Source organism: Streptomyces sp. NEAU-174, assembly GCF_052665095.1.
On the sequence record NZ_JBQTCE010000014.1, the window covers coordinates 225,960 to 280,655 of the forward strand.

Consider the following 54,696-nt stretch of genomic DNA (forward strand, 5'->3'; position numbering starts at 1 on the left):
ATGGCGGCGGCTCCACCGGGCCGTGCTGGACGAACTCGGTGCGCGCGGTGAACTGGACTGGACGTCAGTGATCGTCGACGCTGCTTCGGTGCGGGCGAAAAAGGGGGTTCGCTGACCGGGCCGAACCCGGTCGACCGCGGCAAACCCGGCGCCAAGCTACATGTGTTGTCCTTCCGTGGTGGTCCCGGCCGCCGGTTGCCGGGCCGCTCCCACAGCCGGATTTCGGACCGAGTCGCACCACCGGGTTCCCGAGGCGGTCCCGACCACGGGTCCCAGACCGAACCCGGCCACTGGATCCCGGGCTGGTTCCGGCCACCGGTCCCCGGGGTGGCCTCACCAGCAGGCCCCGAGCCGACCCCCACCACCGGATCCCGGGGTGGCCGCGACCGAAGCCGCCGCCACCCCGCGCCGTGACCGGCCGGGCCGGTCATCAGGTCTGGGCCGGTCACCCGGCCGTGCGCCTCCGGATTGGGCGCATGGCCGCGGCGTAGAACTCCGCCGGGTCCTGGGCGAGGCCGGCCTTCGTGGTCCGGCTCCACTCGTCCGCGAGGACCTCGACGGCGCCGTCGGCCAGGCCGTCGAGCGCGGCCCCGATGACCTCGCTCGGCTTGAGCTTGGGCCCGTCGTAGTCGCTCGTCATGTCGGTGGCGGCGGAGCCGAGGTGCACGCCCAGCACCTGCGTGCCCTGCCCGGCGAGTTCGACGCGCGTGCCGGCGGTCAGGCTCCACTCCGCCGCCTTCGCGGCCGAGTACGACGTGGCCCCGTCCCAGGAGAACCAGGACAGTACCGACAGGACGTTGATGATGGCCCCGCCACCGTTGCCGCCGAGGATGTCGGCGAAGGCGCGGGTGACTGTCAGCGTGCCGAAGAAGTTGACCTCCATCTCCCGGCGGACCTGCGCCAGGTCGCCGCGGATGAGGTTCTGGCCGGTCGCGATCCCGGCGTTGTTGACGAGCAGGGTCACGTCCCCCGCCTGCTGGGCGGCCCGCTCGATGCTCTCCGGGTCGAGCACGTCCAGTGCCACGGGCACGACGCCCGGCGTCGTGATGGTGCTGGTGTCGCGCGCGGCGGCGTACACCTTCTTGGCCCCCCGCTCCCTCAGCTGCTCGACGAATTCCCGGCCGAGGCCGCGATTGGCCCCAGTGACCAAAGCGACCGATCCCGCGATCTCCACGATGGTGTCCTTTCCTGTTGTGGTTCCGATCGCAGGGTAGAATCTGACACGGATGTCAGGTTCAACGAGAAGTGGCGGAGGTCACAGTGAGCGAAGAAGACCAGCGGATGCGCATCGGCGAGCTGTCCGCCCGCACGGGCGTCAGCATCCGCTCGCTCCGGTACTACGAGCAGCGCGGCCTGCTGACCTCCACCCGGACGACGGGAGGGCAGCGGCTCTACCTGGAAGACGCGGTGGACCGCGTGCGCCTGCTGCGCCGGCTGTTCGACGGCGGCCTGTCGAGCGAGACGATCATCGCGCTGCTGCCGTGCGCCGACACCCCCTCGGACGACATCACCGTGCAGGCGTTGGAAGTGATGCGACGTGAGCGCGAGCGGATCGACGCGCAGATCTCCGCCCTGCTCACCACGCGCGACCACCTCGACGCACTGATGGCCGGGGCGGCGGGCCACCTCGCCCGGCAGCGTGACGACGCACTCGCCGCCACGGCCTGAGGGAGGTACTCGAACCGGCCGCCGGGTCCTGAGCACCTCCCCGGGCTTCAGAGGTCGTTTTCTCCCAGTGTTTCACCCCGGAATTGATTGTTTAGCACGCCCACTGACGGAGTGGGCGTGCCTGACCACGACCTTTGAACTTGCGACGGGGACCCGGGACGGAGAGTCACCCTTTCCGAAACGGCAAGCATCCGGAAACTCAGATCTTCACCCATCACAGGGCGCTCCACGGCGATCGACTCGATCCCACGTACCTGAGGGGCGCGGGATCAATGGGGTGATCGTGGCGGGCGTCGAGCCATGCACACCGAGCAGTCGACGGGGGCCGCATCCGGCCCTCCGGGCAAGCTGTGGCGATGACGCACAGGGAGCCCCCCGCAGCAGTCGCGCAGGAAAAGGCGCTACTGAGTCTTCGACGGAGCCGGTACGGACGCCCAGGTCACATACCCAGCCTCGTCGCTGCGGTACTGGCCGATGTCGTCGACCAGGCGGTGCACGAGATACAGGCCCGGCTCTACCTCCGGATCCGGCAGAGGCCGGTCCATCTCCCCGACGGTGAGCAGGACATGGACCCCGTCGCATGAGATCCGGCCCGCCAGGTCAACACTCGCGCGGTGACGCGCGGTGACGTCGACCAACTCCGTGAGCACTCCGAGCACTGACTCGGCGACGGCTGCGGCTTCCGACATCTCGCCGAGTAGCGCCGGCAGCACCATTGCGGCGAACCGGCGCGAGCGGCGCATGGCTTCGGTGGGCTGGCGCGTAGGTGCGACGCACTTGTGGGAGCAGCGACACGCCGATGGCGTGGTGCGCTGGATCGACGTCCATCCCAACTACCCGACACGCACCGAGCCTGCCCAGATCCTCGCCGCGCTCCGGGGGACGGTCCGCTGACGGCTGCGCCGGCTCGCCGGTGACGTGTTCGTAGGCATATCTTCGTCGACCGGAGCGGATCGTGCGCTCGACGGCCTGTCCGGGTCGGCCGGTGACGCACCGGCCGACCCGGACGGCGTCCGGTCAGGCCAGGTCGAACCGGTCGAGGTTCATGACCTTGACCCAGGCGGCCGCGAAGTCATGGACGAACTTCTCCTCGGCGTCGTCGCTCGCGTAGACCTCGGCGAGCGCCCGCAGCTCGGAGTTCGAGCCGAAGACCAGGTCGGCGCGGCTGCCGACCCACTTGACCTCGCCCGTGGCGGCGTCGCGGCCCTCGAACGTGGTCTGGTCCTCGGACGTGGACTTCCAGGTCGTGCCCAGGTCGAGCAGGTTGACGAAGAAGTCGTTGGTGAGCTTGCCCGGGGTCTCGGTGAGGACGCCGTGCTTGGACCCGTTGTGGTTCGCGCCCAGCACGCGCAACCCGCCGACCAGGACGGTCATCTCGGGCGCGCTCAGGGTGAGTAGGTTGGCCCGGTCGAGGAGCAGGTACTCGGCCGGCAGCCGGTTGCCCTTGCCGTAGTAGTTGCGGAACCCGTCGGCGGTCGGCTCGAGCGCCTCGAACGACTCCGCGTCGGTGTGCTCCTCCCTCGCGTCCACCCGACCCGCGGTGAAGGGCACCTCGACCTGGAAGCCGGCCTCCTTGGCGGCTTTCTCCACCGCGGCGGAGCCGCCGAGGACGATCAGGTCGGCCAGGGAGACCTTCTTGGCGCCGGAGTTGAACTCGCCCTGGATGTTCTCCAGGATGCGCAGGACCTGGGCGAGCTCGTCCGGGTCGTTGACCTCCCAGCCGCGCTGCGGCTGAAGGCGGATACGGGCGCCGTTCGCTCCGCCGCGCTTGTCGCTGCCGCGGAAGGTGGACGCCGAAGCCCACGCGGTGGACACCAGTTGCGCGACGGACAAGCCGGACTCGAGGAGCTTGGTCTTGAGGACCGCGACGTCCTCGGCGTCGATGGCCTCGCCCTGGGCCTCGGGCAGCGGGTCCTGCCAAAGCAGGGTCTCCGCCGGGACCTCCGGGCCGAGGTACAGGGACTTCGGGCCCAGGTCACGGTGGGTGAGCTTGTACCAGGCGCGGGCGAAGGCGTCCGCGAACTCGGCCGGGTTCTCGTGGAAGCGCTTCGAGATCGGGCCGTAGATCGGGTCGAAGCGCAGCGCGAGGTCCGTCGTGAGCATCGTGGGCAGACGCTTCTTCGACGGGTCGTGCGCATCGGGGATGATCTCCTGCGCGTCCTTGGCCACCCACTGGTTGGCGCCGGCCGGGGACTGGGTCAGCTCCCACTCGTAGCCGAAGAGGATGTCGAAGAAGTCGTTGCTCCACTGGGTGGGGGTGGTGGTCCAGGTGACCTCCAGACCACTGGTGATCGCGTCACCGCCCTTGCCGGTGCCGTAGGTCGACTTCCAGCCCAGGCCCTGCTGCTCCATCGAGGCGGCCTCGGGGTCGTCGCCGACGGCGTCGGCGGGGCCGGCGCCGTGGGTCTTGCCGAAGGTGTGACCACCGGCGATGAGGGCGACGGTCTCCTCGTCGTTCATCGCCATGCGGCGGAACGTCTCGCGGATGTCGCGGGCCGCGGCGATCGGGTCCGGGTTGCCGTTGGGGCCCTCCGGGTTGACGTAGATCAGACCCATCTGGACCGCGCCGAGCGGGTTCTCCAGCTCGCGGTCGCCGGTGTAGCGCTCATCGCCGAGCCAGGTGGTCTCGGGACCCCAGTACACGTCCTCGTCGGCCTCCCAGACGTCGGCGCGGCCGCCGCCGAAGCCGAACGTCTCGAAGCCCATCGTCTCCAGGGCGACGTTTCCGGTGAGGATGAGGAGGTCGGCCCAGGAGATGGACTGGCCGTACTTCTTCTTGACCGGCCACAGCAGCCGGCGGGCCTTGTCGAGGTTGCCGTTGTCCGGCCAGCTGTTCAGAGGGGCGAAGCGCTGCTGACCACGGCCGCCACCGCCGCGGCCGTCGCTGATGCGGTAGGTGCCGGCGCTGTGCCAGGCCATACGGATCATCAGCGGGCCGTAGTTGCCGAAGTCCGCGGGCCACCAGTCCTGCGAGGTGGTCAGCACCTCGGCGATGTCCCGTTTCACGGCCGCCAGGTCGAGGCCGGCGAACGCCCGCGCGTAGTCGAACTCCGCACCGAGCGGGTTGGCGACCACGGGGTCCTTGGCGAGGATCTTCAGGTTGAGCCGTTCCGGCCACCACTGACGGTTGCCGCCACCCTGGGTGGGGTGCGCGGCGCGACCGTGGGCGACCGGGCAGCCGCCCGACTCCTCGGTCTTCGCGTCGGTCACGATGGCATCGTGGTTCTCGGACATGGCAATCCTTCTGGAGAGTGGACCGAAGAGATGGGTCAGGTACGTGCTCACGCATGACGAGAGACGGGCAGAACAGAGCCCGGCAGGTGACCTCGCCCCGCGCTTCGTTGCTCGGTGGCCGTCGAACACCGTCCGGTGACGCAGGCTCCCCCCCAACGCGCCCCGGGCGCGTGGGGGCCCCGAGGGCACCAGCGGAGCGATCTCCGCTCGGAGGTGGTGAGAAGTCAGGTCCGAGCGGGGGCTCCTGTGCCCGGCGCATCGACGTCACGCACCGCCGTGTCCGGCTCTGCCCGTGGCGTCTCGCGCTCATCAGGGTTCAGCGCGAGAAAAACGAAGCCTGCGAGTGTACCGCCGACACCTTGAGCTATGAGATATACCCACAGCGACGACCAGGAGAACAATCCGGCCACGGAACCGCCCACGGCAACAGCCGGGTTGAAGACCCCTCCTGATACGCCCCCCACTGCCACCGCACCTGCGAGGACGGTAAAACCAATGGCCAGGCCGTAGAAGGAATTCTGCGGGTGGTCGCTGCTGGTGGCGACATTGAGAACCACGTAGGCCAGCATGAAGGTCAAAAGTGCTTCCGCTACGAGCGCTGCTCCGATCTGACGCCCCGACAAGGAGACGGCTGTCACCTCATCCGGGTCGACGACCCAGCGACCGATCAGTCCTCCCACCAGCCCGCCCGCCACCTGTGCCACCACGTAAGCCATGGCCTCGCCCCCCTTGATGCGGCCTCTCACGAAGACGCCGAGCGTGACAGCCGGGTTGAAGTGAGCACCCGAGACATGGCCTCCGGCGTACACCATCACCATGAGGGACGCGCCAATCGCCAAGGGCGCGAGGGACGCTTTGGACAGTACTGTCGCGGTGATGGTGAAAACCAGGAATAACGCGCCGATGAATTCAGCTAACGGTTTACGCAAAGCTATCCCTTTCGAGTGTTGAGTGGTCATGGGTTCCGGTTCCGCAGCTCACAGACGACACAAAAGGAGTTGTGGCGGCCCGCAACGTTGAACCGGCGGTTCCGACCAACACCCTAGGGGGGATTGGCAGATGTCTCATCAGTCGAGCTCTTACGAAACACTGACATCGTTTCCCGCTGGGGCGAAGCGATGATCGGTCGGTGCGGGCCCGGTCTACCGGTTCGCGGCTTCGCGAGAGGCGATCCGGTTCGTGCGACCGACCGCGCGGCCCACCGCGTTGCGCACCGCGAGGCCCGGCCGGGTGCGGGGCACCATGAGCCTGGAGAGCAGACCGACGCGTCGCTGCCGCGGGCCTACCTCACGGCGGAGCCGCGACTCGTAGGCGGCGAAGGCGCGGGCGTGATCACCGGGATGGGCGGCGAGCTCTTCCGCGAGGGCGTACGCGCCCGCCATCGCCATGCTGGACCCGTCGCCCAGCAGGGCTGTCGCCGCCGCGGCGTCCCCGAGCAGTACGACCCGTCCGCGGGACCACGAGGGCATCCGAACGGTGGTCAGGGGGTCGAAGAACGGAGCCGGGTGGTCGAGGAACGCCGCCACGAGTTCCGGTGCCCGCCACCGCACGTCGGCGTAGGCGTCGGCCACGGTCTGCTTGTGAAGGGCGATGTTCTTGCGGTCGTGGGGCGCTGGCTGTGCGGCCCGGAAGGTGAAGATCGCGAGCGGAGTGGTCCGCGAGGGGTGGAGGACCAGCATCCGGTTCGGCGCGGTCAGCATCGTCATCTCGGTCGGGTCCTCGATGGCGTCGGGTTCCAGCGGGACGGTCGCGCCGTACAGGCCCAGGTCGCCGGCGAACTGCCGCTCGGGGCCGAATACCAGGCGCCGTACGGTGGAGTGCATCCCGTCGGCACCGACTATCAAGTCGAAGCGCCGTGGCGCGGACCGCCGGAAGGTGACGTCCACCCCGTCTTCATCCTGGTCGAGAGCGGTGACCGTGTCGTCGAACAAGAACTCGGCCTCGGTCTGCGCCGACCGGTGGAGCACCTCGGACAGGTCGGCTCGGGTCACCTCGACCGTCGGAGCCTTGTCCGAGGTGAGCGGGAGTTGCAGGATCCGCCTGCCGCCGGGGTCGAGCAGGGTCAGCGACCGATTGCGGGTGGCGAGCCCGCGGAGCTGCGGAAGGATGCCCATGCGGTCGGCGACCGGGATCGCGGGCCCCTTCACGACGATCGCGCTACCACCGGAGCGCAGCTGCCGGGCGTGTTCGACCACCGTCGGCCGGTATCCATTCCGGGAGAGCCAGTACGCGAGTGCGGGGCCTGCGATTCCGGCACCGACTATCAGCACCTCGGGCTTCTTCATGACGATGACCTCGCGGAGTGTCGATGACCAGGTCCCCGGCGAGTGCCGGGCCGGGTCTCAGGGGGCGGCAGCGCGGGGCAGCGCAACCGGGCCAAGGTACGATCAATTTCGTACCTCAGTGGAGCACGTCCTTGAGGTACGATGCAAGTCGTACCTGAAGGGAGTGTCGCGTGGCCGGGATGAACCTGGTCGGCCCGGAGGCCGATGCGCTCGATCTGGGTGCGGTGTTTCGCGCCCTCGCCGACGAGCACCGTCGTTCGGTGATGACGGAGTTGGCCGCCGACCGCAGCGACAGCGAGCGGGGCTGCAACTCGTTCAATCTTCCGATCTCGAAGCAGACCCAGACCCACCACTTCCGGGTCCTGCGCGAGGCAGGTCTCATTGACGAGATCGACTACGGCAACCGCAAGGGCATCCGACTACGACGCGCGGACATCGAGAAGAGATTCCCCGGGCTGCTCGCGCTCCTGGGCGCAGAGTCCCCGGGCGGTACTGCTCCTCGCTGAACACAGCTGAGCACACCGGAAGGAGTCCGAGTCGGCCCTGAGCCGCGAGCTCGACCGGATCCGGCTCGCGCCCACCTCCGCTCTGCGCTTCCTCGCCCGTGAGTTGACCGCACGTCGTCTTGCGCAAGGGACACGATGGCGCCGGCCGGCCGCCGGACGGCAGGCGCTGCTCGTGCTGGCTCATCTACGATGCGGCCGTACCTACGCCCAGCTCGCCGCCGGATTCGGCGTGGGCACCACCACCGCCTACCGGTACATCGCCGAGGCCGTCGACATCCTGGCCGCTCTGGCTCCAACCTCGCCGAGGCGGTGAGGACAGCCTCCGGCAAGGCGTTCGTGATCCCGGACGGCACGTTGCTGCCGATCGATCTTATCGCCGCTGACCGACCCTTCTACTCCGGGAAACATAAGAAGCACGGCATGAACGTGCAGGTGTTCGCCGACCCGGCGGGACGGTTGCTGTGGGCCTCGCCCGCGCTGCCGGGATCTGTCCACGACCCCGGCCCCCGCCAGGGCACCGATGATGCCGTGGGTTCGCGCGGCTTTCAAAGCCCAGGCTTCCGCGATCGTGGCCACCGACCCCTTCCACATCGATACGGTTTTCCTTCGGCGTTGGTGTTCGTGTTGTTCTTCATCGACCACGGCACCCGGCGAGTGCACATCGCCGGTATTACCCGACACCCGACCGGCCCCTGGGTCATCCAGCAAGCCCGCAACTACCACGCTGCCGCAGGTGCCCCGGATGAACGCCATCGCAGAACGTTGGATCGGGGCATGCCGCCGGGAAGGCCGCCGACCGGGGCCTCACTGAGCCGGAAGGATACGAAGCATCCACCGAAGTCCCGCAGCCACTGCACTCGATCGAACAGCCCGCCTTCCGCGGAGACCCCTTCAGAACTTCCGGTGCGGGCTGACACCCCGTATGGGAAGTAGTCGGCGTGGCAGGGGCGCGACCAGCGGCGCGACGCCGTGCTCCGGCCCGCCGGAGCGGGGACAGGAAGGTGCGGGCGACCATCATCCGCTGCACCGGCACGGGGTCCCAGGTGGACTGGTTCACGAACTGCCGAAGGTTCTGCTCATTGCCGTCCGGCAGCCGAGCGGCCATGGCCTGGAGCGACTTGCGGCGGCCGTCCAGCATCAGTCCCCCCCAGATAGCAGTCACCCTACGCGACCGGGTCACTCCTGACGGGAACCCCCGTCAGCGACGGTCATGATGTGGCGGGTGCGCTCGCGCAGCAACTGATGCGTGCGGTCGTGGTGGTTGCGGGGATGCCACGCCATGCCGATGGTCAGGTGCGGCACCGACAGGGGGATCGGAAACGTGCGCAGACCGAGTGTGTCCACCATCGGCCGGCCCAGCCCGGTGGGGGCAACGCTCACGACATCGGTGTCGCGGGCCAGGAACAGCGCGGTCGCGACGCTGGGGACCACGGCGACCACGCGCCGGCTCAGGCCCAGCTCGGCGAGTCGCTCGTCGATCGGGCCGCGGGCCCGGCCCCGCCGCGACACGACGATGTGGTCGGCGGCGGCGAACCGCCGCGGGGTGACGGTCTTCGCCTTCGCCAGTGGATGAGTCGGCCGAATGACGCCGATCAGTGTTTCAGTGAGAAGGGTTTCCGTGCAGGTCTCCGGGTCGCCCGGGCGCACGATTCCGATCTCCAGATCGACCAGCCCCTCGCGCAGGGCGGGGGTGTCCTCGATGTTCTCCGGTCGCAGGCGCAGGGAGATGCCGGGCGCCTGGCTCCGTAGATCGTCGAGGAGGGGCGGAATGAAGGCCGTGGACAGCATGTCGTTGACTTGCAGGTCGAACGTCCGCACCGCGGTGCGGGGATCGGTGGAGACGGACGGTGCGAACAGCGCTCGCGCCCGGGTGGCGACCGCGTGCACCTCTCCGCGCAGTTCGAGGGCCCGGGGTGTGGGCACGAGGTCGCGCCCGGCGCGCACGAGGAGCGGGTCGTCGAAGATCCGGCGCAGCCGGGCCAGGGCGCGGCTCATCGCGGGTGGCGAGGTGCGCAGAAGGTCCGCGGCCCCCGTCACGCTGTTCTCGGCGAGCAGCGCATCCAACGCTTTGATCAGGTTCAGATCGACGTTGTCCATCCCCGGATTATCAGATACGGAATGAGTCTGTATCAAGATTGCATTGGTGTGAATCGGCTCCAGTTCTCTAACGTCAGAGGCACTCGATGCCCCCCAGGAGGACACCGTGGACATTCGCGTCCGCCCACCCCTGCGTCGCCACCGCGAGCACCATGACGCCGGTGCCCGGTGTACTGGCCTGGTCGGGGCTCCGTTGACCCTAATCACGTTCCCCCCATCCGGCGATCCCGTCACGCCCGGCTGCGCAGCCGGCTGACGGCTCACCGCACGACACGACCGATCGGCCATGCGCACGGAGGCTCCCAGTGAAGCGACACGAACTGCCCGCGACACGGGACACCGAACAGGAAGCAACCCGAATGATCACTCATGAGGATCATATGACCAGCGGCCATGCGGCCCCCGGGGCTCGTCCGCGCCGGATCTCCTATGCGGAGGTGCGCGCCCGGATCGGAGAGCCCGAAGATCTGATCAAACGCAAAATCCACGACAGCCTCGACCGGCATTGTCGCCGTTTCATCGCCCATTCGCCTTTCCTGGCAATGGCGACATCGAACGCGACAGGGCTCCCCGACAGCTCACCGCGCGGTGATTATCCCGGGTTCGTGAAGGTTCTCGACGAGCGCATGCTCGCCATTCCCGACCGGCCGGGCAACAACCTCGCCGACTCGTTCCGCAATCTCGCCGAGAACGACGGGATCGGGCTGATGTTCGTCGTGCCCGGGATGCGGGAGGTCCTGCGTATCAACGGCCGTGCCTACCCCACCGACGAACCAGACGTGCTCGCCCGGATGCGGACCGAGGGGAAGGACACCACGCTGGCGATCATCGTGGACGTGGAAGAGGTCTTCTTCCACTGCGGCCGCGCGCTGATCCGCTCCCGGCTGTGGGATCCGGCCGTCCAGGCACTGGCGGACGAGCTGCCGTCGATGGGTGAGATCGCCCGTGACCAGATGGGCGTCGACGCCGATCCGTCCGTGCTGGACGGAATGCTCGAAGACGACTACCGGCACCTATACTGAGGGCGGCACCACCGTGCAACGAACCATTCTCGAGAACGTGGAGCCAGTCGCCGAGGGCGTCGTCTCGCTCCTCCTGCGCGGAGCCGACGGTCCGCTGTCCCCCTGGGAACCGGGCGCCCACATCGATCTGGCCCTGCCCAACTGGCTGACCCGGCAGTACTCGCTGTGCGGGGACCCGGCCGACCGCGACACCTATCGGATCGCCGTCCGTCACGACCGGCTCAGCCGGGGCGGCTCGGAATACATCCACCTGTTCCTCAACAAGGGCCGCACCCTCGACGTCTCGGTGCCCCGCAACAACTTTCCCCTGCTGCCGGCTCCGGAATACCTGTTCCTCGCCGGCGGGATCGGCATCACCCCCCTCCTGCCGATGCTGAAGACGGCGGTGGAGTCCGGCGCCTCGGCAACACTGCTGTACGCGGGCAGGTCCCTGGCCACCATGCCGTTCGTCGGCGACCTGCAAGCCGTGCACGGGAGCCGGGTGGGCGTCCACACCAGCGACACGCACGGCACGCCCGACCTCGCCGCGGAAGCGGCGGCACTGGGTCCTGAGGCGCTCGTGTACTGCTGCGGCCCCACGGCGATGCTGGACGCGGCCGAGGCAGTGTTCCCCGCAGAGCGGTTGCACCTTGAGCGTTTCCGGCCGACCGTCAGGGAGTTCGCGCCCAACGCGCCCTTCGAAGTGCACTGCGCCCGATCGGCACGGACCGTCCAGGTCGGCGCGGAGGACACCATGCTGGACGCCTTGAACCACGCAGGATTCCGCATACCGTCCGGGTGCCGTGAGGGCGTCTGCGGCAGTTGCGAAATCGCGCTCGTCGACGGGGAGCCGGAACACCGCGACAACATCGGCCCCGCGCCGGGTCGCATGTACTGCTGCGTCTCGCGGGCGTTGTCATCCACCCTCACCATCAACCTCTGAACCTGACGAGCCGGTGGCTCTGTGGGCAGCGCACCAGCGGCCGGTACATACGTCATCTCCGAACGCGGACCCTGGTGACCCACGATCGCCCCTGTCACCGCCCCCATCACCTTGCACAGCCGAACAACATGGTCGCCGACCATCCCTGGAGGGGATGCCCCATGACCGTCCATACGCGCCTGATAATCAAGGTCGGTGGCTTGTGATCGACTGGCTGGAACTGGCCGAATCGGTCATCTCCTCACCGTGGTTGTACGCGGTACTGATCGCGGTGTCTTTCCTCGACTCATTCCTACCGCTGATCCCGAGCGAGCCAGTCGTGATCGTCGCGGGCGTCTACGCCACCTCCGGGGAAACCGACATCGTGCTCGTCATCGCCGCCACGACACTCGGCGCGTTTCTCGGCGATTGCGTTCCCTACGTGGCCGGACGGCTGTTGAGTGAACGCATCCTCAAGCGTCTGCCACCCGGTTCCAAGCGCCGTACGGCACACGACTGGTTCGTCCGCGAACTCGATTCCCGCGGTGGCTTCATCCTGGTGACCACACGGTTCATCCCGGTAGGGCGTTACCTGGCCACCCTGTCCACCGGACTCGTGGGCTTTCCGATGGCCAAGTACGCTCTCTTCGTCGGGTTCGCGACGGCGACATGGAGCGCCTACACCGCGCTCACCGGCTATCTAGGGGGAGTCGTGTTCCAGGAAAACACGCTGCTGGCCATCGCCGTCGGCGTCGGCCTGGCATTCGTGGTGACCGGTGCCATCGAAGCCGTACGCTACTTCCTCCGCCGCAGGAGTGCGGTCCCGGCGGACGCGACCATCGACTGAAATTTGCCTGCTGACCTTTCTGTTCAGATGTCGAGGCTGACATCTGAACAGAAAGGTGCCAGCGATCAAAATTCCATGCGTCGCGGCGCAATCGCCCACGCCCGCCGATCGGCGCACATAGTCATCCAGCCATACCTCCTCCGGAATTCGGAAACCCATGGACCTTGGACACGTACTGCTGCTGATTCTGGCCGGTTGGTGCCGGCGGAATCAATGCGCTTGCCGGTGAGGGCAGTCGAGCCGGTCTGACCGGGCGGTGGCGCCGTATCCGGGCCGCGCTGCCCGTCTGCGTCGCCGGTTCGGCCGTCGGCTGCGTTTTGCCGCTCGTCACGCCTGCTCGCGCCTTCGAACTCATCGCGCCGCTTCTCGTGCTCGGCGCGGCCGCCACGCTGTTCTTTGAGGAACGTCCGCGGCCTGGTTGGTCGCCCGAGTGCACTCAGCCGTCGCCGCCAGATCTACTCATCGAGGTCTCCGGTGCGACCGCGCGGTGCCGGGCGCACATGGTTGCCTATCACCACGTCCCGACCCCGGGCGTCGACTATCTCACCATGCGCGGCTATTGGCAGCTGGACCTCGTCAGCACGAACGAGAAATGGGTGATCCGGCGGTGGACGATCGTGCGAACCGCGCCGTGGGAAGGAAATCCTGACCTGTACCGCATCGCTCGCGAAGGAGCCTAGACCGCCTTGCGAGATTCGCAGCTCATTCAGGAGGTATGACAAGTGCGTGCAGTTGTGGTCGGCGGCGGGATCGTCGGGCTCACCAGTGCGATCGCGTTGCGCAGGCGGGGCATCGCGGCGGTGATCCACGAGCAGGCCCCCGCGATACGGGCGGCCGGCGCGGGGCTCGGGTTGTGGGCGAACGCGCTGGCGGTCTTCGACGAACTGGGGCTCGGCGAGCAGGTGCGGGCGATCGGCCGGCCTGCGGAGATGTATTTTCGGGACCACGCGGGCGAGGTGATCCATCCTTCCGGGTACTCCGACGACGACCACCGGTATCTGCTGGTGCACCGGGCCAAGTTGAACGACGTGCTCGCCGATGCGGTGGGCCGGGACAACATCCGCCTGGACTCGCGGCTGGTCGGCTACGACGAGACTGACGCCCGCGTGACGGCCCGTTTCGGTGACGGCACGACTGCCGAAGCAGATGTGCTCGTCGGCGCCGACGGCGCGTACTCCGTCGTTCGTTCCCTGCTGCTTCCGGGCAGCGAAGCCGTGGAGCACAAGGGCCATCACGCGTGGCGCGCGGTCGTCCGGCCGCCGGCGGGCGTCACCATCGACCGCAGCGTCATCGTGCTCGGCGAGGAGCGCACCCGTGGCGGATATGTGCCCACCGTCGACGGCACCGTGTACTGGTTGGTCAACCAGTTCGGAGCCGATCCGCTGCGGGGCACCCCGAAAGAGCAGGCCGCGGAACGTGCCGCGCTCCTCGACACGACGGGCTGGAATCCGGCGCTGCTCGCCCTGATCGCATCGACGCCGGACGACCAGGTGCTGCACAACCAGATCATGCTGGTGCCGCCGTTGTCGCGGTGGGTGTCGCAGCGGGTGGTTCTCGTCGGCGATTCCGCTCACGCGCTTTCCCCGCACATCACCGCGGGTGCGTCGCTGGGCGTCGAGGACGCGCTGTTGCTGGCCCGGCTGCTCACCACGTCCGACGGGGTGACCACCGCGCTGGCCGCCTACGAACAGGACCGGATTCCGCATTATCGGAAGGTCAACGAGTTGGCCAGGACGGTGGAGGACTCCGCGACGCCGGAGGAGTTCGCCGCCAACTACGTGGCCTTCAGTCACTGGATGCTCAACCGGTAGCGGCATCGACGGACATGGAGAACCGGATGGGCTTGTACATCGACACCAGCGTCGCCGTGCCGATGCGTGACGGAGTCACGCTGGCGACCGATCTATGGCAACCGGCCGGAACCGGCCCGTGGCCGGTCCTGCTCGCCCGCACTCCGTACGGCCGGACCTCTACCGTCCACCTGGGCAATCCGAAGCTGCCGGACATCCGGGCCCTGGTCGACAGCGGCTACCTGGTCGTCGTCCAGGACGTGCGGGGCACGGGGGAGTCGCCGGGGTTGATGGAGCCGCATCGCTTCGATCAGAGCGACACCGTCGACACGCTGGCGTGGATCGCCGACCAGGATTGGTGCAACGGCAGCGTGGGGATGTGGGGCGCGTCGTACATGGGCTTCCCGCAGTGGCAGGCGGCCGCCCTGGCGCCTCCGGTGCTGCGCGCGATCGCCCCCGCGATGACCTCGGCGGACATCTACCGTGCCTGGTACTCGTCTCAAGGCGCGGTGTCGCAGGGCACGTTGTTCAACTGGTCGGCCCGCATGGCTGTGGCCAACCTGTCACGCCCGCGCAGCGACGGCCCACCGGATCCGCGGGATGCGGCGTCGGTCCGAGCCGCGCTCGAGGACGTCGACGCGCTGTACTCGCTGCCGCTCGATCGCCAGGGAGCTCTCCAGCGGGGCCTGCCCTGGCTCGGTGAGATGCTCGCCCGCCCCGACTACGACGCGTACTGGAAGCGCCTGGCCGCATTGGATCACAGCTCAGCGATCACCGCGCCCGCGTTGAACGTGACCGGCTGGTATGACGTGTTCGCGCGAGAGGTCGTCCGCTCGTACACCACCATGCGCCGCAGCGGTGGCAGCGTGTCGGCCAGGGATGGCCAACAACTCATCATCGGCCCGTGGGGCCATGGTGACGGTGCGGACCTGGGAGTCTTCCCCGACCGCTCGTTCGGACCCGCGGGTTCCGTCAAGGCGGCGGCGATCACACAGGCCCATCTGCGGTTCTACGACCGGTGGCTGAAGGGTGGCGCCGAGGTCGACCCGGGTGCGCGAGTACGCATCTTCGGTCATGGGCCTGGACCGGTGGCGCGAAGAGGACGACTGGCCACTGCCCGACACCCGGTACGAGGATTACTTCCTCCGCAGCGCGGGACGGGCCAACAGTGCCGAGGGTGACGGACAGCTGCACCGCCGCGCCCCCGACGACGACCGCAGCGACTCGTACTCCTACGATCCGCTCGATCCGGTCCCGACCGTGGGCGGAGCGACACTGGGCTTCGACGGATTCGCCGGTCCAGCCGATCAGACCGATGTGGAACGCCGCGACGACGTCCTCTGCTACACCGGTGAATCCCTCCAGGAACCGCTGGAGGTCACCGGCCACGTCACCCTCACCGTGCACATGTCCTCGACAGCGGTCGACACGGATGTCACCGGTAAACTCGTCGACGTCTTCCCCGACGGCCGCGCCATCATCCTGTGCGAGGGCGTGTGCCGGATGCGGTACCGCGCCTCCCTGAGCCGGCCACAGCCGCTCGAACCCGGCCAGATCGTCGAGGCGACCATCGACATGGGCGTGACGTCGAACGTCTTCGGCCCCGGACACCGCATCCGGCTCGAGGTGTCGAGCAGCAACTTCCCGCGGTACGACCGCAACACCAACAGCGGCGACCCCGGCATATCCACGACCGGTACGAAAGTCGCCCTCAATCGAATCTTTCACGGACCGGCGCACCCCAGCCGACTGACGCTCCCGGTGATCGCGAGGCCCCGATGAGTACGCTTCAACGCATCGAAGCCGATGTGCTGATCCCTGGTCGCGGCGCCCCCGTACGCGACGGTGTCGTCGTCATCGACGGCCCCGTCATCTCGTACGCGGGCCGGCGTGCCGGTGCCCCGATCGACGACTCGGCGGTCGAGCCCGTGCACGCACGGACCGTCATGCCCGGCATGTGGGACTGCCACACGCACGTCAAAGGCGGCCGTCCGGGCACCTTCGACGACGTCCGGCTGGTGCAAGAACATCATCAAGGTGTGCGCGTCCGGCGGCGTACTGAGCGTCATCGACGATCCGCTCCACCAGGAATTCACTGTCCGCGAACTGCGTACGATCGTGGAAGTCGCCGGGCTCGCGGAGCGCAGTGTCGCGGCCCACTGTCACGGCAAGCCGGGGATCATGACGGCCCTGGAGGCCGGCGTGCTCACCATCGAGCACGGCAGCTACCTCGACGATGAGGCATGCACGGCGATGAGGGAAGCCGGTGCGATCCTCGTGCCGACACTCACCATCATCCGGGAGCTGCTCGACGGCGGAGGGCTCCCGCCATACGCGGCCCGCAAGCTCGCCGACATCGCCCGGGTCCACCGAGACAACATCGCCCGCGCCCACCAGGCCGGCGTTCGGATCGCCATGGGCACGGACATCCAGAGCAGCGGCGATGCCCCCGCCGCCTGGGGGCGCCATGGGCGCGAAGTGGTGCTGCTCAACGACATCGGCATGAACCCGCTGGACGTGATCGAAGCCGCCACAGCCAACGACCCCGCCACCCTCGGTCGCCAGGCACCTCGCTCCGGCCTCCTGCACGAGGGCTTCGACGCGGACATCCTCGTCGTCGACGGCGACCCACTGAGCGACATCTCCCTTCTCGCCGACCCGTCCAAAATCACCGCAGTCTGGCAAGCCGGAACCCTGGTGAAGGGCCGACGCGGTTGCGTAACTCCGGCGCCGGTGGCTGTATGTGCCCCGCTGTCCCATCCGGAGTCGGTCAGGAGGCCGACGTACTCGCTGCACTACCGGTAGTGCCCCGACCTGCCGTCGATCGTCTGCGGCGCCGTCTTGGCTGGTCGCGCCCACGCGGCGGAGCCGCACATCGACACAGCCCGCGCCCCTTCGGCGCGCCACCGAACCGCGGCCGACTTCCACCGATCCGCTGAGTGCTCTGACCGCATAGGTCCGCCGGGTTGTTCAGGCTGCGGCGGCGAGCGGGCGTCCGCCCCAGCGGATGCCCTTCTCGCTGCGGACGCGGGCGTGTCCCTTGCGTTCGGAAGTAGCGCGCCCCGTGGGTGCGATGGTAGATGGCCGGCACCCGGCCGCCCGCCGATCGCGGTGTCGGTGAGTCGGCGTACGTACCGGCTGTGCACCCGGGTCGACACTACTCATCTCCGCACCTGTTCCTGCGGGAGACCGGACGGACGAAGGACGGGTTTCTGGTGCTGGGCGCATCTCCCTGACCGGCTGAGCCAGCGCTTCCACCTGCTCAGGCTCTGCCTCCACGGGGGGAGTGCTGCGATGACCGAGAAGCCGGAGACGGAACGCGAGGAATGCACCGACCGTTTCGCCCAGCCGGACCCCGACAACACCCGCATCACGTACGCGAGCCGCACTATGGGGCATACAGGCGTGGGTGACCCGCTTACCGGCGGGGCACCGTTACCGTGCATCGGTGAGGGTCCACCCGACCACGTTCACTTGTCACTGTTCGTACTGAGCCCACCAGCAGGCCTCGTCGGCATGGCGGTCGCTCACGTGCGTCCGGACGAGCATGGCCCAGCATGTCTGGTACGCGATCTGCTTGTCCCCCCAGCCGCTGAAGTGCCCGCCCCGATAACAGGCCCTCATCCTCTCCGGGGTGGGGTTGATGTGATTGCCCTGCAAGCCAATCTGGACACAGTCGGCCGTCTCCGCCGACGCCGGGTCGGCCCCGGCGAGCGAGACGGTGGAGGCCGCGACGAGAACGCCGACGGAGGCCGCAGCGGTCACCAGATTCCTGTTCATCTTCTCCCCCTTACAGAGACCTGACACTGACGGTGGCGCTGATCGGCGGAGACTGGGCCGTCGGGAGCGCCGTTACGGTTTGGTGGCGGTCGGCCGGAGCCACCGTCTGGTGGCGGTCGGCGAGCGCGGGGCTCGTTGAGGTTGCGAGCGTGCCTGCGGCAAGAGCCCATAGAACGACTGTCCTCTTCGTACGAGTCACTTCAACTCCTCGATGTGAGAGAAGGCTGAATGCCCGGGCCGTGGTCCGCCACGCTCCCGTCGCGTGTCCCGGAGCTCGGGCAATTCAGCTTCCGCCCGGTGCGGACGGAGAAGCGACGTGATTCGGCCTGGGCCGAACATAGCCAGCGCGGGACAATTGGGACTATGGCGTTGCGAATCCACTTCACCAGCGAGGACCTGGCTCGTACGTGCATGGCTCAGGCGCCCCGCCCATTCCTGGAACTGGGCTTGGCTTTCTGGAGCCTGCGGCACCCGGCCCACGCCGCGCGGGCCGAGGCCTGGCAGCGAGGTGTATCCGAGCGACTGGCGCCCTCGATCCGCAAGCTGGCGGCTCGACATCCCTGGGTCGGATGCTCCGACTTCGTGTGGACCCCCACGGCGGCCGAAAACCCCCAAGAGGCCCTCGAGACCGTACCCGCCGTCTCTCCCGCAGGTCCAGCAGCAGATGGCGTATCTGACCGAGCGGCACCAGACGCCTCTAGCATGGACACGTCACCTCAGCGCTGACTCCAGGGCCTTGAGCCAGTACCACGGCATGATGCACAGCGTCCACGAGCGGGTCATCAAGCCGCACTGGCCCCAGATCGACATGCCGGCTTCCGCCAAGCGCGCACGGATGCAAGTCCTGGCCGAAGATGGGATCGACAGCCTCCTGGCCAGCCTCGATCCTCGCAGGATCCGCTGGAGCCCACCCGTGCTCGAACTCGCCTCCCCCCGGCCAACTCGACGTCCGCCTCGGCGGCCGCGGACTGCTTCTCATACCGACGCTGTTCGCCGCCCCGCCCTTCCTCGGCGCAGACCCCTTCAACGTGGAAGACACCGAGCCTCAGCGATGGCTGACATTTTCCCTACACCGCGCCGAGCTGCCGTCCACCACACAAGCCCCTGCGGCTTCGCGCCCACCACGATCCTTGTCCGCCTTACTGGGACGCACCCGCGCCACCGTGCTGTGTGTCATCGCCGAACAGCCGAACTGCAACACGACCCAGCTCGCCGACCGAGTAGGCATCGCCACCGCCAGCGCCAGCGAACACGCCACCGTCCTACGCTCGGCCGGCCTGACCGCTGCGGTACGCCACCGCAACATGGTGCTCCACATTCTGACCGCCGCCGGGCACGCCCTGCTCAGCGCCGCCATGTGAGCGATGGGTGCTGTCGGGAATCCCGTTGACCTTCTCAATCGCTGTCACCTCGGTATCGCTGTCACCGGTGACCAGTTGAAGATGGTGGCATGGACGCGCAGAAGGTGACCTTGCGGAAAATGGCGCCGTCGGAGTACGACGTGGCGACCCTCGCCGCCGCCGAGGAGCTTGTTGCCCGCGAAGGCAAGACATCGCTCAATTTGAACGTCGTTGGGGACAATGAGAAAGCCATTGCGATGTATCGACGTAATGGCCATGGCGTGTCGTCAATGTACCTATCCAAGAGCGTGCAGCGATAGACCAGACCGGCGCGGGCATCGCCGTGCTCGCCACGGGTGCCCCGGCGCGGTTCGTCCTGTCTGCGGCAGCCTCCTCCTGCCGTCGCTGAGCGAACGCGACGATCCCCGTGGCGATGTTGGCCGCGGAGGTTGGAGACGTCGGCGGAATGGGCGTCGCGGTGCAGATCGCCATGGCCGGACAGCCCGTGCGCGAGTTCGGCGTACGAGGCCTGGTCGCAGAAGGTGGTGTTCACCAGGCCACGTACGCCTCCACGGGATCAGATCCTCACCCCGCGGCAAGCTGGGAACCGCCCCAGTCCCACAACGGCTCGATCTCCAAGGCGTGGTCACCGAACTTTGAACTGGATCTTCGTCTCGGCCGCGACTAACTGGCGGTCCTCAGCCACGATCTGCTCATACCGTGCCCCGGAAACGTTCCCGGCGGTCGTGCGCGTGGGCATGGTCCTCACCACCCCTGCGGTCCGGGGCGTCGGCGCTCCCATCGCCGGCGACAATCCCGGCCTCACCCGGCAGCATCCTGCTGCTGAACATCAGGAGCAACCAGTGGCCAAAGCATCACTGACCCCGAGGATCAGACACGGGTTCTGAGCTTAAGCTCAGAGGATGTCTCACGTGGCACGTTCCACGAGCTTCTTGTAGCAGGTCGGGCGGCGGCCATGGCCGGGCCTGGCTCTGCCAGTCGTTGCGGACCATATACGGGATCTTGAGACCACGAGCAGCCGATGGCAGGCTCATGCCGCATGATCGATGAATTCGCCAAGGACAACCTGCACGGGAGACTGCGGCGGGACCGCAAGGCGCTGCTCTGGAAACTCGACGGCTTGACAGAATACGACGCCCGTCGACCTTTGACAGCGACCGGGACCAACCTCCTCGGCTTGGTCAAGCACGTGGCCACCGTCGAGGCCAGGTACTTCGGCGAGGTCTTCGACCGCCCTTCCCCGGAACCGCTGCCCCGGTGGCAGGACTACGACGGCAGCGATCTGTGGGCGACCGAGGACGAGACTCGCGATCAGATCATCGGGTTCTACCGGCGCACGTGGGAACACTCGGACGCGACGATCAACGAGCTTCCCCTCGACGCCCCCGGCCATGTGCCGTGGTGGCCGGAGCCTTATCCCAACACGAACCTGTTCGCCGTCATGGTCCATGTCCTCGGCGAGTCCATCCGGCATGCCGGGCACGCCGATATCCTGCGTGAGGGCCTCGACGGCCGGACCGGGGTGCGCGCCGAACACGAGACGCAGATCGATGAGGAAGCCCGTGCGGCCTACCGCACGAAGATCGAGCAGGCCGCCAGGTCGGCCGCACCAATCAAAGGTTAGAGGTTGTCTCTCGCCCCGTTGCTGCCGTCGTTTGCTGCTCGTCCGCAAGGTGGTGGGGCCGCCCCGTGTGACGAATCGGGCCGTGTTCACGGCAGTGGCGTTCGCGCTGACCAGGGGCTGTGCCTGGCGGCATCTGCCGCCGACGTTCGGCACGTCGCCCGCCACCGCGTATCGTCGCTTCACGGTATGGACCGAGGCCGGCCTGTGGCGTCGGCCGCACCGGGCGGTGCTGGACGAACTCGGGGCCCGGGGCGAGGTGGACTGGACCTCGGCGGTCGTCGACGCGGCCTCCCTTCGCGCCCAAAGGGGGGATCGCTGACCGGCCCGAACCCGGTCGATCGCGGCACGAAGGGCAGCAAGCTGCACGTGCTGTCCGATGCCCAGGGCATCCAGGGGCATCCCGCTCGCCGTCGCCGTGTCCGGCGCGAACATGCACGACAGCCTCGCCCTCGAGCCGCTCATCCGCGGCATACCCGCCCTGCCACCAGCAGGCGGCGAAACCAGTGCACGTGGTGCGGCCGAGGCGCCGCCGTACCTGACGACCTATTCATGTGGGCGCAGAGAACTGCCCGGGCGCAGCGAACCCTGATCATCGAGGTTATCCAGCACTGCGGGCAGGCCCTTCGTGAGCATCTTGGTGCGGACGCTGCCGAGGAACTTGGACATGAATAGGCCGCCGACACCGGTGAAGCCCGTGTGGTCGTAGATGAAGCGCGTGCCTTCGCCCCACGCCTGAATCCGGTAGGCGACCTCGGTCACCGCACCTCCGCTCTCATCCTGCCAAGAAAACCGCAATAGTTCCGGCTTGCGCACCTCCAAAACCTCACAGGAGACGACGCCGCTCCATCCGGGCCGAGGCTTGGCCACGAAGGCGAACTTGGTGCCAACGACGGGCGCGAAGCCCTCAGGGCGGGCGCCGGCGCCGGTCGCCGTCCACAGCGGGACCAGCTGAGGGTCGGTGACCGCGCGCCACACCGCTTCCGGCCGGTGGGGGTAGTCGCGGACGATGTGGATCTCACTCATGAGGGACCCTTCCGGGCGGGCGACGGGAAACCCATCGCGTAGCGTATCGTACAGTCACTGAAAATTTACTGTAGCAGAACCTTTTCCAGGGACTGGATTACTATCTGAGGCATGAGCATGCGCACTGTGAACTGGTCGACGCTCCGCCCAAGGGGACAGGAATCCGCGGACGAAGGCCTTCGGGAGCGCAAGAAGCGGCTGATGCGTCAGCAGCTGTCCGATACAGCGACCGCGATGTTCCTGGAGCGCGGCTTCGAGGCTGTGCGCGTGGCGGAGATCGCGCAGGCGTGCGGAGTGTCGGAGAAGACGGTGTTCAACTACTTCCCGACCAAGGAGTCCTTGGTCCTGGATTTGGGCGAGGCCACCATGAACTCGCTGCGCCAGACTCTCGCTGACCCGAGCCTGGCACCGGTCGAGGCGGCGCTGGCCATCCTCGACCAGGAACTGAAGGACATCACCTCCTGGCTCGCCGCGCAGGCCGACGCTGTCGAGGCGAAGGTCGCGCTCATGCGCTTCGGGACGCTGATCAGGTCCACCCCGTCTTTGCGGGCCTATCAGCGGGACATGACTGACCGGCTGGTCGCCGAGGCCGCCGAGATTCTTGCCTCGCGCGCCGGCCTGAGCCAGGACGACCCCGAACCGCAGATCGCCGCGATCGCCCTCCTCGGCCTGTGGACCGTGCAGTTCCAAGCCCTGCGCCGCCACCTCGGGCGCGACGTCGCTCCCGAGCGGCTTCACCAGGCCGTCACCGCAGATGTCATGCGTGCGGCTCGGCTCATCGACGCCGGGCTGCATGTGCTCGGCACGGCCGGTGAAAACGACCGGTCCGAGCAGGCCGGGTGAGGCACCACCGTGCGCTCCGAGGGCCTCGTAGCCGGCACAGCTCGCGGAACTGTCGACCAGTTCAACTTCGGCGTGCTGCTGCGGAATCTGCGGAGCATCACCGGTCACTATCTCGATGCCGGAGCGACGCACCCCGTCCTCGCTGGTGTGGGTGAGGACCAGCACGAGCGGAAGCTACTGGCTGATGCCGTGTAGGGGCGACTCATTGAGGTCTTCGCGGCCATAGCCGCCCATGCTGTCGCGGTGGTCGCTTCCTTGTCCGCGATCGAGAATCCGGGCCGGGGGCAGCGGTTGCGGATTGCGTCTGGGTAAATTGGCTCTTAACGAGCTTGCACTTGATGTTAAGTGACGAGTTCTCTAGCTTTTCCGTATGAACCTCACGATCCTTGCGGCTTCCGGCAGGACCGGAATCGCGCTTACTCGGCAGGCGCTGAAGCGTGGTCACACCGTTACCGCGATTGCGCGCGACCCCGAGCGAATTCCGGTACCCAATTCCGACGCTCTGTATAAGGTGGCGGGTGATGTGCATGACCCTGCGAGTATTTCAGCGGCGATCGATCCGGATTCCGTAGTCCTTTCCGCTCTCGGCGCGGACAAGGCGGGAATTCTCCTGGCCGGCGCCAGGACAGTTGTCGCGGCCCCGTCGCGGCGCGTCATCTGGCTCGGTGCGTACGGCACGGGTAAGTCCGCCGAGGTGGCGGGGGAGGCGGCCGGCGTCATCGTGAAGCTGCTGGGGGGCGATCATCTTGCGGACAAGGTCGAGGCCGACAACACGGTCCTCACGGCCGGTGGCACGGTCTTTCATGCCGGGGTGCTGGCCGACGGACCGGAAAGCCCCACCCGGCGCACGGTCGGTCTACAGGATGCGCCTCCGTTCGATCTCACCGCGAAGGTCACCCGTGACACCGTAGCGGCGGCCATGCTCGACGAGGCCGAGGAGCCGCACTTCCCCGGAACCGTTGCCCTGCCGCTGGCCGGTTAGGCGGTGACGATCTCCGCGAGAGCCGCTCTTACCTGATCGCGGAGCCAGGCGTGCGCGAGGTCCGAGTCGTTGCGCTGGTGCCAACTACAGTTGATCGGCGCCGCCGGGAACTCGACGGGTATCGGCCTCGTGATCAAGCTGAACGCTTCGATGAGCGGACGGCCGAGGATCGCCGTGGTGGTGAGCAGCAGGTTGCTGCGGGCGGCTATCTGGAGGGCCGTGGGGAGGGTCGCCACGGCCGCGACGACCCGACGGTGCAGGCCTTCTTGGGCCAGTACGTCGTCGATCGGTGCGGTCAGGCGGCCGCGCCGGGAGACGATCACGTGTGGCTGCGAGGCGTACGCGTGCAGATCGAGGCTGTCGGCGTACGGATGGTCGGGACGCATCGCCACGACGAGGGGGTCGTGGCCGAGGGTTTCGGACCGGAGCTCGGGCAGGCTCGGCCGGCCTCCGCCGAGTTCCAGCTCGATGCGGCCGTGCCGCAGGTCGTCGGTGTCGGTGGAGGTCTCGGCCAGCACCCGCAACTGCACGCCGGGAGCCTGCTCCTGGACCTTGCTGACCAACACGGGCACCAGCGACGCGGCAAGCGCGTCATGGCACTGGAGCGTGAAGGTGCGCTCCAGTGTCATGAGTTCCAGCTCGCGGCTCGGCGAGAGCACCTCCTCGGCCTGTCTTACCAGCCGACGGACGTCCTCCCGGATCGACACCGCATACGGCGTAGGGGTCATCGCATGGCCCGTACGCACCAGGAGGTCGTCGCCGGTCACCCTCCGGAGCCGACCGAGCGTGCGGCTGACCGCGGGCGACGACAACCGCAGCCGCCTGGCCGCACCCCTCACGCTGCCTTCCTCGAGCAGAGCGTCGAGCACAGTCAGCAGATTCAAATCCACTTGCACACCAGTAAACAACGTCAGATGAGTATTGTGCTCAGGTAAATTAACGGAGACGTCATGATGGGTCAACTGTCCACGGCTGCCGCAGCCGCCGTCCGCCACGCGGGCACCAGGATGCTGAGGCTCTACTCCACCGAGACGCGTCAAGCCGGGCTCACCGAACTTCTGGCATCCATCCGCGACTACGAAGCAGCCGTTGTCGACACGCTACGGCCTGCGCTGGCCGAGATCCTGCCGAGCGCAGGCTGGCTGAACGACGAACATGGATCGGGCCCGTTGGCCGCGGGCGAGTGGTGGCTCATCGACCCCATCGGCGGCAACATCAACGCCGTGCACGGCATGACCGACTGGAACATCGGCGTCAGCCTCGTGCGCTACGGGCGCCCGGTGCTGGCAGTGATCTACTTTCCGCTGCTCGATGAGATGTTCACGGCGACCGCGGGCGGCGGGGCGTTTCTCAACGGCGTACCCCTGCGGGTTTCTACCAAGAAGTCGCTGGACGGCGCGTTGGTCGGCACCGGTCAGGCCAAGCCCGGTCAGGGCGTCGACATCGCCGAGCGCATGGGGTCCTCCTTCGCCGCGATGATGGAGCAAGCCATCTACGTACGGATCTCCGTTCCGGTGACCCACCAGCTCGCCCAGGTTGCCGCGGGCCGGATGGACCTGCACTGGCAATTCGACAATGTGCGCTCCCATGTGGCCGGTGTGCTGCTGGTCCAGGAGGCCGGCGGCATCGTCACCGACCTCGATGGAAGGCCGTGGAAGCTGACCAGCACCGGCTACGTCGCCGCCACACCTGGCGTGCACGCCGCCGCGCTCAAGATTCTCGCTGCCCGACCTTGACCCGGCTCCCGCACGGCCGGCACGGGACCAGAACACCTTGGAGCGGGTATGAGAAGTGCGGCTGTGCCACGTCCGGCACGGAGACTGCCGAACCGACGACCACGACGCGAGCGCCGGTGTAGTCGGCGTACTCCCGCTCGAGTTCGGGCAGGCCCTCCAGGTTGCGCTTCTCGATGTTCTCCTCGGCGACTTCGGCCGGCATCGACGCGTCACGTTCCGCTCCCTGGGAGAAGCGGGATTCCTCCCCATGGGGGCGAGCCGCCGCCGGGCTGCCCGGCGGGAACGGTGAGGCGGAAGCCGACACCGCGCGCGGTGGTGATCCGGGCAGGATCACCAAGTTAGCGGCGCAGGGCGGCGATGTGCGCGTCCAGCGTCGTGGTGGGTCCGAAGAAGTGCGGGTCCCATACCGAGTCCATGATCTGCTGCCGGGAGTGCACCGCGCCGGGATCCTGGGCGAACCCGAACGGCGCGGACGCGGTTGCCGCCGCGACGAAGGCGACGAAGGCCGCCGACGCCGCCCGGGAACGCACCGCCGAGTACCTCCTGGCCACGCGGCTGGAGCAGCTGCGTGAGCAGACCGTGCCTCACATGGCCAGGATCCGGTAGCCGGTGACGTGGCGCGAGTACACGACGACGCAGGCATGCCCGTCGAGGACGTGGTGACCGCTTCGTTGAGGGCCTTGGAAACCGGCGAGGTGGTGTGCGTGCCCGCCCTGGTCGACGGCGAGGCGGTGCATCGCATCGCCGCGGCGGAATTCGGGCTCCGCTCCTCGTCCACCGGCACACTCGCCCCGCGATACCAGAACCCCCGCGCTCCGGCTCGCCGGAGCGCGGACCGAATGGTGCGGCCGACCATCATCAGCCGGTTGTGCCATCCCTCCCACTGACCCCAGGTGGCCGGGTCGGCCCGACTTCCTGATCGACTTGCCACTGCTCGTCGCCATGGCGGGGACGGGCCTGCCCTCGGCGTCTTTTCCTCGGTCACAGTCGTGTTAGCCGGATGTTAGCGGGGCGGCACGATTGCGGTAGTGGCCCCGGCCAGAGTTGGTGTCGTACCGAGCAGACCACGACACCGACCGCTCCGGGGAACCCGACATGCGCTCCAACGCCACTGCCCGCATTGCTCGCCGTCGCACCCTCCGCGACGCCGCCGCGGTCCTGACCGCGCCCGCCGCCCTGACCCTGACGGCCTGCAACGGCTCGGACAGTGGCGACACGAAGTCCGCGGGCCAAGCGGACACGGCCTCGGCCGGGTCCGGCGGCTCCTCGGGTTCCTTCGGCGGTGCGCAGGGTTCCGGTGCCAAGGCCGAGGGGGGGTCGGAGGCGGGCGCCGCGCAGGATCAGTCGGGCGGCGGGCGGGCCGACACCGGTGGGGGCGGCAGGGCGCATGCGGGTGTCGAGCGCTGCCGCACCGAAAGCCTGGAGGCCGCCTTCGCCACGGGCCAGGACGCGCTCCCGGTCCCGGAGGAGGACGGAGAAGGCGCGGCGACCGCCACCATCGTCCTGATGAACAAGGGCTCCAACTCCTGCCGGATCGGCGGCTTCCCCGGTGTGGATCTGACCTCGGTGAACGGCGGTGAGCGCTGGTCCCTGGTCCGGTCCTCGCGGAAGTGGAGCTCTGTGGAGGTGGAGGCCGGCCAGAGCACCGAGTTCACCCTCAACCTCGCCTTGACCCACGAGGAAGAGGGCTTCTACCAGCCGACCTGGGTCGGGATCACCCCGCCCGACGAGGCCAAGGCCCTCAAGATCGAGTGGCCCTGGGAGACCGGCGCCCTCGTCGACCAGCGCAGCGCCACCCACCCCGGCACCTTCGTCAACCCCAACGGCTGACCAGCTCACAGCCGTGCCACGAAGGCCCACTGCCCCGCTGCCCTGGTGTGTGACGGCACCAGGGCAGCGGACTTTCCGTCCCACGGCGGCGTTCGGGAACATCGATTCCCTCGCCAACGCCGTCGGCGCGCCGGGAGACCGGTCGATAACCGAGCGTCTGGACACGATCGAGCGCGTCCTGTTCGCCCTTGCCCGGGCGCAGGGCATCGACCCCGACACCGCCCCCTGACCCAGCCCAACCCGATACCTGACCTGTGCGGCTGTGGGCCCCCGTTTTGCTACGGACGGTCGAGCGGAGCTCTTCCGAGAAGGTGGGGGAGTCCTCGATGGGGTGGAGGATCCCGTGCAGGCGTCCTGGGCGTCGGCGATCATGTGCCTTTCGACGCAGAGGCATTCCCGCAGCGGGGGCGCGTACCGAAGCCGGGCAGCAGTTCCTCTTGGCCGTGGACGACGCCCGGGAAGAGGAGGCCCAGCGTCCTGGCTGGGCTTCCTGGAGCGCGCCGGGAACAGGTTGTTCCCCGGCCCGTTGCGCGTGCAGGTGGATTCCTGCGGGGCGGGGGCCTGCATCCTCGGGGCCGCTTTCGATCAGGCCGGATGTCGTGCCGGCGGTGTTCGAGCAGACCGCCGCCCGTCCTGCCCCGCTGGAGCGTGGCCGGCTTCCCTTTCCGCGGGCGCGGTGGGCCGAGCGGTCGGGAACCACACCGCGATCACGGCAGAAGGAGTCGGGGGCGGTGCGGCCGGTTCGGTACCAGTTCACAGACGCTGGGCGACGGCCCAGGTCCGCGTGCGGTCTTCGGTATCGAAGAGGTCGGTGTGGGTGATCATGACCTCGGTGGCCCCGGCGTCGAGATAGCGGCGCAAACCGGTGGCGACGGTGTCCTCGTCGCCGGCGATCAGCAGGTCCGCCGCGCTCGACAATCCCTCGGCCGCGATGACCTTCTGGTAGGACGGGATGCTGTCGTAGAAGCCGAGGGCGGCCGATACGCGGTCGCGGGCGGCTGCGGCATCGTCGGTGACCACCGCGGGCACCCCGGCCACGATCTGCGGGGCCGGCCGCCCGGCCGCGGCGGCGGCTTCGGTGATGGTCGGCACGATCTGTTCGGCGAGCGTGCGAGGCCCGGCGAGGAACGGATTCGTCCCCTCGGCCAACTCGCCCGCAGCGGCGAGGGCCCGCGGACCCATCGCGGCCACCAGAACCGGGACCGCCGGGGAAGCCCCGGCCACGGCCGTCGAGCCGACCGGGCGCGACGCCAGCGTCTCCCCTTCGAAGGCGGTGTCGTCGCCGTCCAGCAGCGGGCGCAGCGCGGTGAGGTACTCGCGCAGGTGCTGGATCTGCGGCGGATACGCCAGGCCGAACTGCGGTTCGAGCACAGTGCGTGCGCCGAGCCCGACACCGAGCCGGAACCGCCCTGCGGTAGCTGCCTGTGCCGTCTTCGCCGCCGATGCGAGCAGCAGAGGATGGCGAGGATACATCGGCACCACCGAGGTGCCTACGTGGACCCTGGGCTCCGCCCGGCCCACCAGCGCCGCGAGTTGGGGCGCGTCGTAATCCGCCCCCTGCCCGAACCACACGGTGTGCACACCGGCGTCGGCCACCTCGTGCGCGAGCTCCACCGCCCGGTCCACAAGGTTGGTCATGCCGGGTTCCTGCGCGAACGTGCCTCCCAGAAACACTCCGACCCGCGTTCCGGCAGCCTCCATCACGAGCTCCTTCGCCTGATCCGGTCCATAGGACTCACGTCGTCTTCATCGCCGCGGTCTCTATCCCGCAGCATCAGCACGGTGATTACAGGTTCTGAAATCACCGTACACCTTGATTGCAGTCTCTGTAATCACTACTCTGCGTGCCATGGGACGATGGCCGGCCGACGCGCAGGAACGGCTACAGGAAGCCGCGATCGAGTTGTTCACCGAGCGCGGCTACGAACGAACGACAGTCGCCGAGATCGCGAAGCGAGCCGGCCTGACCGAGCGCACCTTTTACAACCACTTCGCCGACAAGCGTGAGGTGCTTTTCCCCGATCAGGGCCGGTTCATCGCCGAGGTCTGCGAAGCGGTGGGCGCGGCACCCGCGGAGCGGTCCCCGCTCGACGCGGTCCTCGCGGCATTCACGGCCACCAGTGACTGGTTCGACCAGCGCCGGGACGCGTCACAGCGCCGCAGGCACATCCTCGACGCACATACCGATCTGCGGGAACGCGAACGGGCGAAACTGGCGGCCCTCGGTGAGGCGATCGCCGACGCACTGCGCACGCGGGGAATCTCCGAACCGGCGGCCACGCTGACCGCCACCGTCTCCGTCGCCGCGTACCAACTCGCCTCGGCCCGGTGGCTGGCCGACCCGCAGCACGCCACCCTCGGACACCACCTGCACACAAGCTTCGACGATCTGCACCGCACCGCACGCACCTGGTAGCGCTCCACCGATACCGGCTGTGGCCGTCAGGGCATCACAGAACTGAGCGGGCAGTACGTGGACTGATGTCCGTTTCGCTGTTTCGGGAGGGGCAAGCGCGCTGGCCGCGGCGTCGCCGGGCGGCTACGGCCGCGGCTGAGTGAACAAGCCCTGCTCGGTCTCGACCAGGATGCCGCGCTCGGCCAGTCGTTTGAGCTTGAGGCGGGTGTTGTTGATGTTGTTCGGCGTGACCTCCGTATCCATGTCCAGCAGCGCGATGCCGACGGCGTTCTCATGCGCCGACGCGGCCGCAACGACTACCCCGATCACCAGCCCCGAACGTCAACGGCCAGGCTGCGCTTGCGGCCCGGCACTTTTTGCCGCATCACGCCCCGTCGCCCCTGATGGCCCCTGACCGAGGGACGCGCGGTCTTCCACGCGGTGATCACCGGCTCGACCAGCGCCCACTGCTCGTCGCTGACGTCGGTCTTGTAGGGCTTGCGCTCGCTCACGGCGACCAGCAGCGCTGAGAGGAGGGCGGCCTTGTCGCGGCGCATGCCACGGCCGAGGGTCCGCTGACCCGCACTTCGGGGTGATCGCGTCCGCCCGTCACCAACTGGCTCTGCCCGGACGTCCGGTGATCCACCCGGCCCACTGTCCCGACCATCCGCAGAAGAGTGACGGCTCTCCCGGGCCGCCGCGGCCGAAGTCGGCCGACGACGCCTCCCTCGCGCGAGGTGATCAGACGGGGGCGTGCCCGACCGGCCCGTCTGCCCGGACCTCGTCAGGCGCGACGGGTGTGCCGCGGGAGGCAACGATGGCCAGACAGACCCGATCACGTGTCATCGGCATCGTGTCGAGCCGAACCCCGGTGGCGTCCCGCACCGCGTTGGCCAAGGCGGCAGCGACCGGGAGGAAGGGGCTCTCGCTCATCGACTTGGCGCCCAGGGGACCGAGGGCGTCGGCGGTGTCGGCGAAGTACACCTCCGTCCGCGGCACATCGGCGAACTCCGGGATGCGGTACTCGCGGAAAGCCGCCGTGGTGACGTGGCCCTCCTCGTCCATCACCAACGACTCGTGCATGGCCGCGCCCAGGGCCTGCGCAACACCGCCCTCGATCTGTCCACGGCACTGCATCGGATTGACGACCCGACCGGCGTCGCCCGCTTGGACGCTCATCAGGATCCTGATCTCACCGGTACCGGTATGGACCGCGACCCGGAAGCCCTGGACGTTGAAGGCGACCGAACGCGGGGAGCCCTCGCAGGTGCCGATCGCGCGCAGCTCCCTGCCGGCGGCCTGGGACACCGCCCCGAGCTCGGCGAGCGGGATGCGCACACCGCCGCAGCACACTTGGTCCTCGTCGAGCTCACCGGCCGACCGCTCGCCGCCCACGTGGTCGGCAGCGGCAGCGATGATGCTCTCACGCAGTGACTCCGCGGCACGGGCGGACGCCAGGCCCGCGACCACCGTCCCGGTCGAGCCGAACCCTCCGGTGTCGTAGCCGACCTGGTCCGTATCACTCTGCGCAATCAGAATCCGGTCGGGACTCGTGTGGAGCACGCTCGCGGCGAGCTGCTGCTGCACGGTCGTCGTGCCGGTGCCGAATTCGACGCTGCCAACGGCCAGTTGGTAGCGGCCATCCGGCAGCAGTCCGATCCGCGCCTCGGCTCGATGCCCGTGGGGCGGACTTGTAATCATCATCGCCAGCGCCGTCCCCTGCCCGACGAGCCATTCCTCGCCCGGCGGCGCCTGAACGCCGTTGCCGCGGCGCAGTGCCGTGTCGACGAGGGTCAGGCACTGGTCGAGGCCGTAGCTGCCGATCTCGACGTCATCCGGCTCGGTGCTGAAGCTCACCACGGCGTCGCCCGGCCGGATCACGTTACGTTCCCGGAAGGTGATCGGGTCCATGCCGAGCGCGCGGGCGAGTTCATCCATCGCCGACTCGACGGCGAAGATCGTCTGGCTGAGCCCGTACCCGCGGAAAGCGCCGGAGGGCATGTGGTTGGTGTACACGGCGTACCCGTCGACCTTCTTGTTCGCACAGCGGTAGACGGCGATCGACTCGTTGCACGAGCGGGACACGGTGCAGGCGTGGTTGCCGTACGCCCCGGTGTCGGAGACGACCCGCAACTGCACGGCCGTGAGCGTGCCGTCGCGCCGTGCGGCCACCTTGACGCGGACGCTGACCGGATGGCGGGTGACGGTCGCGGTGAACTCCTCCTCCCGCGTGAACTCCAGCTGCACGGGGCGCCCGGTGCGCAGCGCGGCCAGCGCGACGACGTCCTCGGTGAGCATCTCCTGCTTGGCCCCGAAGCCGCCGCCGACACGGCCGCACACCACCCGTACCTTCTCCGTGGGCAGGTCGAGGAGGGTGCACAGTGCCTTCCTGGTGAGGAACGGCACCTGGCTGCTCGTCCTTACGGTGAGGCAGCCGGACTCGTCCAGCCAGGCGATCGAGGCGTGGGTCTCCAGGTGCGCGTGTTGGATACGTTGGGTGAGGTAGGTGCGCTCGTACATCACATCGGCCGCCTCCGCGAAGGCCGCCTCCACATCGCCGATCTCACCGTGCACCTGATCGGCGATGTTGCGTTTCGCGTGCGCGATGTACTGCTCGGTCCCCTTGTCGCCGTGGAGCACGGGGGCGCCCGGCGCCATCGCCTCCTCGGGGTCGAACACGCTCGGTAGCAGCTCGTAGGTGACGGCCAGCCTGCGGCAGCCCTCCTCCGCGGCTGCCACCGTGTCGGCCACGACGGCCGCGACCCGCTGCCCGGCGAACCGGACGACATCGTCGAAGAGCCGTGTGTCGGCAGGATCGTCCTTGGGGTCCTCATGCCGCCCCGTCGAGTACAGCCGTGGCGGTGAGTCCTCGTGGGTGAGCACAGTGTGCACACCGGGAACGGCACGCGCGGCGCTCGTGTCGATCGCCGTGATCCGCGCGTGCGCGTGCGGGGAGCGCAACAGCTTCATATGCAGCAGGCCATCGACGGGGACGTCCAGGGTGTAGCGGACCGTTCCCGTCACTACCTGCCGGCCGGCGGGCGCCGGCAGGTTCCGCCCGAACGGTTCCCCTCCCGGATCCTGCTCCACTCGTACGATCCCGTGGACGGCGTCCTCGATCGAGCGGTAGCCAGTGCACCGGCAGAAGTTCCCCTTCAGCGCCCTGGGGAGATCCTGCAACTGGGTGGGGTCGAGTGCGGCCACCGTCGTGATCATGCCCGCTGTGCAGAAGCCGCACTGGAAGCCCTGGGCGGACAGGAAGTCGCGCTGGACCGGATGGAGATCCCCGGCGCGGGCGAGTCCTTCCACCGTGGTCACCCGATGGCCGACCGCGCGAAACGCGGGATAGAGGCAGCTGTGCACAGGCTGCCCGTCGACGTGCACGGTGCACGTGCCGCAGTCGCCCGCGTCACAGCCATTTTTCACCCCGAACCAGCCGAGATCCCGCAGGTAGCTCCGCAAACACTGCCCGGGGCGCGCTGGTTCGCTGAAGACCTCACCGTTCACCTCGATCTTCATCGGCCTCGCCCACCGAGTGATGACAGTTCTGACCGAATCTCCTCGGCGAACCGGAGAGTCATGTGGCGCCGCCACGCCGGTGCTCCGTGCACGTCGCGGTGGTAGAGCTCCGGCGGGATCGCCTGGTCGAGGGCGGCGTGAAGCTCGCCCGGCCCGGGTATCCCGCGGAAGGCCAGCTGGACCGGACGCACGGTCGACGCGGTCACTGTCAGCACGAACGTACCGTCGTCGGGTGACCGCCTGCCGATGACCAGTGCGGCGGACCGGTCCTGCGGGGCCGACGAGATCCGACGGAAAGCCGTGTGGCAGCGCAGCGCGGACGCCGGCAAAGTGATCGAGCGCAGCAGCTCACCGGGTCTGAGTACGTTGCGCTGCGGACCAGTGACGAAGTCGGTGGCCGCGACCTGTCGGTCGCCGCCTTCGCGGGTCCAGATGGTGCAGACGCCGTCGAGAGACGCCATGAGCGAGATCATCGAACCGGTAGGCAGTGACAGGCAGAGGTTGCCGCCCACGGTCGCCTCGTTCCAGACCTTGAACGAAGACAGCAGCGCCTGACGGCACTGGTCCAGGAGGGAGGTCGCAGCCCACTCCGCGGGCGTCGGGATGTCGACGAGTCGCGCGAGCGTGCACGTCGCGGCGATCTCCAGCCCATCGGCGTCGGTCTTGAACGGTGCCCAGCCGAAACCTCTCACGTCGATGAGCCGGCGCAATTCCGGTTGCGGCTCGGAGAACAGCCACGTGCCGCCGGCAAGCCAGGCGTCGCCTGCCTCCCACGCCGACTGCTCGGCACGGGTAGGTGCCTCGACGACCGTCTCGATGGTGTTCAGATCCATTCGGAACCCTGAGCGCGAGGGAATCCTCGGTGCCATTCTAGTCGCAGCGAGCAGACCACCGACGGGTGGCAGGCCGAGTACGCCCTGCGCGTCGGCGCGGAAGGCGCGATCAACCAGGTCCTCGATGCCACGGGCCTGCGCCGAACCCGCTACCGCGGCCTGTCGAAGGTCACCCTGCGGCAGGCCTGCTCCGCGACCGCGACCGCGATCGCACGCACCACTTATGGCAAAGGAGCCGGAGCGCGACTATCTGATCCAGAATCGACCCACATTTACCGAATGCCGTGTTTGCCAGCCGGTGAGACGCGCGTTCACAGTGGCCGGTGCAAGGAGCTGAAAAACAGGCCCACGCCCGTCTGGGCAAGATCAACCGGATGCGCCAACCAGTGTTACGGACACGATGGCTCTGCCGCCACCTCGAACCACACCGTTTTTCCCCGGCCGCTGGGCGAATTGCCCCAGCGGTCTGCCAGCGCATCCACGATGAGCAACCCGCGGCCGCTCTCCGCAGGATCGCCGTCCTGTAGGGGCGAGGTGTCCTGCCGCGCCGGGTGCACGTCACTGTCCCGCACCTCGACACGCACACAGTCCGAGTATCCGCGCACACACACATGCACGTCGGTGGCGGCATGAATCAGCGCATTGGTGACCATCTCGGATACCAGTAGCTCCATCTTTTCGGCTACATGGCCCATCTCCCACTCATGCAGCCAGCCATGGACGGCGGAACGAGCGCGATGAGCACCTCGCAAATCATTCTGCGTGATTTCAAGCTGACGAATGCGCGCATGCGCAGGAGGGCCCTCAAATTGCAGCAGCAGCAGCGCTGCATCATCGGTCATGCGATTGCTGCGGCGGCGGATCAGCTCGTCTGCCAGAGTTTCCAACTCATCAGCACCGGAGGATTTAATAGCGGCCTCCATGATGTCCGACTGGGTTTCCTCTTGACTGATCACTCCATCGGTGTGGAGGGCCAGCAGTGTGCCCGGCTCCAAAATGGCCTCGGTCACCATATATGAGCTATCGGGATCGACTCCCAGTGGTACACCTATGTCCAAGCCGGAATTGGAATTCCAATAGCAACCCGCGGGATTGCGGATTATAGGCGGTTGATGTCCGGCGGTTGCGAGCTGAGCGACGCCGGTATCCAAGTCGATTTGCATGCATGCGCATGTGCACATCAAATGACTGCTCTCCCAGAGAAAGCGGTTTATCCGCCCCAGGATGGTGCCGGGGTGGTGGCCCTCGGTGGCGTAGGCTCGCACGGCCGCCCGGAGCTGGCCCATCACCACAGCGGCCTGAATGTCGTGCCCCTGGACGTCACCGACCAGCGCGGTGACGCTGTGCTGATCAGGCAGTGTCACCAGGTCATACCAGTCGCCGCCCAGGTCGATCCCGCCGGTCGGCACGTATCTGGACGTGCTGCGGATGCCTGCACACTGCGGCAGCACCCGCGGCAAGAGGGTCCTCTGAAGCTGCTGTGCGAGGGCGTGTCGGGCGCCTTCCGCCGCCGTGCGTTCCAGCGCCTGTCCCAGCAGCGTGGCCAGCGCAAATGGAGCGGTCTTCGAGATGCCTGGCTGCTCGCTGCCGATCGAGCAGGTGCCCACCACGACCCCGCTTCCCCCCAGGAGTGGCAGCACCATCCAGGCGTAATCGTCACGGTCCCCGGTCCCCACCCGGCCGCGTGTCAGTGCCGCTCCCGGTGCATAGGTCAGTTGCCTCCTGTGCGCCACTGCCCTCGCCTCGGGCGTTGAAGCACTGATGAGCAATTGCCCTTCCAGCTCCCGCAGGAACAAGTGCGAGCAACCCTCGGCAGCGGCAATGACGAGCCGGTCACCCTTTACCTGGGTCACCGCCATCGCGTCCGCGTCCACCGCGGACATCACCCGCGCGCAGGCCAACGCGGCAGCTTCCCGGCCGTCCGACACCAGGTTGAGCTGCACGGCGAGCCGATGCAGGTGATAGACGAGCGGCGCGTTGTCAATGGCCGCTGCTCCTTGGCCCTCGGCCAGCCCGGACTCCGCGGCGTGTACCAGCGGCACGGCCGGGGGAGTCATGGGCACCCGCTGGGCAGCCAGCTGCTCCAGCTCGCGCCCCAGCCTGCCGGACACCTCCGCGAGCTGCCGCCTCTCTTCTGCTGTCGGCTCTCTGGGGCCATTGATCCAAAACGCGGTCATCACCCCTATCCTGCCGACGGGGGCCGAAAATGCGGTAAAAGGAAACGGCATGGAAATCGCCTCCTCGGGATGCTCTCCCAGGAAATCGATCGAATGCGCCGTCGCCGTGTCACCGGACCGATAAGCGGCCGCCGTCGCATATACCGGATCATCTGCCGGTATATGCTCAATAGGTCCCACTCCGAGGGGGCTAACCACCACTGCTGTGGCTATCAGCATCAATTTCGGTGGTTCCTGGCGCGCAAGATACACCGTCGCCGCCGAAGCTCTCAGCGCGTGTACGACATCCTGTGCCGCGGTGGCGAGCAGCCTATCCCGTACATCCACACCCATAGGTGTCTCCAGGGAACCCATGAGTCCTCCCAGTCAAAGCCCGCTTCACCACAAACAGTACGCCCACATCACGTCCTGGTCCTCGGCCTCAAGTTTCCCGCTGATCTGGACAGCCTTAACAACATGAGCAAGCGGTACTCGGTGGAGTTCACGCGTGTGCCGTCGAACGGGCCCTGGGACGAGGAGGAAGTGAACTACTTCCCGGACGGACCGGTTGGAGGACCCCGCGCTCATGGATGCGGGGCAAGACAGCTGCCGGGCCTGTCGAGTGTCGGATCGCGCTCCCGAGCGCGCTCCCATGGGAGCACGTACGTCCAGGTTCCGGGCGGTGATACCGGTCTGGGACAAGCCCTTCAGGAGGGGCCTCGCCGACACCTGCGGGTACAGAATCGGCGAACTGATGCGCACCGCAGGCCGGGCCGTGGAACAGCGTTCTTCCGTGACCCCGAGCGCAGCCGCTTGAGCAGAGTGGACGAGGAGATCGCCACCTATGAAACAACGGGCGTCTGAAACAACGGGCGTCGATCGGGCCCTGTCCTGCACGGTCGGCCGCCCTTGCTCGGACGTGACTCTCATGCGGTGGTCGTCTTCGGGTAGTGCGGACGCAGAGCGGCGGCGGCGATACGGTCGAGCATCCGGTCCGGCAGTACCCGCGACAGGCGGGTGAGCAGGACCGCGTCCCGGCCGATGGTGTAGCGCGTGCGAGGCTTCCTGGCGGTCACGGCCTTGGCGATCACCCGGGCGGCAGCCTCGGCGGACGAACCGCCGGTGGTGCCGGCGGCGGTCAGCGCCATGACCGCCTGGATCAACGGCCCGTAGCGATCCCGGTGTTCCGGTGACATGGCCTCGGCCAGCCGGCCCGTGGTGGCGATGCCCCGGTCGCCCATCTCGGTGCGGACGCCACCGGGTTCGACGACCACCACGCGCACACCCAGCGGCGCCAGTTCCCGGCGCAGCGCGTCGCTGACCGCCTCCAGGGCGAACTTCGTGCCCGCGTAGGGGCCGAAGGTGGCCATGGCGATCTTTCCGCCGACCGAGCTGATGTTGACCACCCGGCCGCAGTGGCGCAGCAGGTCGGGCAGCAGTGCCTGGGTGACGGCGACGTGACCGAACAGGTTGACCTCGAACAGTCGGCGCCACTCGTCCAGCGGCAGGGCTTCGACCGGGGCGTTGACGGAGATGCCGGCGTTGTTCACCAACGCCCGCAGCGCACCTGCCTGCGAGTCGACGCGGGCGGCGAGCTCGGCGATGTGGCCGGGCTGGGTGATGTCGAGGATGACCGGCTCGACGCCCGGGGCGCGGAGCGCGTCGGCGTCCTGGACGCGGCGGACGCCGGCGAGGACGTGAAATCCCTGACGGGCCAGCTCGCGGGCGGAGGCCGCACCGATCCCGGTCGAGGCTCCGGTCACGACAACGCAACCACGGGTGTCCCGCGAACTTTCAGATGACTTTGTCACCTGAACGACGGTAGGGCGCCTCAGATGACAGTGTCAACTGTAGAATGATCGGCATGGTCAGCCGAGTGGAATCCGCTGCTGCGACGCGGCGCGCCTTGCTGGATGCGGCCGCCGCTCTGCTCGACAGCGGTGGTCCGGGCGCGGTGACGTTGCGCGCGGTCGGGGCGCGCGCGGGAGTCACTCGTGGGGCGCCGTACCGGCACTTCCCCGACAAGGACAGCCTGCTGACCGCCGTGGCGGCCGAGGCCCTGGACCGGCTCGCGGATCAGGTACGGGCCGTGCGCGCCGATCCGCGGGTGTCCCCGGCCGACAAGCTGCACAGCGGCCTGTCCGCGCTGATGACGGTCGGCCGCCGTCAACCGCACCTGTACCGGCTGATGTTCACCTCCCCGGCCGGCGACCCGGCCGCGGTCCACGCGGCGAATCAGGCGGGCGATCGCGCGATGGGCGAGTTCCTCGCCATCGTCGGCGGTGTGGTCGGCGCAGAGCACACCCGCCGATTCGCACCGCTGCTGTTGACCAGCGTGCACGGGATCACGGACATGGAGGTCAACGGACACTTGTCCGCGGACAAGTGGCAAATCACGGCCGAGGAACTCGTCACGACCCTGGTAGCCATGATCGACCGACAGGCCCACAGTGGATAGCCGTGCGTCGAGCGGCAATGCACTGCTCCCGTTGTCACGCGAGTTCTGCCTGCCGGACGGGGGCTACTGGCCCGTCTCGGCCCACTCCTCCCGAAGCCGCTACCTCGTGGTTGGAAAGTGGTCGCCGCATAGCCGGTGGCGAGCTCGTTGCGTAGCGCGATGGATGTCGCCAGTGCTGGGTCCGGCTGACGTGAGGTCCTGCGGCGGATCCCTGTCGGCATGAGGACCGGTCCGAAGACGGGCCCCCTCGTTCGCGGGCAGGGCAGCTACCTTTCGGGACAATTGCTTGCGCCCGTCAAGGTCTGGGGTTACGCGAAGAAAGCGGTGAGTTCCCGCACGATGTCACCAGGGCGTTCCTCAGCGAGGTAGTGACCCGCTCCCTTCAACTCGACGTAGCGTGCGTCTGCCGCCAGTCCCTCCATCTGCGCGAGAAGGAGCTCGTAGTACTTGCCGCCGATTCCGAGCACGGGCATGGTCAGTACCGGGTAGTCCCGCAGATCGGCTATGTCCTGCTGAAAGGTCTGGTACCAGCCGTTCCCCGCGCGGATCGCATCCGTCGTGTTGTACGCGGCGGCGTAAATGGCGCGGGTCTTCTCGCTGAAGGCTTTGGGGTCCCCGCCCTGGAAGTCGATCAGCCAGTCGACAATAAGCCGGAACCGCCCCTCAACGAGTTGCTCGGGCAACCGGTCGAGCACGTTGAACGCGAACCACCACGGTGCCGGTTGGCCCGGCTGGGGCAGCATGCGTATTTCGTTGAATACCTCGGTGGGATGCCCGGCCTCCCACAAAGCGACCTTCCGGGTCGCTTCGGGGTGGTTCGCGGCGAAGCTGTGCGCCACCATCGACCCGATGTCCTCGCCTGCGATATACGCCTGGCTGTGTCCGAGGGTGCGAAGCAGCTCGTAGATGTCTCGGGCCATGGTCTTCTTGTCGTACCCGTCCGCTGGCTTGTCGGAGTCGCCCATGCCGCGCAGGTCCGGGGCGATCACCCGGTAGTGCCGCGCAAGCGACGGCATGATCTTGTGGAACTGGTACCAGGTGCGTGGCCACCCGGGGAGCAGGACCAGGGGGTCACCCTGGCCTCCGATGACATAGTGCAGCCCCGTGCCGTTGACTTCAGCGAAGCGGCTGGTGAAACCTTCAATCATTGGTGTCCTTACTTTCGTTGTCCTCGGGGCCGCGGTTGCGGTGCCGGCCGACAGTGCCGCAGAGAGGCAGCGCATAGGCGGCTGCCTCGACGGGCGAGCCGAAGGGTGCGTATCCGGTCTTGATCTCGGTGCGGACGAGCGCTTCGGAGACGAGGAGACCCGGCCCGTCGGCCGGTTCGAGGGCGGTCATGGCCCTGGGTCGTGTCAAAAACGGTGGTTCGGGGTTGTTGAATAACCCGAGTCTGTGAAGGGGTCTTTGAAGGCCCTGCGGGGTCCGGGCGGCCCGCAGGGCGATCTTCATAAAACGAAGGTTTTTGGACGACCTGGCAGACAATCAGGCGGCCCGTAGGGCGTGACCTGTCGCAGTGAAGGTTGAGCGAGCAATCCGCGCAGATGGCCCGGACGGGCCGCCAGATGCAGCCCTAGCCGGCCAGCTGCTCCCGCACCGCCTGGGCATCGATCAGATAGTTCATCTCGTAGAAACGCCCGTCACGAACCTTGTGGAAGGCGTACTCGGCATACTCGACCGTGACGCCGGTGGGGGGTACGCCGAACCACTCCTTCGCGGGCGTGCCCCTGTTGAACAGACGGGCCGCCACTCGATCACCGTCGATGGCGACATCCTTGACCCGCCAGGTGAAGTCGGGGACCGCGTCGACATGGCCCTTCTGGGCCGCAATGACCTCGTCCCGCTTGACCTGGGAGCCGTTCATGATGACCTCGTCGTGGACGAACTCGGTCATGCGGTCAAACTCATGCGCGTTGAGCGCATCGATGTAGCGCTGGAAGAAATCGCGCAGTTCGGTGTCAGACATGATTGCCTCTCAGCCCCCGGATTGGGGTGTATTCGGATGGCATTGAAGTGCGATGCCCTTCCACGGTCTCGCCGTGGCGGCCGTCGCTGAAGGCAGGAACCTCGACTGTGGGTACCTCTGCTCTGGGCAGCCCGGACTTCACGTCGCGCCCCAGGGTGCGGCGCCGCAGCAGTGTCCCTGGGCGACTTGCCGGTTCGGTCGATCAGCGCGGGACGTACGTGCGCCGGGCTCGCCGTGTGTGAGCTGAGCGCGGCGGCGCCCTTCCCCGGTTGTCCGATTCCCTTGTGTCACTCGGCGGTCCGGTCAGATCTGGTTCATTCCGCCGTCGACGTAGAGATTGGCGCCGTAGACGAAGCTGCTGTCCGACGAGGCGAGGAAGGTCACGGCGGCGGCGATCTCGTCCGGGTCGGCGACCCGCTTGGGGGGCAGGCCGGCCGCGGCGGCGTCCATCATCTCCTCGGCGCGATCGCCGAAAGCCGCGTCCCACATCGGGGTGTTCACCGGGCCCGGCGAGATCGCGTTGACCCGGACACCCCGGCTGCCGAGCTCGTCGGCCCAGGCGCGGGCGTAAGCCCGCACAGCCGCCTTCGATGCTCCGTAGGCGCTCATGCCCGCCGCGCCTGACTCGGCGGCGGTGGAGGCGGTGAGGATCACCGAGGCGCCGTCGTTGAGCAGCGGGAGGGCCTTGTGCACAGTGAGGAAGGTGCCTTTGACGTTGATGTCGAAGACCGTGTCATGGATGTCCTCGGTGAGCTCGTCCAACGTCGCGATGTGGTTGATGGCCGCGTTGGCGAACAGCACGTCCAGGCCCTGACCATGCTCCCGTACGCGCTTGTACAGGCGGTCCACGTCGGCCGCGACGCTGACGTCACCGGAGACCGCGGTGGCGTTGCCGATGGCGGCGACGGCCTTCTCCAGCTCGGTTTCGCGCCGGCCGGTGATGAACACGTGCGCGCCCTCGGCTGCGAGTCGCCTCGCAGCCGCCAGGCCGATCCCGGTGCTGCCGCCGGTGACGACTGCGGTCTTACCCTCAAGCTGCCCCATGGCCGTGACCTCCACAAATTCATGTACCGATCGATACCGAATGAGACTGTAGCACCTTCAGAACCGATCGGTACAAAAGAGGTACGATCGAGTGCATGGAGACACGACGGAAGGCGCCGATCGGCCGACCGAGAGGCTTCGACACCGACCAAGCCCTTGAACAGGCCATGCGGGTCTTCTGGGAACAGGGCTACGAGGGAGCCAGCCTCACCGACCTGACCAGCGCCATGGGCATCACCCGCACCAGCATGTACGCGGCCTTCGGCAACAAGGAGGACCTGTTCCGCAAGGCCCTGGAGCGCTACACCGAGGGCCCCGCCTCGTACGGAGCGCGTGCCTTGAAGGAGCCGACCGCCCGCCAGGTCGCCACCGCGTTCCTGAACGGCTCCGTCCGGGCCACCACACGCCCCTGCTGTCCCGCCGGATGCCTCGGCGTCCAAGGGTCCCTCGCCGCCGGCGACCCGGGACGCAACGCCCGCGACGACCTCGTCGCCTGGCGCAACGAGCACACCTCCCTCCTCCGCGACCGGCTCCGGCAAGCCGTCGAGGAAGGCGACCTGCCTCCGGGCACCGACCCCGACCTGCTCGCCCGTTACCTCATGACCGTGGCAAACGGCATCGCCGTTCAAGCCGCCAGCGGCGCCACTCGCAACGACCTCCAGCAGGTGGCCGACATGGCCCTGCGAAGCTGGCCACCAGCCACGGGCCCCACTCAGCCGAGCGGCTGAGTCGGCGCTGCCCGCTCCGTCGGCTCGGGCCGTGCCGGCGCCTCGATCCAACTCGCATCCTGCGACCAACTCTCCGCAACGATCAACCTTCGTTGTGACGGAACAGGACGGTGCGGATGGCTTCCGCGCCTGCTGAGCGAAGGCGCCCAGCAGGTGCGGGTTGGCCGAGGGCGAGAAGGTCAGCGCTGCCCGCCTACCCGGTGGAGGTCGGGCTCGAGAGATCGACCACGGGGACCTGGACCACATCTCGCCCTATCTGACCGAGCACATCAACCGGTTCGGCGAGTACAGCACCCACGAACTCGGCATCGAGCCGGAGGCGTACGAGACCCAGCTGGATGTGGACTTCACTCAGCTGCGCGCGGAAGCTGCTCCCGCGGAAGGGTTCGGCCAGGCCGCCCTAGGGCGTGTATCGAAAGTATTCCTGGAGCGGCTGTTGGGTCGCTTCGCTATGGTGCGGCCATGGCGAACTACGTGCTGGTTGCAGGTGCGCGGCTCGGATCGTGGGCGTGGGATGAGGTGGTGCCGCATCTGAAAGCGGCCGGCCACGGCGTCTACCCGCTGACGCTGTCCGGTCTCGCCGAGAAGCAAGGTGTGCCGGCCGGGCAGCAGACCCACGTTCAGGACATCGTTGACGAGGTCGAGCGTCAGGATCTGCGCGACGTCGTCCTGGTAGGTCACAGTTACTCGGGCATCCCAGTCGGTCAGGCCGCCGAGCGGGTCGGCGACCGGCTGGCGGGCGTGGTCTTCGTCGACTCCAGTGTTCCGGCCGATGGCGAACCGTTCGTCTCCTCCTGGCCGGACGGCGGGGGGATGGTGAGGGCATCGATCGCCGAGAACGGGGGATTTTGGCCGGTCGCGCCTGCGGCCCACTTCGAGGGCCACGGTCTCACCGATGAGCAGATCGCACGGATCGTTCGCGGCTCGACGCCGCACCCGGGCGCCACGCTGACCGAACCCGCCGTGCTGGAACGGCCGCTCAGCGACCTCCCGGCGACGTACATCAAGTGCACGCTCGGTGACCCCGAGCCGAGCGACGACGTGGCAAAGCTACTGGTCAGCGAGCACTGGCGGCTGATCGAGATGGACACCGGCCACTGGCCGATGTTCTCCCAGCCGCGCGAACTGGCGCAGATCCTCCTCGGCACAGTCGGGGAGTGACCGCAGTTCCACGCTTGCGGACTCTTTGTCGGCGTGTATCACGAGCGCTGGTCACAGCCATTCGTTGATGGCCGCGACGAGGACGGTCGCCTCGTAGCGGACCGCCAACTTGTCGTATCGCGTGGCGACGGCTCGGTGCCTTTTAAGGCGGTTGATGCCGCACTCGACCGCGTGGCGCTCGCGGTAGTCAACCGGGTCGAAACGTGGCGGCCGACCGCCACGGGAGCCGAGCTTCCTGCGGTTACGGGCCTGGTCGACCTTGTCGGGGATGGTGCAGCGGATCCCCCGGCGGCGCAGGTAGGAGCGGTTCCTGCGCGAGGCGTACGCCTTGTCAGCGCGCACTCGATTGGGACGGACGCGCGGCCGACCCGCCCCGATGCGGGGCACGCGGACCTTCTTGAGCACCGGTTTGAACTACTGCGGCGAGTCCCCACGCCGCCCTGCCGTCACCACGATCGACATGGGCTTCTGACCCTGCTCGACAGCCAGGTGCAGCTTGGTGGTGAACCCACCGCGCGAGCGTCCCAGGCCGTGATCACCGGGCTCGGTGAAGACACCGCCCGGCGGTTCCTTCTGCAGGTCACCCTGCTTCCGGGCTCCGGCAGCATGCTGGTGGGCTCGACACACAGTGGAATCGACGCTCAGGTCCCACGTGATCGCACCCCTCGCGTCGGCCAGGGACTGGAGGCAGGCGAGAACCCTGTGCCAGGTGCCGTCCCGCTGCCATCGGCGGAACAGGTCGTAGATCCGGCCCCACGGACCGTACTCGACGGGTACGTCCCTCCACGGAACCCCTGTCCGAACCCGGAACCGTATGCCGTCGATCAGCTGCCGTCGGGGCCAGACAGGCGGCCGCCCCGCCTTCGTCCCCTTCGGCAACAACGGCTCCAACACCGCCCACTGTTCGTCCGTGAGATCCCCCCGTGCCATGAACCGTGATCATTCACAGCTCAAGATCCACTTTCGATACACGGCCTAGCTGGTACGCGGGGGCGTGCCTGGGGCAAGGCAGTCAGGCTATGCAGCCTGACTGTGCCCAACCCAACCGCGAACCGGACAAAGTCCAGGCCCCAGCCTCTCGCCAGGCTCACGAGAGGCTTGCCCAAGACGGGTGCTGGAGCTGGTCATTTCTGTCGCAGTGATGCGGCGGCGGTGATGAGTGCGGTGACGTGGTCGCGGTGGTCATGTTCCCGGCGGGCGATGACGATCTGGCTCGGGCCTGCGTCGGTAACGGGAACGCACACGATGCCCGGGGGTGCGGGCGTGATGAGCGAGCGGGGGACGACGGCGATGACGCGGCCGATCCTGACCAGCGCGATGAGCGCGGCGGCATCGGCGATCTCGGGGCCGTTCCCGTCGTCGGGAACACCTGGCCACCGAGGGAAGACCTCGTCGTCGAGATCGTCCAGGATGATGCTGTCGCGGGCGGCGAGCCGGTGTCCTTCCGGGAGGACGGCCACGCGGTCCTCGACGTGGAGGGTCTCGGCGGCGAGTCCGGTGAGGTCGTCGAAGGGGGCGTAAAGCAGGGCCGCGTCGGCGCGTCCGTCGTGGAGATGGTCGGTCCGGTCGGTGGCGCCGCTGAAGAGGATGTCGACCTGCCGGGCACGGGGGTGTTGGGCGTAGGCGGCGAGGATTCCGGAGAGCAGGTTCGCGTCCCCGCCGGGTTTGATGACGAACCTGAGTGGTTCGTCGCTGGCAGCGCGCTGTGTGTTCTGGATGGCGATCGTCATCGCGTTCAGCGCATGCCGGCCGTGTTCGAGCAGAGCGGCGCCGGCGGGTGTCAGTGCGACGCTGCGGCTCGTGCGGTCGAACAACTGCACCCGGAGCCGTGACTCGATGCGTTGGATGGTCTTGGACAGCGCGGGCTGCGCGATGGAGAGCCTGGCGGCAGCGCGGCCGAAGTGCAGTTCCTCGGCGACGGCGACGAAGTACCGCAGCTCCCTCACCTCCAACAGATCCATTCCTCTAGGTTATCGAACAAGGCGAGATGGGTCTTGGACGTGACCGCCGGGCGGGTGGTCGGATGGGAGAATGATCAACCACACAATGTTCGTTCAGTTCACCGAACCGATTCCCGACGCCGACCTGGACCAGTACCTGGCCGATGTCGAAAAGGCGACGAAGAACACCGGCTCGCTCCTGACGTTCGCCGCGCAGCGCCACATCCGGGTCCCGGGCGAGGAGCAGATCCCGGCGTTCATCGCCACCGTCGTCATCCAGCTCGGCGTCACCGACCTGGAGACGCTGGGGGCTCTGTTCGTCTCGCCGGAGGTCGAAGCGGTGTTCGACACGTGGCGTACCCGCTACCCGTACAAGGCGGCGTGGGCGAACCACGAGACGCTGGCGTGAGCGACTTCACCGGTAGGGTCGGCCTGGTCACAGGGTCCGGCAGCGGGATCGGACGCGCGATCGCGTCCGGTCTCGGCCGCCGTGGCGCGGCGGTGGCGGTCCTCGACCTGGACGAGGCCGCAGCGCACGAGACCGCCGAGGCGATCACCGCGGCAGGCGGCCGCGCGATCGCCGTCCCGGTTGACATCGCCGACGAGGGCGCCGCCGTCGTACACTCCGATCCGCTCGCACCCGCGCAGCGCCGCACGCCGCCGCGCGCGTTCGTCGTCCGAGTCCTTCACGTGGAAGACCGGGTCGGTGAGGTCGAGTGCCTGGTCGAGGCGTGCTCCGGGGACGGGGCGCAGTTCACGGGGTCACCGGTCTCACGGAACGGTACTGCGGGTCCGGGTGCGGTCTGCGGGCTTTGACTCCGCGCGGTGTCCGAGCGGCCAGTCGGTCGCGCCGGCGGGCGGGCCTGCCCCACCGCTGCGGGCGACCCCGGTCGAGGGACGCGACTCAGCCGGTCCGTCGTACCGTCGGGTCGGGCAGCATGACCCGCTTCGCGCCGTCGCGGCGGGCTATCCGCTTCTTGTCGGCGTCCGACCCGTACCGCCGGTCGAGTTCGCTCGACGCGCGTGCCCAGTCGGCGAGGCTGTGGATCGAGTGTGTCTGCTCCCGCACGTACGGGTCGTTGCGCCACTCCAGCGCCCGGCTCCACAGCACCTCGACCGGCTCGTCGAGCAGGCTGCCGACCTTCGCCTCGTACGCGCCGTGCGCGCGCAGCGAGCCGTCCGGCTCGATCGTGGCGATCTCGGCGCCCCGGTCGTACAGCGGGGAGTTGGGCAGGAAGAAGCGGGCGTCGGTGACGGTGACGCGGACGCCGTTGACGGCGCGGGCGGCGAGCCGGGACTCGGCCTCGACCAGGCCGACGAGTTCGTCGTCGGACAGCAGTTCGTGTTCGACGAACCCCGACTCCTGGGCGACACCGATCGGCATCGCCGCGCCGAACGTAATGGAGTCGAGTCCGGGCAGCCGGGCCGACGCCTCGGCCACGAAATCGTCGATGCCGGGCAGGCCGCTGCGGGTCACCGTGTAGTCGACTACGAGACACAGCAGACGGCGTGAGAGCCGACGCGACCGCCGAACCGATGGACGGGAGAGCAGCCGGATGGCGCGACAGGCCCCAACCGTATTCGACCCGATAGGCCCCTCCACCGCGGACGGCGGCGCCGAACTGCTGGCGTGGCTCCGGAAGATGCGGGACGAGAACCCCGTGTGGCGGGCCGACAACGACACGTACCACGTCTTCCGGTACGCGGACGTTCAGCAGGTCCTCTCCGACCCGGCCTCGTTCTCCTCGGACACCGCCCTGCTGGTGCCTGAGATCGACCGACTGAGCCGGGGTCTCCTGCCGCGCATGGACCCGCCCAGGCACAGGGCGCTGCGGCGGCTGGCCAACCAGGCGTTCACGTCGAAGACAGTGACCGCCCTGGAGCCCCGGATCGCCCGGGCGGCCCACGAGCTGCTGGACGAGGCGCCGCTGCCGGAGTTCGACCTCATCGAGACGCTCGCCTACCCGCTGCCGGTCGTGGTCGTCGCCGAGCTGCTCGGTCTCGACCCCGCCGACCGCGCCCGGTTCCGGGACTGGGCGAACCGGCTGATCGTGGCACAGGTGGGGGACAAGGCCGGTGTCGAGGTGGCCGTCATGACGGAGCGGGCCAACCGGGAGCTGAAGAACCACCTGCGCGGATTCCTCGTCGAACGCCGGGTGTCCCCGGGGACCGACCTGCTCAGCAGGCTGGCCGGGGCCACGGTGGACGGCACGCGCCTGACGGACGACGAGGCGGCGAACATGGCGGTCCTGCTGCTGTCCGCCGGGCACGTCACCACCACGTCGCTGCTGGGCCACCTCTTCGTGTGTTTCGCGGACGACCCGGGGCTGGCCGCCCGGCTGCGGGCCGAGCGGGGCTTGATCCCGGCCGCGCTGGAGGAGGTGCTGCGGCTGCGCTCGCCGATCATCTACGTACGGCGGGTCACCAGGCGCGATGTGACGGTCGGCGGCCACACCATTCCGGCGAACCGGATGGTCACGGTCTGGCTGCTGGCGGCCAACCACGACGAGCGGAAGTTCCCCGAACCCGAACGCGTGGTCTTGAACAGGACGGGTGGCGGCCAGGCCGCGTTCGGCCACGGCATCCACTTTTGTCTCGGCGCACCGCTGGGGAGGGTGGAGACACGGATCGCGCTGAACGCGCTCTTCGACCGGTTCGAGGACTTGAGGGTCACCCCGGGGGCACACATCCCGTTCTACGACAAGTCCGACATCTATGGCATGCGAGTCCTGCCGCTCACCGCTCGGCGGGCCCGGTGACCGTGCCCGCCGACGCGCTGCGCCTGAGAGCCGCCACGGCGGCCGACCACCGTTTCCTCGCCGACATGCTGCTCGTGGCCCTGAACTGGAACCGGGACCGTGCGGCCTTCCACCTGGCCGATATCGACCTGGAGCCGATGTTCGCCCGCTACATCGAGGGCTGGCCCCGGCTGGGCGACCAGGGAGCCGTCGCGGAGAGCTCGGGCGAGCCGGTCGGCGCCGTCTGGGTCCGGCTCTTCGGCAGCGCGGAGCCAGGCTTCGGTTTCGTCTCCGCGGACGTCCCGGAGTTGAGCATCGGCGTGCGTGACGGCCTGCGTGGCAGGGGGATCGGGTCGGCGCTGATGGAACGCATCCACCGGGACGCCGGGGCGGCCGGGGCGCGTCGGATCAGCCTGAGCGTGGAGCCCGGCAACCGGGCAATGGCGCTCTACGAAAAGCTCGGTTATCGGGTCGCCGTCACCAGGTTCGACATGGTCACCATGGTCAAGGATCTGCGCTGACATCGTTGGTGTGTTGGATGCATGTATCAGTACTTATATAAGCGCTGATACGGTTCGCGCATGGCCGACCCACACGTACCGGATCCGACGCACCAGAGTCTCTGGGGGCCCCTGCGTCTGCTCCAGGCATCTCTGGACGCCGACATCGCCCGCGTCTACTCCGAGCAGCGGATCGACGGGCTCAAGCCCAGCTTCGTCATGGAACTGCTCCGGCTCCACGCCAGCGGCCCGATGACCATCACGGAGTTGGCCGACTCGGTCAATCGGACGCATTCGGCGCTCAGTCAGAAGGTCTCCGCGATGCGCGCGGCCGGCTGGGTCGAGACCGTCGCGGGCGACGACGCGCGCAGCAAGACGGTGACGCTCACCGACAAGGCCGGCCAAGTCGTGGGCCGCCTGGCGGCCGAATGGCGCGCCACCGAAGCCGTACTCGCCGACCTCGAAGCCGAGATCCCCTACCCACTCTCGCGGGTCGTCGCCGACGTCGAGCGGGCGCTGGCGCGCAGGAGCCTTTACGACAGGATCACCGAGAAACTGACGGAGGACCCCGAATGGGGCTGCGGCGCACACTGATCGACGTAACCCCGTTGCGGTCGTCACGGGCCTTCCGGCGGTTGTGGTTCGGCCAGACCCTGTCCGAATTCGGCAGCCAGATGACCTTCGTCGCCGTGATGTTCCAGGTCTGGGAGATGACCGAGAGCGCGGCGTGGACGGGCGCCGTCGGCCTGGCGCAGGCCCTGCCGCTCGTCGCGCTCGGACTCTGGGCCGGATCGCTCGTCGACCGCGTGGACCGCCGGAAGTTCTACCTGCTGACGGTCAGTGGGCAGGCCGTATGCTCGCTCCTGCTCGCACTTCAGGGAATCCTCGGGTACCTGCCCGTGGCCGGCGTGCTGGGGCTGATCGCGCTCCAGTCCTGCTTCGTCGCGGGCGGCGGCCCGGCCTCGCGCACCTTCATCCCGTACCTGCTGCCCGACCACCAACTGGCCGCGGGACTCGCGCTGCGGCGCATCTCCTTCCAGAGCGCCATGCTGATCGGCCCCGTGCTCGGCGGTCTGATCGTGGGCGGACTGGGCGTCGGAGGCTGCTACTTGATCGACGCCCTCACCTTCGTCGCCGCGCTCTACGGTGCGTTCGGCCTGCCGCCGATGGCGCCAGGGGAGGAGTCCGCACGGCCTGGTCTGCACGGAGTCATCGACGGGCTGGCCTTCCTGGTCCGCACCCCCGTCATCCGCGGAGCCCTGCTGACCGACCTGGCCACCACGGTGCTGTCAATGCCCATCAGCCTGTTCCCCCTGATCAACGAGGAACGCTTCGGCGGCAATCCGGGCACCCTCGGGCTGTTCCTGACGGCCATCGCCGTCGGCGGCGTGACGGCCTCCCTCCTTTCCGGGGCCTTCACCCGGTTCCCCCGCCCCGGCCTGGTGATGCTCGGCGGATCCGCTGCCTGGGGCGCGGCGCTGACGCTGTTCGGCCTGGCGTCCAACCGCTGGGTAGGCCTGGCCCTGCTGGCCGTGGCCGGTGCGGCCGACACCATCTCCGTCGTGTCCCGGAGCACCGTGGTCCAGATGCACACCCCCCAGCACTTGCTCGGCCGGGTCGGCGCCGCCGAACAGATAGTCGGGCACGCCGGACCCGACATCGGTAACATGCGCGGCGGCCTCGTCGCGGATGCCACGTCGGGGGCGGCGGCCGTCGTCAGCGGCGGCCTGCTGTGCCTGGGTGCCGTCGCCGCGGTGGGGGCCACCACGGCGGAGCTGCGCCGATCCTCCGTGAAGTCCCCGTCCGAGACCTCGGCATGAGCCTGCCATTGAGGGGTATGACGCCTGTCCGGTGGAGGACGCCGTCACCGTCACCGCAGCGGACCTCCTGGACCGCCCGGGGGAGCCGGGTAACGCCCGGATCATGAAGATCGCGGACTTCACCGCCCTCAAGGAACCACTGTCCCACTGGCGCGACCAACCGCCGAGGGCCCGCGCTGGTCCCGGCCCGTCGCCCGCGACTGGGCCGAGGAGCACCACAGGGCCCACGGACCGCAGGCGCTCCTGTCCGGCACGACCGTGTTCGGTTCCGCCGCTCGGTCTCGTTGCTGACCACAACCGCCTGACGACTCGCGGCCCTGGGCACCACGCTGGTCGAGGCGGTCATCGGAGGCCTCGCCGAAGACGTCGACCGGGCCGGGAAGGGGAACAGGGCCGGTGTCTCCCTCGGGGACATCGGGACCGACGTCGTCAAGCTCCTTGACTGGTACATCTTGCGGGCTCCAGGCTGGACGCCGGTGTTCTTCGGCGAGATTTGCCTGCTTGCCCGCTTGCGCCTCGGACTGGAGCCCAGGGACGTCGGTGACCTCCTGCGACGGTCCCTCCACCTCGACAGCGAGCTGGACGGCAAGGCTGTCGACGCCCTGCTGGCTCTGGCACTGCCCCCTCCGCCCAAGAGAGGAGCACCGCTGAACGTGAACGTGGGTGACCTGGCCGAGGACGGCGGCGGCGAGATGGCCGATGGCGCATTTGACCAGCGACCAGGTGCCCTCCTGCGGGTAGAGGCGGCGTAGCTGTCGGGCTGGGCATGCGGGCACCTCATTCACCACAAGCAGCGGTGTACCGGTGTCACGTGGTGCGCCAGGACTCCAGGCGTTGTGCGACGGCGCGCAGGTCGGCCTCCTGCGTGCGGACTGCCTGGGCGAGCTCGTACAGATCCTCGTCCTTGGGCTGGAGGGGCTGACCGGAGACGTGCATGTACTGGCTGGCGCAGGCCCAGCCGATGACCAGGTTGTAGTCGGCGAACGGGCGCAGCAGCAGCGCGGTGTGCAGAAACGTGGCGGCCCGGGAAGCGGTCTCCTCGTAGTACAGGACACCGCGCTCCCGCTCGAACTGATGCCGGTCGGCCATGAACCCCAAGGCACCCCAGTCCGCGATGGCGACGTTGAGCGGGGAGATCGCCGACTGGATCTGTAGGACCCAGCCGACGTCGACACGGACGATTGGGCTCACCGCTGTCCCTCGGGGAAGCGGGCCTGCACGCCGGGCAGGACACGGGCGGCTTCGGCGACCGCCCCCTCCACGAACGCCAGCCGGTCGGCTTCCTCCACCGTCACGTCATGCACGTGCTGCTTCAGGCTCCGGCCCGCTACGGCCGCCCGCGCACGCAGCCGCGCCATCTCGTCTTCGCTGAATTCCACATTGAGTGCAGGCATAGGACAATGGTACCGCTGTTGGTACCTAAGGCGGTACCTGCACGGTCTGGCGACCAGGTGGTGCGCTGCTGCGGGCGCGAGGCGGGGGGCGGCCCAGCCCGGGAACGCACGGTGGGCGGCATCGACGGCGGCGCAAGTGTCCTCTGGCGTTCCTTCACTTTCCGGCGCGGGGTCGCCTGAGAACGGCTGGCGGTGGTGGTCATCAGCGGGTACCTGCCTGGTGCACCTCGTCGGTTCGGGCACCGGTTCGGTCGGACTCTCCTCGGGCAGCGGCGAGGACGGCTTGGGCGGCGCGGATGCCGCTGCGCAGGGCGCCTTCCATGAGACCGGTGAATTCGGCTTCGGCGTACTCGCCGGCGAAGCTGACCGCACCGACCGCAGCCTCGAGCGCTGTCTGGTCTTCGACGGTGGTGCCTGGCGCGTGAGATGCGTACGCGCCGAGCGAGAACGGGTCATCGGACCAGGTGGAGAGCAACGGTTCCTGCTCGTTGAAGTCGAGGTCGTTGCGGATGTGCCGGGCGGCCCGTATCCACTGCTCCGGTCCGGCGTCGACGGCCATGGCGGCGAGGCCGTGCTCGCTGCCGGCGAAGCTGTTCATGACCGGTGCAACGGTGTCGTGCTCGTCGACGGCAGTCCAGGTCCAGAACCGGCCGGGTACCGACAGGACGGCGCTGGTGGACGGGGTGGAGCGCAGCGGCAAGTGGAGCTTGGCGGCGTGGCCCTGGCGCAGCCGGGCGAGCGCCTCGTCCCGGGCGTCGCTGGTGGGCACGTAGACGTGCCCACCGGTGAGGACCGTGAGCGGGAGGGCGACGACGACATGGTCGAAAAGGTGCTCACCACTGCTGGTGCGCACTACAGCAGCACCTCGTCCGTCGTCGATGTTCTCGACGGACCGGACGACTTCGCAGCAGTGCACCCGTTCGCCGAGGGCTCGGTACATCTCCACGGCGAGGCGCTGGTTGCCGCCGGCGACGCGGTAGCTCGGCAACGGCTCGAACGAGGCGACGTGGTCGAGCGCCTCGGCGGTGACCAGGTCGGCGGCGGTCGCGGCGGAAACCTCGATGCGGGCCCGGAGCGCCTGGTCGACGGCCATCGGGAGGTCGAGCAGTCGCAGGATCTCCTCCACCGATACCGGCCGCTCGAGCTCGCGGGCCAGGCTGGCGGCACGCTGCCCGGCGTGGGACAGGACTTCGGAGGTGACCTCGGGGGTCTCGGCGAGCTCGCGGACGTAGTAGCTCATGCCGGAGTCGACGAGCCTCAGCGAGTGCTGCTCGGCGAGGGCAGCGAAGGTGCTGTAGCCGTCGAGGATGAACTCGGCGCCGCGCTCGACAACGCAGTCGCGGCCGGCGACATCGAGGTGCTGGGACCAGACGCGGCCGCCGACGCGGCCGCGCGCCTCGAGGACAGTGACGTCGAGGCCGGCGTCGGCGAGCTTGGTGGCGGCTGCAAGGCCGGCGAACCCGGCACCGAGTACGGCCACGCGGCGAGGCGGGGTGTGGGTGGTCACGGAAGGTGCCTCCGGATGGGGTGCGCGGCTCAGTTGCCGGCGCTGGGCGTGGGCGTGCTGTCGACGGGGGGTGCGGGCACGCGGATGGCGCCGAGCAGCGCGACCGCGTTCATCTCGACCTGCATCCCCTCTGCCAGCAGCGTCACGCCCACGGCGGTGGAGGCCGGGTAGGGGGCGGTGAGGAACTCGGGGCGGACGATCGTGAAGCGTCCGTAATCGTCCGACTCGGTGACGTAGACGTTCATCGACACCACGTTGGTCAGGTCGGCACCGAAGGCACGCAGCACGGCCTCGACGTTGCGGAACGTCTGACGGACCTGGTCCTCGAAGGTGCCGTCGATGACGTTCCCGTGCTCGTTGTAGGGGCCGATGCCGCCGGTCGTGATGGTCTCGCCGACGCGGACGGCCTGCGCGTAGCCGACAGGCTCAGCCCATTCCCAGGGACCGTGGAGGCTCTCGATTTGTGGCATGCGAGGGGGTCCTTTGCGTGAGGGAGTGTACGGACGGCCTGGGTTGGAACGTCACCGAGCGTAGGTAGGCGGCTGCCCTGGGCTCTATGGTGCGAGAGTCAGTATTCTCACGCCGTTGTCGTACTCACGTACCAAACCCCTACACTGAGTAAGTGAGCGAACAACAGCTGCTGACGGTCGGCGATCTCCTCGGCATGCCTACGCTGGGGCAGCGTTTGTTGGCCGGCTCCCAGGGACTGGACCGCCCGGTGCTGTGGGCCCACAGCTGCGAGCTGCCCGACCCGTGGCGATGGCTAGGACCGGGCGAACTGCTGATGACGGTCGGGCTGTGCGTCCCCGAGGACCCCGAGACCCAGGTCGAGTTCATTCGCCGTCTGGCCGATGCCTCCCTGGCCGGGGTGACCATCGGTGACGACGACCCGGCACCCGCGCTGAGCCACCAGATGCTCACCGAGGCCGACCGGCTCGGGTTCCCGCTGCTACGAACATCGCTCGCGGTCCCTTTCGCGTCCTTGGGCCGCACGGTCGCCCTGGCTGGAAG

The 54,696-nt window shown here is 68.3% G+C and carries 57 protein-coding genes and 8 pseudogenes (2 of these 65 running past the window's edge); 35 read left to right on the forward strand and 30 right to left on the reverse strand.

The window, feature by feature from the left end; all coding sequences use genetic code 11:
* On the forward strand, positions 1–115 hold the 3' portion of the coding sequence (locus ACT2CW_RS35195; protein ID WP_445519464.1) for a transposase. It extends 242 nt beyond the left edge of the window; only the last 115 of its 357 coding nucleotides appear in the window; its start codon lies beyond the left edge, outside the window; its stop codon occupies positions 113–115.
* Between the two features lie 330 nt (positions 116–445).
* Here the strand turns inward: ACT2CW_RS35195 and ACT2CW_RS35200 are convergent, their stop codons facing one another.
* The gene (locus tag ACT2CW_RS35200; protein WP_086885208.1) at positions 446–1,174 is read right to left on the reverse strand and encodes an SDR family oxidoreductase; all 729 of its coding nucleotides are present in this window, start codon (positions 1,172–1,174) and stop codon (positions 446–448) included.
* A gap of 86 nt (positions 1,175–1,260) precedes the next feature.
* Between ACT2CW_RS35200 and ACT2CW_RS35205 the strand changes: the two genes are divergently transcribed.
* Positions 1,261–1,668 carry a MerR family transcriptional regulator gene (locus ACT2CW_RS35205; protein ID WP_445519465.1) on the forward strand — a complete coding sequence of 136 codons (408 nt, stop codon included), beginning with the start codon at positions 1,261–1,263 and terminating at the stop codon, positions 1,666–1,668.
* Between the two features lie 401 nt (positions 1,669–2,069).
* Here ACT2CW_RS35205 and ACT2CW_RS35210 read toward each other — a convergent pair whose 3' ends face one another.
* The 4 genes from ACT2CW_RS35210 to ACT2CW_RS35225 form a co-directional block, all read right to left on the reverse strand.
* Positions 2,070–2,357, reverse strand: coding sequence for a hypothetical protein (locus ACT2CW_RS35210; protein WP_445519466.1), 288 nt, complete (start codon positions 2,355–2,357; stop codon positions 2,070–2,072).
* Between the two features lie 328 nt (positions 2,358–2,685).
* Positions 2,686–4,902 carry a catalase/peroxidase HPI gene (katG, locus tag ACT2CW_RS35215; RefSeq protein WP_445519467.1) on the reverse strand — a complete coding sequence of 739 codons (2,217 nt, stop codon included), beginning with the start codon at positions 4,900–4,902 and terminating at the stop codon, positions 2,686–2,688.
* A 224-nt stretch (positions 4,903–5,126) separates the two neighbouring features.
* Positions 5,127–5,861, reverse strand: coding sequence for an MIP/aquaporin family protein (locus ACT2CW_RS35220; RefSeq protein WP_445519468.1), 735 nt, complete (start codon positions 5,859–5,861; stop codon positions 5,127–5,129).
* Positions 5,862–6,044: 183 nt separating this feature from the next.
* A complete protein-coding gene (locus tag ACT2CW_RS35225) occupies positions 6,045–7,187 on the reverse strand; it encodes an FAD-dependent monooxygenase (RefSeq protein WP_445519469.1) in 1,143 nt (380 codons plus the stop codon).
* Between the two features lie 170 nt (positions 7,188–7,357).
* Here ACT2CW_RS35225 and ACT2CW_RS35230 point away from each other — a divergent pair, with 170 nt between their 5' ends.
* Positions 7,358–7,693, forward strand: a complete 336-nt coding sequence (locus ACT2CW_RS35230; RefSeq protein ID WP_102936822.1) for an ArsR/SmtB family transcription factor — start codon at positions 7,358–7,360, stop codon at positions 7,691–7,693.
* Between the two features lie 82 nt (positions 7,694–7,775).
* Positions 7,776–8,191 (forward strand): annotated as a pseudogene (locus ACT2CW_RS35235) (transposase family protein); the annotation flags it as partial.
* A 505-nt stretch (positions 8,192–8,696) separates the two neighbouring features.
* On the opposite strand, the pseudogene ACT2CW_RS35240 reads toward ACT2CW_RS35235, so the two are convergent.
* Together ACT2CW_RS35240 and ACT2CW_RS35245 are read right to left on the reverse strand one after the other, a co-directional pair.
* A pseudogene (locus ACT2CW_RS35240) lies at positions 8,697–8,856 on the reverse strand (transposase); the annotation flags it as partial.
* A 13-nt stretch (positions 8,857–8,869) separates the two neighbouring features.
* On the reverse strand, positions 8,870–9,790 hold the full coding sequence (locus ACT2CW_RS35245; protein WP_445519470.1) for a LysR family transcriptional regulator: 921 nt from the start codon (positions 9,788–9,790) through the stop codon (positions 8,870–8,872).
* Positions 9,791–10,170: 380 nt separating this feature from the next.
* On the opposite strand from ACT2CW_RS35245, the gene ACT2CW_RS35250 reads away from it, so the two are divergent.
* The 8 genes from ACT2CW_RS35250 to ACT2CW_RS35285 all read left to right on the forward strand — a co-directional run bounded on the left by ACT2CW_RS35250 (position 10,171) and on the right by ACT2CW_RS35285 (position 17,155).
* Complete coding sequence (locus tag ACT2CW_RS35250; RefSeq protein WP_445519471.1) at positions 10,171–10,812, forward strand: MSMEG_1061 family FMN-dependent PPOX-type flavoprotein; 642 nt, start codon at positions 10,171–10,173, stop codon at positions 10,810–10,812.
* 13 nt (positions 10,813–10,825) lie between these two features.
* Positions 10,826–11,734: a PDR/VanB family oxidoreductase gene (locus tag ACT2CW_RS35255; protein WP_445519472.1), complete on the forward strand. Its 909-nt coding sequence runs from the start codon at positions 10,826–10,828 to the stop codon at positions 11,732–11,734.
* 202 nt (positions 11,735–11,936) lie between these two features.
* Positions 11,937–12,560 carry a DedA family protein gene (locus tag ACT2CW_RS35260; protein ID WP_445519473.1) on the forward strand — a complete coding sequence of 208 codons (624 nt, stop codon included), beginning with the start codon at positions 11,937–11,939 and terminating at the stop codon, positions 12,558–12,560.
* A 317-nt stretch (positions 12,561–12,877) separates the two neighbouring features.
* The gene (locus ACT2CW_RS35265) at positions 12,878–13,240 is read left to right on the forward strand and encodes a nuclear transport factor 2 family protein (protein ID WP_445519474.1); all 363 of its coding nucleotides are present in this window, start codon (positions 12,878–12,880) and stop codon (positions 13,238–13,240) included.
* A 42-nt stretch (positions 13,241–13,282) separates the two neighbouring features.
* A complete protein-coding gene (locus tag ACT2CW_RS35270; protein WP_445519475.1) occupies positions 13,283–14,371 on the forward strand; it encodes an FAD-dependent monooxygenase in 1,089 nt (362 codons plus the stop codon).
* A gap of 26 nt (positions 14,372–14,397) precedes the next feature.
* The gene (locus ACT2CW_RS35275; protein ID WP_445519476.1) at positions 14,398–15,531 is read left to right on the forward strand and encodes a CocE/NonD family hydrolase; all 1,134 of its coding nucleotides are present in this window, start codon (positions 14,398–14,400) and stop codon (positions 15,529–15,531) included.
* Positions 15,425–16,132 (forward strand): CocE/NonD family hydrolase, encoded by a 708-nt coding sequence (locus ACT2CW_RS35280; RefSeq protein WP_445519477.1) that lies wholly within the window; start codon positions 15,425–15,427, stop codon positions 16,130–16,132. The genes ACT2CW_RS35275 and ACT2CW_RS35280 overlap by 107 nt, the downstream gene beginning before the upstream one ends.
* 114 nt (positions 16,133–16,246) lie before the next feature.
* The gene (locus tag ACT2CW_RS35285) at positions 16,247–17,155 is read left to right on the forward strand and encodes an amidohydrolase family protein (protein WP_445519558.1); all 909 of its coding nucleotides are present in this window, start codon (positions 16,247–16,249) and stop codon (positions 17,153–17,155) included.
* Between the two features lie 672 nt (positions 17,156–17,827).
* On the opposite strand, the gene ACT2CW_RS35290 is transcribed toward ACT2CW_RS35285, so the two are convergent.
* Positions 17,828–18,130 (reverse strand): hypothetical protein, encoded by a 303-nt coding sequence (locus tag ACT2CW_RS35290; RefSeq protein ID WP_182468053.1) that lies wholly within the window; start codon positions 18,128–18,130, stop codon positions 17,828–17,830.
* 1,130 nt (positions 18,131–19,260) lie between these two features.
* Between ACT2CW_RS35290 and ACT2CW_RS35295 the strand changes: the two genes are divergently transcribed.
* The 4 genes from ACT2CW_RS35295 (at position 19,261) to ACT2CW_RS35310 (ending at position 21,434) form a co-directional block, all read left to right on the forward strand.
* Positions 19,261–19,491 carry a winged helix-turn-helix domain-containing protein gene (locus ACT2CW_RS35295; RefSeq protein WP_445519478.1) on the forward strand — a complete coding sequence of 77 codons (231 nt, stop codon included), beginning with the start codon at positions 19,261–19,263 and terminating at the stop codon, positions 19,489–19,491.
* Positions 19,492–19,580: 89 nt separating this feature from the next.
* Positions 19,581–19,790, forward strand: a complete 210-nt coding sequence (locus ACT2CW_RS35300) for a hypothetical protein (RefSeq protein ID WP_445519479.1) — start codon at positions 19,581–19,583, stop codon at positions 19,788–19,790.
* 740 nt (positions 19,791–20,530) lie between these two features.
* Complete coding sequence (locus ACT2CW_RS35305; protein WP_445519480.1) at positions 20,531–21,115, forward strand: DinB family protein; 585 nt, start codon at positions 20,531–20,533, stop codon at positions 21,113–21,115.
* Positions 21,042–21,434, forward strand: coding sequence for a transposase (locus tag ACT2CW_RS35310; protein ID WP_445519481.1), 393 nt, complete (start codon positions 21,042–21,044; stop codon positions 21,432–21,434). The genes ACT2CW_RS35305 and ACT2CW_RS35310 overlap by 74 nt, the downstream gene beginning before the upstream one ends.
* Before the next feature lie 224 nt (positions 21,435–21,658).
* Here the strand turns inward: ACT2CW_RS35310 and ACT2CW_RS35315 are convergent, their stop codons facing one another.
* Complete coding sequence (locus tag ACT2CW_RS35315; RefSeq protein WP_445519482.1) at positions 21,659–22,138, reverse strand: SRPBCC family protein; 480 nt, start codon at positions 22,136–22,138, stop codon at positions 21,659–21,661.
* Between the two features lie 117 nt (positions 22,139–22,255).
* Here ACT2CW_RS35315 and ACT2CW_RS35320 point away from each other — a divergent pair, with 117 nt between their 5' ends.
* On the forward strand, positions 22,256–22,981 hold the full coding sequence (locus ACT2CW_RS35320) for a TetR/AcrR family transcriptional regulator (RefSeq protein ID WP_445519483.1): 726 nt from the start codon (positions 22,256–22,258) through the stop codon (positions 22,979–22,981).
* 370 nt (positions 22,982–23,351) lie between these two features.
* Complete coding sequence (locus tag ACT2CW_RS35325; RefSeq protein WP_445519484.1) at positions 23,352–23,963, forward strand: NAD(P)-dependent oxidoreductase; 612 nt, start codon at positions 23,352–23,354, stop codon at positions 23,961–23,963.
* On the opposite strand, the gene ACT2CW_RS35330 is transcribed toward ACT2CW_RS35325, so the two are convergent.
* Positions 23,960–24,859, reverse strand: coding sequence for a LysR family transcriptional regulator (locus tag ACT2CW_RS35330; protein ID WP_182468045.1), 900 nt, complete (start codon positions 24,857–24,859; stop codon positions 23,960–23,962). The two genes, ACT2CW_RS35325 and ACT2CW_RS35330, sit on opposite strands and share 4 nt — an antisense overlap.
* A gap of 57 nt (positions 24,860–24,916) precedes the next feature.
* Between ACT2CW_RS35330 and ACT2CW_RS35335 the strand changes: the two genes are divergently transcribed.
* Complete coding sequence (locus tag ACT2CW_RS35335) at positions 24,917–25,699, forward strand: inositol monophosphatase family protein (RefSeq protein WP_445519485.1); 783 nt, start codon at positions 24,917–24,919, stop codon at positions 25,697–25,699.
* On the opposite strand, the gene ACT2CW_RS35340 is transcribed toward ACT2CW_RS35335, so the two are convergent.
* Entirely contained in the window at positions 25,674–25,901 is a 228-nt protein-coding gene (locus ACT2CW_RS35340) for a hypothetical protein (RefSeq protein WP_445519486.1), read from the reverse strand. The two genes, ACT2CW_RS35335 and ACT2CW_RS35340, sit on opposite strands and share 26 nt — an antisense overlap.
* Positions 25,902–25,908: 7 nt before the next feature.
* A pseudogene (locus tag ACT2CW_RS35345) lies at positions 25,909–26,151 on the reverse strand (winged helix-turn-helix domain-containing protein); the annotation flags it as partial.
* A 189-nt stretch (positions 26,152–26,340) separates the two neighbouring features.
* On the opposite strand from ACT2CW_RS35345, the gene ACT2CW_RS35350 reads away from it, so the two are divergent.
* The 3 genes from ACT2CW_RS35350 to ACT2CW_RS35360 all read left to right on the forward strand — a co-directional run bounded on the left by ACT2CW_RS35350 (position 26,341) and on the right by ACT2CW_RS35360 (position 27,758).
* The gene (locus ACT2CW_RS35350; RefSeq protein ID WP_445519487.1) at positions 26,341–26,586 is read left to right on the forward strand and encodes a hypothetical protein; all 246 of its coding nucleotides are present in this window, start codon (positions 26,341–26,343) and stop codon (positions 26,584–26,586) included.
* Between the two features lie 208 nt (positions 26,587–26,794).
* Positions 26,795–27,529, forward strand: a complete 735-nt coding sequence (locus tag ACT2CW_RS35355; RefSeq protein WP_445519488.1) for a DUF4232 domain-containing protein — start codon at positions 26,795–26,797, stop codon at positions 27,527–27,529.
* Between the two features lie 49 nt (positions 27,530–27,578).
* Entirely contained in the window at positions 27,579–27,758 is a 180-nt protein-coding gene (locus ACT2CW_RS35360) for a hypothetical protein (RefSeq protein ID WP_445519489.1), read from the forward strand.
* A gap of 524 nt (positions 27,759–28,282) precedes the next feature.
* Here ACT2CW_RS35360 and ACT2CW_RS35365 read toward each other — a convergent pair.
* The gene (locus tag ACT2CW_RS35365; RefSeq protein ID WP_445519490.1) at positions 28,283–29,230 is read right to left on the reverse strand and encodes a TIGR03564 family F420-dependent LLM class oxidoreductase; all 948 of its coding nucleotides are present in this window, start codon (positions 29,228–29,230) and stop codon (positions 28,283–28,285) included.
* A 148-nt stretch (positions 29,231–29,378) separates the two neighbouring features.
* Here ACT2CW_RS35365 and ACT2CW_RS35370 point away from each other — a divergent pair, with 148 nt between their 5' ends.
* Positions 29,379–29,945, forward strand: coding sequence for a TetR/AcrR family transcriptional regulator (locus ACT2CW_RS35370; protein WP_445519491.1), 567 nt, complete (start codon positions 29,379–29,381; stop codon positions 29,943–29,945).
* A 231-nt stretch (positions 29,946–30,176) separates the two neighbouring features.
* Here the strand turns inward: ACT2CW_RS35370 and ACT2CW_RS35375 are convergent.
* From ACT2CW_RS35375 to ACT2CW_RS35390, 4 genes and pseudogenes are all read right to left on the reverse strand, one after another.
* Positions 30,177–30,373, reverse strand: a pseudogene (locus ACT2CW_RS35375) (transposase); the annotation flags it as partial.
* Positions 30,347–30,436 (reverse strand): annotated as a pseudogene (locus ACT2CW_RS35380) (IS5/IS1182 family transposase); the annotation flags it as partial. The pseudogenes ACT2CW_RS35375 and ACT2CW_RS35380, both read right to left, overlap by 27 nt.
* A 229-nt stretch (positions 30,437–30,665) precedes the next feature.
* Positions 30,666–33,443, reverse strand: a complete 2,778-nt coding sequence (locus tag ACT2CW_RS35385; protein WP_445519492.1) for a molybdopterin-dependent oxidoreductase — start codon at positions 33,441–33,443, stop codon at positions 30,666–30,668.
* The gene (locus ACT2CW_RS35390) at positions 33,440–34,276 is read right to left on the reverse strand and encodes an FAD binding domain-containing protein (protein ID WP_445519493.1); all 837 of its coding nucleotides are present in this window, start codon (positions 34,274–34,276) and stop codon (positions 33,440–33,442) included. Before ACT2CW_RS35390 ends, ACT2CW_RS35385 begins: the two co-directional genes overlap by 4 nt.
* 48 nt (positions 34,277–34,324) lie before the next feature.
* Here ACT2CW_RS35390 and ACT2CW_RS35395 point away from each other — a divergent pair.
* Positions 34,325–34,480 (forward strand): annotated as a pseudogene (locus ACT2CW_RS35395) (transposase); the annotation flags it as partial.
* Between the two features lie 185 nt (positions 34,481–34,665).
* On the opposite strand, the gene ACT2CW_RS35400 reads toward ACT2CW_RS35395, so the two are convergent.
* Together ACT2CW_RS35400 and ACT2CW_RS35405 are read right to left on the reverse strand one after the other, a co-directional pair.
* A complete protein-coding gene (locus ACT2CW_RS35400; protein WP_445519494.1) occupies positions 34,666–36,807 on the reverse strand; it encodes a SpoIIE family protein phosphatase in 2,142 nt (713 codons plus the stop codon).
* Between the two features lie 551 nt (positions 36,808–37,358).
* Positions 37,359–38,195: an SDR family oxidoreductase gene (locus tag ACT2CW_RS35405; protein ID WP_445519495.1), complete on the reverse strand. Its 837-nt coding sequence runs from the start codon at positions 38,193–38,195 to the stop codon at positions 37,359–37,361.
* A 92-nt stretch (positions 38,196–38,287) separates the two neighbouring features.
* Here ACT2CW_RS35405 and ACT2CW_RS35410 point away from each other — a divergent pair, with 92 nt between their 5' ends.
* Positions 38,288–38,890 carry a TetR/AcrR family transcriptional regulator gene (locus ACT2CW_RS35410; protein WP_445519496.1) on the forward strand — a complete coding sequence of 201 codons (603 nt, stop codon included), beginning with the start codon at positions 38,288–38,290 and terminating at the stop codon, positions 38,888–38,890.
* Positions 38,891–39,198: 308 nt separating this feature from the next.
* Here ACT2CW_RS35410 and ACT2CW_RS35415 read toward each other — a convergent pair whose 3' ends face one another.
* From ACT2CW_RS35415 to ACT2CW_RS35430, 4 genes are all read right to left on the reverse strand, one after another.
* Complete coding sequence (locus tag ACT2CW_RS35415; protein WP_445519497.1) at positions 39,199–40,038, reverse strand: alpha/beta fold hydrolase; 840 nt, start codon at positions 40,036–40,038, stop codon at positions 39,199–39,201.
* The gene (locus ACT2CW_RS35420) at positions 40,031–40,228 is read right to left on the reverse strand and encodes a hypothetical protein (protein ID WP_445519498.1); all 198 of its coding nucleotides are present in this window, start codon (positions 40,226–40,228) and stop codon (positions 40,031–40,033) included. Before ACT2CW_RS35420 ends, ACT2CW_RS35415 begins: the two co-directional genes overlap by 8 nt.
* Before the next feature lie 232 nt (positions 40,229–40,460).
* Positions 40,461–40,853: an ester cyclase gene (locus ACT2CW_RS35425; protein WP_182468031.1), complete on the reverse strand. Its 393-nt coding sequence runs from the start codon at positions 40,851–40,853 to the stop codon at positions 40,461–40,463.
* Positions 40,854–41,156: 303 nt separating this feature from the next.
* Entirely contained in the window at positions 41,157–41,897 is a 741-nt protein-coding gene (locus ACT2CW_RS35430; protein ID WP_445519499.1) for an SDR family NAD(P)-dependent oxidoreductase, read from the reverse strand.
* Between the two features lie 95 nt (positions 41,898–41,992).
* On the opposite strand from ACT2CW_RS35430, the gene ACT2CW_RS35435 reads away from it, so the two are divergent.
* A complete protein-coding gene (locus ACT2CW_RS35435; protein WP_445519500.1) occupies positions 41,993–42,625 on the forward strand; it encodes a TetR/AcrR family transcriptional regulator in 633 nt (210 codons plus the stop codon).
* Between the two features lie 462 nt (positions 42,626–43,087).
* Positions 43,088–43,786, forward strand: coding sequence for an alpha/beta fold hydrolase (locus ACT2CW_RS35440; protein ID WP_445519501.1), 699 nt, complete (start codon positions 43,088–43,090; stop codon positions 43,784–43,786).
* A 51-nt stretch (positions 43,787–43,837) separates the two neighbouring features.
* Here ACT2CW_RS35440 and ACT2CW_RS35445 read toward each other — a convergent pair.
* Together ACT2CW_RS35445 and ACT2CW_RS35450 are read right to left on the reverse strand one after the other, a co-directional pair.
* Positions 43,838–44,716 (reverse strand): annotated as a pseudogene (locus ACT2CW_RS35445) (IS5 family transposase).
* Between the two features lie 194 nt (positions 44,717–44,910).
* On the reverse strand, positions 44,911–45,747 hold the full coding sequence (locus tag ACT2CW_RS35450) for a LysR family transcriptional regulator (RefSeq protein ID WP_445519502.1): 837 nt from the start codon (positions 45,745–45,747) through the stop codon (positions 44,911–44,913).
* A 70-nt stretch (positions 45,748–45,817) separates the two neighbouring features.
* Here ACT2CW_RS35450 and ACT2CW_RS35455 point away from each other — a divergent pair, with 70 nt between their 5' ends.
* Positions 45,818–46,135 carry a hypothetical protein gene (locus ACT2CW_RS35455; protein WP_445519503.1) on the forward strand — a complete coding sequence of 106 codons (318 nt, stop codon included), beginning with the start codon at positions 45,818–45,820 and terminating at the stop codon, positions 46,133–46,135.
* Positions 46,132–46,338: pseudogene (locus tag ACT2CW_RS35460) on the forward strand (SDR family NAD(P)-dependent oxidoreductase); the annotation flags it as partial. The gene ACT2CW_RS35455 and the pseudogene ACT2CW_RS35460, both read left to right, overlap by 4 nt.
* Before the next feature lie 292 nt (positions 46,339–46,630).
* Here ACT2CW_RS35460 and ACT2CW_RS35465 read toward each other — a convergent pair.
* Positions 46,631–47,203, reverse strand: a complete 573-nt coding sequence (locus ACT2CW_RS35465) for a hypothetical protein (RefSeq protein WP_445519504.1) — start codon at positions 47,201–47,203, stop codon at positions 46,631–46,633.
* A 79-nt stretch (positions 47,204–47,282) separates the two neighbouring features.
* On the opposite strand from ACT2CW_RS35465, the gene ACT2CW_RS35470 reads away from it, so the two are divergent.
* The 5 genes from ACT2CW_RS35470 (at position 47,283) to ACT2CW_RS35490 (ending at position 51,536) form a co-directional block, all read left to right on the forward strand.
* Positions 47,283–48,485: a cytochrome P450 gene (locus ACT2CW_RS35470; protein WP_445519505.1), complete on the forward strand. Its 1,203-nt coding sequence runs from the start codon at positions 47,283–47,285 to the stop codon at positions 48,483–48,485.
* Entirely contained in the window at positions 48,482–48,985 is a 504-nt protein-coding gene (locus tag ACT2CW_RS35475; protein WP_445519506.1) for a GNAT family N-acetyltransferase, read from the forward strand. The genes ACT2CW_RS35470 and ACT2CW_RS35475 overlap by 4 nt, the downstream gene beginning before the upstream one ends.
* 60 nt (positions 48,986–49,045) lie before the next feature.
* The gene (locus ACT2CW_RS35480; protein WP_182471810.1) at positions 49,046–49,558 is read left to right on the forward strand and encodes a MarR family winged helix-turn-helix transcriptional regulator; all 513 of its coding nucleotides are present in this window, start codon (positions 49,046–49,048) and stop codon (positions 49,556–49,558) included.
* A complete protein-coding gene (locus tag ACT2CW_RS35485) occupies positions 49,537–50,784 on the forward strand; it encodes an MFS transporter (protein ID WP_445519507.1) in 1,248 nt (415 codons plus the stop codon). The genes ACT2CW_RS35480 and ACT2CW_RS35485 overlap by 22 nt, the downstream gene beginning before the upstream one ends.
* Positions 50,785–51,260: 476 nt before the next feature.
* Positions 51,261–51,536 (forward strand): hypothetical protein, encoded by a 276-nt coding sequence (locus tag ACT2CW_RS35490; protein ID WP_445519508.1) that lies wholly within the window; start codon positions 51,261–51,263, stop codon positions 51,534–51,536.
* Between the two features lie 55 nt (positions 51,537–51,591).
* On the opposite strand, the gene ACT2CW_RS35495 is transcribed toward ACT2CW_RS35490, so the two are convergent.
* The 4 genes from ACT2CW_RS35495 to ACT2CW_RS35510 form a co-directional block, all read right to left on the reverse strand.
* Entirely contained in the window at positions 51,592–51,975 is a 384-nt protein-coding gene (locus tag ACT2CW_RS35495) for a hypothetical protein (protein WP_445519509.1), read from the reverse strand.
* On the reverse strand, positions 51,972–52,178 hold the full coding sequence (locus tag ACT2CW_RS35500) for a hypothetical protein (protein WP_445519510.1): 207 nt from the start codon (positions 52,176–52,178) through the stop codon (positions 51,972–51,974). Before ACT2CW_RS35500 ends, ACT2CW_RS35495 begins: the two co-directional genes overlap by 4 nt.
* Positions 52,179–52,380: 202 nt before the next feature.
* Positions 52,381–53,685, reverse strand: coding sequence for a flavin monoamine oxidase family protein (locus tag ACT2CW_RS35505; RefSeq protein ID WP_445519511.1), 1,305 nt, complete (start codon positions 53,683–53,685; stop codon positions 52,381–52,383).
* A 29-nt stretch (positions 53,686–53,714) separates the two neighbouring features.
* A complete protein-coding gene (locus ACT2CW_RS35510; RefSeq protein WP_445519512.1) occupies positions 53,715–54,155 on the reverse strand; it encodes a RidA family protein in 441 nt (146 codons plus the stop codon).
* 152 nt (positions 54,156–54,307) lie between these two features.
* Between ACT2CW_RS35510 and ACT2CW_RS35515 the strand changes: the two genes are divergently transcribed.
* On the forward strand, positions 54,308–54,696 hold the 5' end (the start) of the coding sequence (locus ACT2CW_RS35515; protein ID WP_445519513.1) for a PucR family transcriptional regulator. The gene runs 1,096 nt beyond the window's last position; 389 of the gene's 1,485 nt are visible here — the first part of the coding sequence; it begins with the start codon at positions 54,308–54,310; its stop codon lies beyond the right edge, outside the window.

Coding starts and splice junctions, on each gene's coding strand:
- ACT2CW_RS35310 (WP_445519481.1), top strand. CDS start 21,042: ATGAGGAAGCCCGTGCGGCCTACCGCACGAAGATCGAGCAGGCCGCCA.
- ACT2CW_RS35245 (WP_445519470.1), bottom strand. CDS start 9,790: ATGGACAACGTCGATCTGAACCTGATCAAAGCGTTGGATGCGCTGCTC.
- ACT2CW_RS35315 (WP_445519482.1), bottom strand. CDS start 22,138: ATGAGTGAGATCCACATCGTCCGCGACTACCCCCACCGGCCGGAAGCG.
- ACT2CW_RS35355 (WP_445519488.1), top strand. CDS start 26,795: ATGCGCTCCAACGCCACTGCCCGCATTGCTCGCCGTCGCACCCTCCGC.
- ACT2CW_RS35450 (WP_445519502.1), bottom strand. CDS start 45,747: ATGGATCTGTTGGAGGTGAGGGAGCTGCGGTACTTCGTCGCCGTCGCC.
- ACT2CW_RS35385 (WP_445519492.1), bottom strand. CDS start 33,443: ATGAAGATCGAGGTGAACGGTGAGGTCTTCAGCGAACCAGCGCGCCCC.
- ACT2CW_RS35290 (WP_182468053.1), bottom strand. CDS start 18,130: ATGAACAGGAATCTGGTGACCGCTGCGGCCTCCGTCGGCGTTCTCGTC.
- ACT2CW_RS35365 (WP_445519490.1), bottom strand. CDS start 29,230: ATGGAGGCTGCCGGAACGCGGGTCGGAGTGTTTCTGGGAGGCACGTTC.
- ACT2CW_RS35480 (WP_182471810.1), top strand. CDS start 49,046: ATGGCCGACCCACACGTACCGGATCCGACGCACCAGAGTCTCTGGGGG.
- ACT2CW_RS35510 (WP_445519512.1), bottom strand. CDS start 54,155: ATGCCACAAATCGAGAGCCTCCACGGTCCCTGGGAATGGGCTGAGCCT.
- ACT2CW_RS35390 (WP_445519493.1), bottom strand. CDS start 34,276: ATGGATCTGAACACCATCGAGACGGTCGTCGAGGCACCTACCCGTGCC.
- ACT2CW_RS35335 (WP_445519485.1), top strand. CDS start 24,917: ATGGGTCAACTGTCCACGGCTGCCGCAGCCGCCGTCCGCCACGCGGGC.
- ACT2CW_RS35370 (WP_445519491.1), top strand. CDS start 29,379: ATGGGACGATGGCCGGCCGACGCGCAGGAACGGCTACAGGAAGCCGCG.
- ACT2CW_RS35410 (WP_445519496.1), top strand. CDS start 38,288: ATGATCGGCATGGTCAGCCGAGTGGAATCCGCTGCTGCGACGCGGCGC.
- ACT2CW_RS35350 (WP_445519487.1), top strand. CDS start 26,341: ATGCCCGTCGAGGACGTGGTGACCGCTTCGTTGAGGGCCTTGGAAACC.
- ACT2CW_RS35325 (WP_445519484.1), top strand. CDS start 23,352: ATGAACCTCACGATCCTTGCGGCTTCCGGCAGGACCGGAATCGCGCTT.
- ACT2CW_RS35470 (WP_445519505.1), top strand. CDS start 47,283: ATGGCGCGACAGGCCCCAACCGTATTCGACCCGATAGGCCCCTCCACC.
- katG (WP_445519467.1), bottom strand. CDS start 4,902: ATGTCCGAGAACCACGATGCCATCGTGACCGACGCGAAGACCGAGGAG.
- ACT2CW_RS35210 (WP_445519466.1), bottom strand. CDS start 2,357: ATGTCGGAAGCCGCAGCCGTCGCCGAGTCAGTGCTCGGAGTGCTCACG.
- ACT2CW_RS35305 (WP_445519480.1), top strand. CDS start 20,531: ATGATCGATGAATTCGCCAAGGACAACCTGCACGGGAGACTGCGGCGG.
- ACT2CW_RS35320 (WP_445519483.1), top strand. CDS start 22,256: ATGCGCACTGTGAACTGGTCGACGCTCCGCCCAAGGGGACAGGAATCC.
- ACT2CW_RS35225 (WP_445519469.1), bottom strand. CDS start 7,187: ATGAAGAAGCCCGAGGTGCTGATAGTCGGTGCCGGAATCGCAGGCCCC.
- ACT2CW_RS35485 (WP_445519507.1), top strand. CDS start 49,537: ATGGGGCTGCGGCGCACACTGATCGACGTAACCCCGTTGCGGTCGTCA.
- ACT2CW_RS35430 (WP_445519499.1), bottom strand. CDS start 41,897: ATGGGGCAGCTTGAGGGTAAGACCGCAGTCGTCACCGGCGGCAGCACC.
- ACT2CW_RS35250 (WP_445519471.1), top strand. CDS start 10,171: ATGACCAGCGGCCATGCGGCCCCCGGGGCTCGTCCGCGCCGGATCTCC.
- ACT2CW_RS35400 (WP_445519494.1), bottom strand. CDS start 36,807: ATGGGTTCCCTGGAGACACCTATGGGTGTGGATGTACGGGATAGGCTG.
- ACT2CW_RS35435 (WP_445519500.1), top strand. CDS start 41,993: ATGGAGACACGACGGAAGGCGCCGATCGGCCGACCGAGAGGCTTCGAC.
- ACT2CW_RS35280 (WP_445519477.1), top strand. CDS start 15,425: ATGGGCCTGGACCGGTGGCGCGAAGAGGACGACTGGCCACTGCCCGAC.
- ACT2CW_RS35340 (WP_445519486.1), bottom strand. CDS start 25,901: ATGCCGGCCGAAGTCGCCGAGGAGAACATCGAGAAGCGCAACCTGGAG.
- ACT2CW_RS35415 (WP_445519497.1), bottom strand. CDS start 40,038: ATGATTGAAGGTTTCACCAGCCGCTTCGCTGAAGTCAACGGCACGGGG.
- ACT2CW_RS35300 (WP_445519479.1), top strand. CDS start 19,581: ATGGACGCGCAGAAGGTGACCTTGCGGAAAATGGCGCCGTCGGAGTAC.
- ACT2CW_RS35425 (WP_182468031.1), bottom strand. CDS start 40,853: ATGTCTGACACCGAACTGCGCGATTTCTTCCAGCGCTACATCGATGCG.
- ACT2CW_RS35440 (WP_445519501.1), top strand. CDS start 43,088: ATGGCGAACTACGTGCTGGTTGCAGGTGCGCGGCTCGGATCGTGGGCG.
- ACT2CW_RS35220 (WP_445519468.1), bottom strand. CDS start 5,861: ATGACCACTCAACACTCGAAAGGGATAGCTTTGCGTAAACCGTTAGCT.
- ACT2CW_RS35420 (WP_445519498.1), bottom strand. CDS start 40,228: ATGACCGCCCTCGAACCGGCCGACGGGCCGGGTCTCCTCGTCTCCGAA.
- ACT2CW_RS35275 (WP_445519476.1), top strand. CDS start 14,398: ATGGGCTTGTACATCGACACCAGCGTCGCCGTGCCGATGCGTGACGGA.
- ACT2CW_RS35500 (WP_445519510.1), bottom strand. CDS start 52,178: ATGCCTGCACTCAATGTGGAATTCAGCGAAGACGAGATGGCGCGGCTG.
- ACT2CW_RS35455 (WP_445519503.1), top strand. CDS start 45,818: ATGATCAACCACACAATGTTCGTTCAGTTCACCGAACCGATTCCCGAC.